This is a genomic window from Pseudoxanthomonas sp. JC1303 (assembly GCF_058448525.1).
Genome location: NZ_CP185958.1, coordinates 170,259 through 225,196, shown reverse-complemented (window position 1 = coordinate 225,196; position 54,938 = coordinate 170,259). Strand labels below are relative to the sequence as shown.

Annotated in this window: 54 protein-coding genes, 3 tRNA genes and 1 riboswitch (2 of these 58 cut by a window edge); of the genes, 32 read left to right on the top strand and 25 right to left on the bottom strand. The window is 67.9% G+C overall.

Features of this window, described 5'->3' with window-relative positions; translation table 11 throughout:
- The 8 genes from ACORQU_RS01060 to ACORQU_RS01025 all read left to right on the top strand — a co-directional run.
- Positions 1–339, top strand: the 3' end of a protein-coding gene (locus tag ACORQU_RS01060; protein WP_491642860.1) for an aminotransferase class IV. 462 nt of this gene lie to the left of the window's left edge; only the last 339 of its 801 coding nucleotides appear in the window; its start codon lies beyond the left edge, outside the window; its stop codon occupies positions 337–339.
- A 97-nt stretch (positions 340–436) separates the two neighbouring features.
- Positions 437–703 carry a 30S ribosomal protein S16 gene (rpsP, locus tag ACORQU_RS01055; protein ID WP_271645223.1) on the top strand — a complete coding sequence of 89 codons (267 nt, stop codon included), beginning with the start codon at positions 437–439 and terminating at the stop codon, positions 701–703.
- A 43-nt stretch (positions 704–746) separates the two neighbouring features.
- Positions 747–1,262 carry a ribosome maturation factor RimM gene (rimM, locus tag ACORQU_RS01050; RefSeq protein ID WP_491642859.1) on the top strand — a complete coding sequence of 172 codons (516 nt, stop codon included), beginning with the start codon at positions 747–749 and terminating at the stop codon, positions 1,260–1,262.
- Between the two features lie 61 nt (positions 1,263–1,323).
- Positions 1,324–2,082 (top strand): tRNA (guanosine(37)-N1)-methyltransferase TrmD, encoded by a 759-nt coding sequence (gene trmD / locus ACORQU_RS01045; RefSeq protein WP_491642858.1) that lies wholly within the window; start codon positions 1,324–1,326, stop codon positions 2,080–2,082.
- Between the two features lie 170 nt (positions 2,083–2,252).
- A complete protein-coding gene (rplS, locus tag ACORQU_RS01040) occupies positions 2,253–2,675 on the top strand; it encodes a 50S ribosomal protein L19 (RefSeq protein ID WP_271645226.1) in 423 nt (140 codons plus the stop codon).
- A 125-nt stretch (positions 2,676–2,800) separates the two neighbouring features.
- A complete protein-coding gene (locus ACORQU_RS01035) occupies positions 2,801–3,097 on the top strand; it encodes a hypothetical protein (RefSeq protein WP_491642857.1) in 297 nt (98 codons plus the stop codon).
- Positions 3,098–3,153: 56 nt separating this feature from the next.
- The gene (locus ACORQU_RS01030) at positions 3,154–3,414 is read left to right on the top strand and encodes a hypothetical protein (RefSeq protein ID WP_491642856.1); all 261 of its coding nucleotides are present in this window, start codon (positions 3,154–3,156) and stop codon (positions 3,412–3,414) included.
- Positions 3,407–3,811, top strand: coding sequence for an RNA-binding S4 domain-containing protein (locus ACORQU_RS01025; protein ID WP_491642855.1), 405 nt, complete (start codon positions 3,407–3,409; stop codon positions 3,809–3,811). The genes ACORQU_RS01030 and ACORQU_RS01025 overlap by 8 nt, the downstream gene beginning before the upstream one ends.
- 19 nt (positions 3,812–3,830) lie before the next feature.
- Here the strand turns inward: ACORQU_RS01025 and ACORQU_RS01020 are convergent, their stop codons facing one another.
- The 6 genes from ACORQU_RS01020 to ACORQU_RS00995 form a co-directional block, all read right to left on the bottom strand.
- The gene (locus ACORQU_RS01020) at positions 3,831–5,315 is read right to left on the bottom strand and encodes an MATE family efflux transporter (protein WP_491642854.1); all 1,485 of its coding nucleotides are present in this window, start codon (positions 5,313–5,315) and stop codon (positions 3,831–3,833) included.
- A 79-nt stretch (positions 5,316–5,394) separates the two neighbouring features.
- Positions 5,395–5,976 (bottom strand): nicotinamide riboside transporter PnuC, encoded by a 582-nt coding sequence (gene pnuC, locus ACORQU_RS01015; RefSeq protein WP_491642853.1) that lies wholly within the window; start codon positions 5,974–5,976, stop codon positions 5,395–5,397.
- On the bottom strand, positions 5,973–8,138 hold the full coding sequence (locus ACORQU_RS01010) for a TonB-dependent siderophore receptor (protein ID WP_491642852.1): 2,166 nt from the start codon (positions 8,136–8,138) through the stop codon (positions 5,973–5,975). The genes pnuC and ACORQU_RS01010 overlap by 4 nt, the downstream gene beginning before the upstream one ends.
- Positions 8,139–8,210: 72 nt before the next feature.
- Positions 8,211–8,307, bottom strand: a riboswitch (TPP riboswitch).
- A gap of 43 nt (positions 8,308–8,350) precedes the next feature.
- Positions 8,351–9,490, bottom strand: a complete 1,140-nt coding sequence (locus tag ACORQU_RS01005; protein WP_491642851.1) for a phosphotransferase enzyme family protein — start codon at positions 9,488–9,490, stop codon at positions 8,351–8,353.
- Positions 9,491–9,582: 92 nt separating this feature from the next.
- A complete protein-coding gene (gene katG, locus ACORQU_RS01000; protein ID WP_491642850.1) occupies positions 9,583–11,805 on the bottom strand; it encodes a catalase/peroxidase HPI in 2,223 nt (740 codons plus the stop codon).
- A 266-nt stretch (positions 11,806–12,071) separates the two neighbouring features.
- Positions 12,072–12,701 (bottom strand): DUF937 domain-containing protein, encoded by a 630-nt coding sequence (locus ACORQU_RS00995; RefSeq protein WP_491642848.1) that lies wholly within the window; start codon positions 12,699–12,701, stop codon positions 12,072–12,074.
- Positions 12,702–12,834: 133 nt separating this feature from the next.
- Between ACORQU_RS00995 and ACORQU_RS00990 the strand changes: the two genes are divergently transcribed.
- Both ACORQU_RS00990 and ACORQU_RS00985 read left to right on the top strand, forming a co-directional pair.
- A complete protein-coding gene (locus tag ACORQU_RS00990; RefSeq protein WP_491642847.1) occupies positions 12,835–13,530 on the top strand; it encodes a helix-turn-helix transcriptional regulator in 696 nt (231 codons plus the stop codon).
- A gap of 58 nt (positions 13,531–13,588) precedes the next feature.
- Positions 13,589–14,236 (top strand): glutathione S-transferase family protein, encoded by a 648-nt coding sequence (locus tag ACORQU_RS00985; protein WP_491642846.1) that lies wholly within the window; start codon positions 13,589–13,591, stop codon positions 14,234–14,236.
- A 146-nt stretch (positions 14,237–14,382) separates the two neighbouring features.
- On the opposite strand, the gene mutS is transcribed toward ACORQU_RS00985, so the two are convergent.
- Both mutS and ACORQU_RS00975 read right to left on the bottom strand, forming a co-directional pair.
- A complete protein-coding gene (gene mutS, locus ACORQU_RS00980) occupies positions 14,383–16,989 on the bottom strand; it encodes a DNA mismatch repair protein MutS (RefSeq protein WP_491642845.1) in 2,607 nt (868 codons plus the stop codon).
- A 124-nt stretch (positions 16,990–17,113) separates the two neighbouring features.
- Positions 17,114–19,399: a glycoside hydrolase family 3 N-terminal domain-containing protein gene (locus ACORQU_RS00975; protein ID WP_491642844.1), complete on the bottom strand. Its 2,286-nt coding sequence runs from the start codon at positions 19,397–19,399 to the stop codon at positions 17,114–17,116.
- A gap of 179 nt (positions 19,400–19,578) precedes the next feature.
- On the opposite strand from ACORQU_RS00975, the gene ACORQU_RS00970 reads away from it, so the two are divergent.
- The gene (locus tag ACORQU_RS00970; protein WP_491642843.1) at positions 19,579–20,067 is read left to right on the top strand and encodes a CinA family protein; all 489 of its coding nucleotides are present in this window, start codon (positions 19,579–19,581) and stop codon (positions 20,065–20,067) included.
- Between the two features lie 18 nt (positions 20,068–20,085).
- Here the strand turns inward: ACORQU_RS00970 and ACORQU_RS00965 are convergent, their stop codons facing one another.
- Entirely contained in the window at positions 20,086–20,292 is a 207-nt protein-coding gene (locus ACORQU_RS00965) for a helix-turn-helix domain-containing protein (protein ID WP_491642842.1), read from the bottom strand.
- Positions 20,292–20,840: a hypothetical protein gene (locus ACORQU_RS00960; protein WP_491642841.1), complete on the bottom strand. Its 549-nt coding sequence runs from the start codon at positions 20,838–20,840 to the stop codon at positions 20,292–20,294. Before ACORQU_RS00960 ends, ACORQU_RS00965 begins: the two co-directional genes overlap by 1 nt.
- Before the next feature lie 238 nt (positions 20,841–21,078).
- Between ACORQU_RS00960 and lexA the strand changes: the two genes are divergently transcribed.
- The 6 genes from lexA (at position 21,079) to ACORQU_RS00930 (ending at position 26,871) form a co-directional block, all read left to right on the top strand.
- Entirely contained in the window at positions 21,079–21,723 is a 645-nt protein-coding gene (gene lexA / locus ACORQU_RS00955) for a transcriptional repressor LexA (RefSeq protein WP_491642839.1), read from the top strand.
- 169 nt (positions 21,724–21,892) lie between these two features.
- Entirely contained in the window at positions 21,893–22,927 is a 1,035-nt protein-coding gene (gene recA / locus ACORQU_RS00950; protein ID WP_491642838.1) for a recombinase RecA, read from the top strand.
- Positions 22,928–23,093: 166 nt separating this feature from the next.
- Positions 23,094–23,582, top strand: a complete 489-nt coding sequence (locus ACORQU_RS00945) for a regulatory protein RecX (protein WP_491645190.1) — start codon at positions 23,094–23,096, stop codon at positions 23,580–23,582.
- 114 nt (positions 23,583–23,696) lie between these two features.
- A complete protein-coding gene (gene alaS / locus ACORQU_RS00940) occupies positions 23,697–26,348 on the top strand; it encodes an alanine--tRNA ligase (RefSeq protein ID WP_491642837.1) in 2,652 nt (883 codons plus the stop codon).
- Between the two features lie 143 nt (positions 26,349–26,491).
- Complete coding sequence (gene csrA, locus ACORQU_RS00935) at positions 26,492–26,701, top strand: carbon storage regulator CsrA (RefSeq protein ID WP_271645245.1); 210 nt, start codon at positions 26,492–26,494, stop codon at positions 26,699–26,701.
- A gap of 77 nt (positions 26,702–26,778) precedes the next feature.
- Positions 26,779–26,871 (top strand) — tRNA-Ser (locus ACORQU_RS00930).
- A gap of 271 nt (positions 26,872–27,142) precedes the next feature.
- On the opposite strand, the gene ACORQU_RS00925 is transcribed toward ACORQU_RS00930, so the two are convergent.
- From ACORQU_RS00925 to ACORQU_RS00895, 7 genes are all read right to left on the bottom strand, one after another.
- Positions 27,143–27,219: transfer RNA gene (locus ACORQU_RS00925), tRNA-Arg, on the bottom strand.
- 123 nt (positions 27,220–27,342) lie between these two features.
- Complete coding sequence (locus ACORQU_RS00920; RefSeq protein ID WP_491642835.1) at positions 27,343–28,350, bottom strand: NAD-dependent epimerase; 1,008 nt, start codon at positions 28,348–28,350, stop codon at positions 27,343–27,345.
- A 34-nt stretch (positions 28,351–28,384) separates the two neighbouring features.
- Positions 28,385–29,671, bottom strand: coding sequence for a nucleotide sugar dehydrogenase (locus ACORQU_RS00915; protein ID WP_491642834.1), 1,287 nt, complete (start codon positions 29,669–29,671; stop codon positions 28,385–28,387).
- Between the two features lie 75 nt (positions 29,672–29,746).
- Positions 29,747–30,595 (bottom strand): alpha/beta hydrolase family protein, encoded by an 849-nt coding sequence (locus ACORQU_RS00910; protein ID WP_491642833.1) that lies wholly within the window; start codon positions 30,593–30,595, stop codon positions 29,747–29,749.
- Between the two features lie 52 nt (positions 30,596–30,647).
- Positions 30,648–32,051: a PhoH family protein gene (locus ACORQU_RS00905; RefSeq protein ID WP_271645249.1), complete on the bottom strand. Its 1,404-nt coding sequence runs from the start codon at positions 32,049–32,051 to the stop codon at positions 30,648–30,650.
- A gap of 82 nt (positions 32,052–32,133) precedes the next feature.
- Complete coding sequence (locus ACORQU_RS00900; protein WP_491642832.1) at positions 32,134–32,616, bottom strand: peroxiredoxin; 483 nt, start codon at positions 32,614–32,616, stop codon at positions 32,134–32,136.
- 270 nt (positions 32,617–32,886) lie between these two features.
- Positions 32,887–33,447: a glycine cleavage system transcriptional repressor gene (locus ACORQU_RS00895; RefSeq protein ID WP_271645251.1), complete on the bottom strand. Its 561-nt coding sequence runs from the start codon at positions 33,445–33,447 to the stop codon at positions 32,887–32,889.
- Positions 33,448–33,597: 150 nt separating this feature from the next.
- Between ACORQU_RS00895 and dapA the strand changes: the two genes are divergently transcribed.
- Positions 33,598–34,506, top strand: coding sequence for a 4-hydroxy-tetrahydrodipicolinate synthase (gene dapA / locus ACORQU_RS00890; RefSeq protein WP_491642831.1), 909 nt, complete (start codon positions 33,598–33,600; stop codon positions 34,504–34,506).
- A 20-nt stretch (positions 34,507–34,526) separates the two neighbouring features.
- The gene (locus ACORQU_RS00885) at positions 34,527–35,036 is read left to right on the top strand and encodes a hypothetical protein (RefSeq protein ID WP_491642830.1); all 510 of its coding nucleotides are present in this window, start codon (positions 34,527–34,529) and stop codon (positions 35,034–35,036) included.
- Positions 35,037–35,169: 133 nt separating this feature from the next.
- Here ACORQU_RS00885 and fdxA read toward each other — a convergent pair whose 3' ends face one another.
- Positions 35,170–35,493, bottom strand: a complete 324-nt coding sequence (fdxA, locus tag ACORQU_RS00880; RefSeq protein ID WP_271645254.1) for a ferredoxin FdxA — start codon at positions 35,491–35,493, stop codon at positions 35,170–35,172.
- Positions 35,494–35,633: 140 nt separating this feature from the next.
- Positions 35,634–35,708, bottom strand: a tRNA-Glu gene (locus ACORQU_RS00875).
- A 41-nt stretch (positions 35,709–35,749) separates the two neighbouring features.
- Between ACORQU_RS00875 and pcnB the strand changes: the two genes are divergently transcribed.
- The 6 genes from pcnB (at position 35,750) to pgi (ending at position 41,310) form a co-directional block, all read left to right on the top strand.
- On the top strand, positions 35,750–37,141 hold the full coding sequence (gene pcnB, locus ACORQU_RS00870) for a polynucleotide adenylyltransferase PcnB (RefSeq protein WP_491642829.1): 1,392 nt from the start codon (positions 35,750–35,752) through the stop codon (positions 37,139–37,141).
- Entirely contained in the window at positions 37,138–37,629 is a 492-nt protein-coding gene (gene folK, locus ACORQU_RS00865) for a 2-amino-4-hydroxy-6-hydroxymethyldihydropteridine diphosphokinase (RefSeq protein WP_491642828.1), read from the top strand. Before pcnB ends, folK begins: the two co-directional genes overlap by 4 nt.
- A 17-nt stretch (positions 37,630–37,646) precedes the next feature.
- Entirely contained in the window at positions 37,647–38,459 is an 813-nt protein-coding gene (gene panB / locus ACORQU_RS00860) for a 3-methyl-2-oxobutanoate hydroxymethyltransferase (protein WP_271645256.1), read from the top strand.
- Positions 38,460–38,506: 47 nt separating this feature from the next.
- Positions 38,507–39,349 carry a pantoate--beta-alanine ligase gene (gene panC, locus ACORQU_RS00855; RefSeq protein ID WP_491642827.1) on the top strand — a complete coding sequence of 281 codons (843 nt, stop codon included), beginning with the start codon at positions 38,507–38,509 and terminating at the stop codon, positions 39,347–39,349.
- Positions 39,350–39,427: 78 nt separating this feature from the next.
- The gene (gene panD, locus ACORQU_RS00850; protein WP_271648659.1) at positions 39,428–39,808 is read left to right on the top strand and encodes an aspartate 1-decarboxylase; all 381 of its coding nucleotides are present in this window, start codon (positions 39,428–39,430) and stop codon (positions 39,806–39,808) included.
- Positions 39,808–41,310 (top strand): glucose-6-phosphate isomerase, encoded by a 1,503-nt coding sequence (pgi, locus tag ACORQU_RS00845; RefSeq protein ID WP_491642826.1) that lies wholly within the window; start codon positions 39,808–39,810, stop codon positions 41,308–41,310. Before panD ends, pgi begins: the two co-directional genes overlap by 1 nt.
- A 223-nt stretch (positions 41,311–41,533) precedes the next feature.
- Here the strand turns inward: pgi and queG are convergent, their stop codons facing one another.
- The gene (queG, locus tag ACORQU_RS00840; protein ID WP_491642825.1) at positions 41,534–42,613 is read right to left on the bottom strand and encodes a tRNA epoxyqueuosine(34) reductase QueG; all 1,080 of its coding nucleotides are present in this window, start codon (positions 42,611–42,613) and stop codon (positions 41,534–41,536) included.
- A gap of 25 nt (positions 42,614–42,638) precedes the next feature.
- Between queG and ACORQU_RS00835 the strand changes: the two genes are divergently transcribed.
- The 7 genes from ACORQU_RS00835 to ACORQU_RS00805 all read left to right on the top strand — a co-directional run bounded on the left by ACORQU_RS00835 (position 42,639) and on the right by ACORQU_RS00805 (position 50,154).
- Positions 42,639–44,123, top strand: coding sequence for an NAD(P)H-hydrate dehydratase (locus ACORQU_RS00835; RefSeq protein WP_491642824.1), 1,485 nt, complete (start codon positions 42,639–42,641; stop codon positions 44,121–44,123).
- Entirely contained in the window at positions 44,123–44,578 is a 456-nt protein-coding gene (gene tsaE, locus ACORQU_RS00830) for a tRNA (adenosine(37)-N6)-threonylcarbamoyltransferase complex ATPase subunit type 1 TsaE (RefSeq protein ID WP_491642822.1), read from the top strand. Before ACORQU_RS00835 ends, tsaE begins: the two co-directional genes overlap by 1 nt.
- Before the next feature lie 146 nt (positions 44,579–44,724).
- The gene (locus tag ACORQU_RS00825) at positions 44,725–46,212 is read left to right on the top strand and encodes an N-acetylmuramoyl-L-alanine amidase (protein ID WP_491642821.1); all 1,488 of its coding nucleotides are present in this window, start codon (positions 44,725–44,727) and stop codon (positions 46,210–46,212) included.
- Between the two features lie 27 nt (positions 46,213–46,239).
- Positions 46,240–48,135, top strand: a complete 1,896-nt coding sequence (mutL, locus tag ACORQU_RS00820) for a DNA mismatch repair endonuclease MutL (RefSeq protein ID WP_491642820.1) — start codon at positions 46,240–46,242, stop codon at positions 48,133–48,135.
- Positions 48,136–48,164: 29 nt separating this feature from the next.
- On the top strand, positions 48,165–49,082 hold the full coding sequence (locus ACORQU_RS00815) for a DUF1684 domain-containing protein (protein WP_491645189.1): 918 nt from the start codon (positions 48,165–48,167) through the stop codon (positions 49,080–49,082).
- Positions 49,079–50,014: a TraB/GumN family protein gene (locus ACORQU_RS00810; protein ID WP_491642819.1), complete on the top strand. Its 936-nt coding sequence runs from the start codon at positions 49,079–49,081 to the stop codon at positions 50,012–50,014. Before ACORQU_RS00815 ends, ACORQU_RS00810 begins: the two co-directional genes overlap by 4 nt.
- Positions 50,011–50,154, top strand: coding sequence for a hypothetical protein (locus ACORQU_RS00805; RefSeq protein WP_491642817.1), 144 nt, complete (start codon positions 50,011–50,013; stop codon positions 50,152–50,154). The genes ACORQU_RS00810 and ACORQU_RS00805 overlap by 4 nt, the downstream gene beginning before the upstream one ends.
- A 1-nt stretch (position 50,155) precedes the next feature.
- On the opposite strand, the gene rnfB is transcribed toward ACORQU_RS00805, so the two are convergent.
- The 5 genes from rnfB to metG all read right to left on the bottom strand — a co-directional run.
- Positions 50,156–50,587: an Rnf electron transport complex subunit RnfB gene (rnfB, locus tag ACORQU_RS00800; RefSeq protein ID WP_491642816.1), complete on the bottom strand. Its 432-nt coding sequence runs from the start codon at positions 50,585–50,587 to the stop codon at positions 50,156–50,158.
- Between the two features lie 42 nt (positions 50,588–50,629).
- Positions 50,630–51,220 carry an HAD-IB family hydrolase gene (locus ACORQU_RS00795; protein WP_491642815.1) on the bottom strand — a complete coding sequence of 197 codons (591 nt, stop codon included), beginning with the start codon at positions 51,218–51,220 and terminating at the stop codon, positions 50,630–50,632.
- A 19-nt stretch (positions 51,221–51,239) separates the two neighbouring features.
- Positions 51,240–52,487, bottom strand: a complete 1,248-nt coding sequence (locus tag ACORQU_RS00790) for an arsenic transporter (protein ID WP_491642814.1) — start codon at positions 52,485–52,487, stop codon at positions 51,240–51,242.
- Positions 52,484–53,722, bottom strand: a complete 1,239-nt coding sequence (locus tag ACORQU_RS00785) for an MFS transporter (protein ID WP_491642812.1) — start codon at positions 53,720–53,722, stop codon at positions 52,484–52,486. The genes ACORQU_RS00790 and ACORQU_RS00785 overlap by 4 nt, the downstream gene beginning before the upstream one ends.
- 83 nt (positions 53,723–53,805) lie before the next feature.
- Positions 53,806–54,938, bottom strand: the 3' portion of a protein-coding gene (metG, locus tag ACORQU_RS00780; RefSeq protein ID WP_491642811.1) for a methionine--tRNA ligase. It continues 940 nt past the right edge of the window; the window shows 1,133 of its 2,073 coding nt (coding positions 941–2,073); the start codon falls outside the window, past its right edge; the stop codon is at positions 53,806–53,808.

Below are 54,938 nucleotides of genomic sequence, written 5' to 3'. Positions count from 1 at the left end.
GACGATGCATTGTTCGTCGAGGGCGCCGGAGCGGCGGTGGTGGAAGGCTCGGTCTGGAATATCGGCTTCTGGGACGGGTCCGGCGTGCTGTGGCCGCAGGGTCCGGCCTTGCGAGGGACCTGTGAGGGCTTGCTGCAACGCGGGCTGGAGGGCTTGGGGGTCCCGCAGCGTCACGCCCGGGTGACCTTGGATCAAGCGCGGACCCTGGCGGCGTTCACGGCCAACGCCAATGGCTGTGCGCCGGTTGCCTCGATCGACGATCAGGCATTGCCCGCAGCGCCGACACTGCCCGACCTGCTGGCCCGGGCGTTGGAGACCCAACCCTGGGAGCGGCCCTGACCTGGCGTCCGATGCGGGTTTGCGCGACGCGCGCGGCCCGCTATACTTACCGGCTTACCGCGCCATCCTGGCGACTGGGCAACACCGAGAGCACACCATGGTCAAGATCCGCCTTACCCGCGGCGGCGCCAAGAAGCGCCCCTTCTACCACATCATCGTCACCGACGTGCGCAGCGCGCGCGACGGCCGCAACATCGAGCGCGTGGGTTACTACAACCCGGTCGCCCAGGGCGCCGAGCCCCGCATCGTGCTGGACATCGCGCGCGTCGACCATTGGGTCGGCCAGGGCGCCCAGCTGACCGACAAGGTCCGCAACCTGTACAAGGAAGCGGGCAAGCTCGCGACCGCCCAGGCTTCGGCCTGATCGCGCCTCGGCCGCGACTTGCTCGCGGCCGGCTGCTTCTCCCATGAGTGAGAACACGACGCGCCGCATCCTGCTGGGCAGGGTGGTCGGCGCGTTTGGCGTGCGTGGCCAGGTCAAGGTCGAGTCATGGACCGAGCCGCGTGAAACGATCTTCCGCTATCAGCCCTGGACCCTGCGCGATGCCGCGGGGCGCGAGCGCGAGGTCTCCGGCGTGCGCGGCAAGCCGTCCGGCAAGCATCTGATCGCCAGCTTTCCTGGTGTCGAGGACCGCGATGCGGTCGAGGCGCTGGTCGGGCTGGAAATCTCGGTGCCGCGCAGCGCGCTGCCGCCGCCCAAGCCCGATGAGTATTACTGGGTCGACCTGGAAGGCCTGAGCGTCCTCAATGCCGACGGCCGTGACTTCGGCACCGTCTCGCACCTGTTTTCGACCGGTGCCAACGACGTGCTGGTGGCCCGGGGGGACAAGGAGCGCCTGATTCCCTTCGTCGAGCCGGACTTCGTCCACGGGGTGGATTTCGACGCGGGCGTGGTAAGAGTGGACTGGGACCCGGACTTCTGAAGAGCGCGTGGTCGGCTGCGGTTGGCCATACTCGCCTGTGAAGCCGCCGCATTTTCCGCCCATGCGCATCGACGTCATCAGCCTGTTCCCCGAGTTCATCGACCAGAGCACCGGCTTCGGTGTCGTTGGGCGCGCGCGCGAGCGCGATCTGCTCCGGGTGCAGGGCTGGAATCCGCGCGACTACGCGACCGGCAACTATCGGCGCGTGGACGATCGCCCTTTCGGCGGCGGGCCGGGCATGGTGATGCTGATCGAGCCGCTGCGGGCCTGTCTGGATCATGCGCGCCTGGCCGATCCCGCGCCGGCCCCGGTGATCTATCTCAGCCCGCAGGGACGTCCGCTGACCCAGGCGCGCGTGCGCGAACTGGCAACGCTGCTGCCGCGCATGATCCTGTTGTGCGGGCGCTACGAGGGCGTGGACGAGCGCTTCCTGGCCCACGAGGTCGATGAGGAGATCTCCATCGGCGACTACGTGCTGTCCGGCGGCGAGTTGGGTGCGGCGGTACTGATCGACGCGGTCGCGCGCCTGCGCGAGGGCGTGCTCAACGATGCCGAGTCCGCGGCGCAGGACAGTTTCGAGGGCGAGGGGGGCCTGCTGGACTGTCCGCACTACACCCATCCGGCCAGCCACGCCTGGGGCGAGGTACCGGACGTGCTGCGTTCGGGCAACCACGCGGCCATCGCGCGCTGGCGCCGGCAGCAGTCGCTGGGCAGGACCTGGCTGCGACGCCCGGACCTGCTGGACGAGGCGGCGCTGTCGCGCGCCGACCGCAAGCTGCTGGAGGCGTTCCGGGCCGAGCGGCAGGCGTCCGGCGACTGAGCCTTTCCTCAGCTAGCTTTCGCGCGGGGAAGTGTTCTAGAATACGCGGTTCCTGCGACCAGTCTGGTCACGGGTGCCACATAAAAACGATCGTGCGGCGCAATCCTGCGACCGCATCAGTGCCGCTGTCGAATCCGACACACCCACCCGAACATAGAATCGGTGCCACCATGAGCAAGTTGAACAAGTCCATCATCGCGGAGTTCGAGTCCGCCCAGATTTCCCGCGAGCTGCCGCAGTTCAGCCAGGGTGACACCGTCGTCGTCAATGTGAAGGTGAAGGAAGGCAACCGCGAGCGCGTGCAGGCCTACGAAGGCGTGGTCATCGCCAAGAAGAACGCCGGCCTGAACTCCGCCTTCACCGTGCGCAAGATCTCGCACGGCTACGGCGTTGAGCGCGTCTTCCAGACCCACAGCGCGACCATCGACTCGGTCGAAGTCAAGCGCCGCGGCAAGGTCCGCGCCGGCAAGCTGTACTACCTGCGTGGTCTGCAGGGCAAGGCTGCCCGCATCAAGGAAGACCTGGCCGCCGCCGCCGCCGCCAAGGTCGCCCGCCAGGCCGCCGCTGCCGAGGCTGCCAAGTCCGCCGAATAAGGCGACGGCCATCGGCTGCGATGCAGCCGCGCTATGCTCGGAACCCGGCGCACGCCGGGTTTCGTGTTTTCCGGGCCCGGGTTTGCGTCTGTTCGCGGACATGACCAGCATGAAGGAGAAGCGCGATGCCACGGAAGCTCCATGCAATCGGCGGTCTTGGGTTATCTGCATGCCTGGCTTGGCTGGCGGGCTGCGCCAGCACCCCAGGACTGGATGGCTCCACGCTGTCCTACGAATGCCAGCAGCAGGCGCAGCTGGCAGCCAACCAGCCACCGTTTCCGGACAAGATCCGCGATGGCAAGCACGGACAGGACTTCGAGCAGGGCCTCCGCGATGCACGCATGACCCAGGCCTGCCAGCACGATGTCGACGCACAGGCGCCGCATGCCGAAATCCGCTTCGGCGGCAGTGCCGGAACATGAGTTTCACGCGACCAGGCGCTGACTGGGCGAGTCGATTTCCACGGAGGAAGAACCCGATGAAACTGCAGGGAACCCTGCTTGCGACGGCGCTGCTGCTGTCGGCCTGTGCCAGCGACCCCGGGCGCGAGGACATGACGGCGGTACGGCCTGCCGACCGGCCCGAATGCCAGCTTGCGTCGTCCTCGTCCGCCAATGCCCTGGCGCGTGGCAACACGGCCTCGATGGTGCGCGACCCCTGCCATCCCGACGAATCGATCGACCTCACGCCCCGCGCACGTGACACGATCAAACCCGACTTCTCAGGAACGCATGACTGAAACGCCCGCAAGCCCGTCGGTGCGCCTGGATGTCTGGCTCTGGGCGGCCCGCTTCTACAAGACCCGCGCCCTGGCCAAGGACGCGGTGACCCTGGGCAAGGTCGAGCTGGGCGGCCAGCGGGCCAAGCCCTCGCGCACGGTGCGCATCGGAGACGCGCTGCTGGTGCAACGCGGCGATGAACGCTTCGAGATCGCCGTGCGCGGTTTGTCCGACCAGCGCGGGCCTGCGCCCGTGGCCCAGGCGCTGTACGAGGAAAGCCCGGAGTCTCAACAGCGGCGATCCGAGGCGCGCGCGCTGCGTGCCGCGCAGCGCACCGGTTACCGGCCGCCGGAGACCAAGCCGGACAAGCGCGCGCGGCGGCTCATCCAGGCGCTTGGGGATATCGACGCGCTCTAAGGTCTGTCGCCGCGCGGGCTCAGGGCTTTTGCAACGCGTCGTCGGGCCGGTAGTCCGGCTCGGCCGGGTCGGCCACGGGCGAGGGCACGCGGGCCGGGACCTCGGAGGGGATGGCGACCTGGCTGGCATCGGCGTTCATCATCCGCGCCTTGCGCCAGCCGCCCCAGCGGTAATACGCGATCGACAGCAGCATCGAGCACAGCGAACTGGTCGGGAAGCTCCACCAGATCGCGTCGCTCCCCAACGTGGGTTGCAGCAGCTTGGCAAAGGGCACCCGGATGCCCCACAGCGAGATCACCAGGATGATCAAAGGGACGATCACCGCGCCGGTGGAGCGCACCACGCCGGACAGGACGAACATCACCCCGAAGAACAGGAACGACCAGATCGCGATGTGGTTGAGGTGGCGGGCGGCGTCGAAGGCGGGACTGCCCGATTCAAGGAACAGGCCGAAGGTCCAGTGGTCCAGCAGGATCAGCGGCGCGATCAGCGCACCGGTCATCAGGAAGTTGAACAGCACGCCGGTACGCGCGGTGGCCGAGACCCGATCCCAGCGTCCGGCGCCGACGTTCTGTGCGGCCATCGACGAGGCCGCCGCGGCGATGGCCATCGCCGGCATCTGCACATAGTTCCAGGTCTGCAGCGCAGCGCCATAGGCGGCGGCGATGTCGGTCCCGAAGCGGTTGACCAGGGTCATCATCGCGATCATCGCCATCGAAACCAGCACCATCTGCAGGCCCATCGGCACGCCTTTGGTGACCAGCGCCTTGAGGATTGCCGGGTCGATGCGTAGCAGGTGCAGGTCCTTGCGCCCCAGCCACAGCACGTGACCGCGCCGGCGCAGCGAGACCAGCATCGCGGCCAGAGCAATGGCCTGGGTGACCAGCGTCGACCACGCTGCGCCGGCGATGCCCAATTTCGGGAACGGACCCACGCCCAGCATCAGCATCGGATCCAGCACGCAATCCATCGCCACGGCCAGCAGCAGGTAGCGGAACGGGGTCTTGGCATCGCCGACGCCACGCAGCGCCGCCGACAGGAAGGCGAACGCGTAGATCAGCGGCATCGCCAGGAAGATCACCCGCAGGTAGGCCTCGGCCAGGGGCAGCGCATCGGCTGGGGTGCCCATGGCGCTGAGCAGGTGGCGCGCCAGCCACACGCCGCAGCAGGCGATCAGCACCGACAGTCCGATGAAGAAGCTGGCGCTGGTGCCCATCACCCGCCGCGCGCGGGCGGTGTCGCCGGCGCCGATGGCCTGACCGATGAGGATGGTCGCGGCCATGCCGATGCCGAACACCGAGCCGATCAGAAAGAACAGGATGCTGTTGGCGTTGGCCGCGGCGGTCAGCGCCGATTCGCCCAGGAACTTGCCGATCCACACCGCATTGACCGAGCCGTTGAGCGACTGGGCGACGTTGCCGCCCAGGATCGGCAGCGAGAACAGCAACAGGTTGCGGCCAATCGGCCCTTCGACCAGCGAGCGTGAAGCGGGACGTGCGGACATGCGAAGGGGCGCCGAGCGAAAGTCCGGCACCCTAGCACTGCCTGACGCTGGCGTCAGTCGACGTCGGCGCTGGCCGGGTTCAAGCGGCGGCCAGCGGTGCGGTCTGCGCCGCGCGCCGCCACTGGCGCAGGCCCATCACCGCCAGGCCAACGAAGCCCAGATACAGCGCGGCGGTGACATCGAGCGACTTGTAGACGTACAGGCCGGTGTAGATCACGTCCAGCACGATCCACAGCCACCACGCGGCGATGTGGCGGCGGCCCTGCCACCACTGCGCCACCAGACTGAAGGCGGTCAGCGCCGCGTCCAGCCAGGGCAGGGCGGCGTCGGTGTAGCGGTGCATCACCGTGCCCAGGGCCACCGCGCCCACCGCCCCGATGCCCAGATCACGCAGTGCCGCGCCCAGGTCCAGGGGTGCGACCTGCACCCGGCCGTCGTCATCCAGGTGCTGCTTCCAGCGCCACCAGCCATAGACGATGAAGCCAGCGAACGCGCCTTGCAGCAGGGCGTCGGAATAGAGCTTGGCCTCGACGAAGACGCTGGCGTACAGGATCACCGAGGCCAGTCCGACTGGCCAGCTGAGCAGGTGCCGGCGCGCGGTCAGCCATACGGCGGCCACGCTGACCGCCGCCCCGATCCACTCGAGCAGTTCGGTACTCACAGCGCCCAGGTCACGCTTAGACGGGCCAGCCGCGGGGCACCGGGGAACAGGTAGTAATCGCCGCCGCTGCTGCCGGTATCACGCCAGTAGAACTTGTCGAACACGTTGTTGACCGACAGCTGCCAGGTCATGGCGTGGCCAGCGATCTGATTGCGGAAGCGCAGTCCGGCATCGAACACGTGGTACGCCGGCACGCGCAGGCGGCCATCGGCGGTGGCGACATTGGCGGCGGCGTAGCGCCAGCCCGCGTTGAAGCTCCAGGCCGGCGCCGACGCCAGCGTGTAGTCGAGGAACACGCTGGCGCGCGCCTTGGGAACGTTGACCAGCTGGTGACCCTCGATGGCCGCGGTGCCGCTGTCCTGGGCCCGTGCGCGCAGCAGGCTGGCGCTGGCATTGAGGCGCAACTGCTCGGTGAGCTGTCCGTTCGCGGTCAGCTCCAGGCCGGTATGCACCTGCTGGCCGCGCTGGACGAAGGTATACCCGGCCTCGCTGTCATCGGGCATGGCGTACTGGAGCGGCTGGCGGATGCGGAACAGCGCCGCGCCCAGGTCCAGCGCGTCGGTGGCGGCGAACTTCACCCCGACCTCGGCCTGGCGCGAATGCAGCGGCGGCAGGAAGCTGTCGGCATTGGACGTCCACCACGGCGCTTCCTGGCCCAGCGACAGCCCCTCGCTGTAGCTGGCGTAGGCGTTGAGCCGGGGCGTGGCCTGCCAGATCAGCGCGGTCTGCGGCAGGAACTGGCTCAGGATGCTGCGCCGCTCACGCACGCCCTCGCTATCGTTGGCGATCTCGTCCAGCTTGGCGAAGCGCCCACCCACCAGCCACTGCCAGCCATTGCCCAAGCCGATGCGATCCAGCGCGAACACCGACCACTGCGTATCGTCCAGGCGGCGCGCGGACGGGCCGGGCGCGTTGGGCGAGGGCGCGAACACCGGCGTGGCCGCGTCGATGTTGGCGGTGCCCACGTAGTCGTACACGTCCTGGCGGCGATCCACCGTGCGCCGATAGCCATCGGCGCCAAAGGTCAGCTGGTGGCTGAGCGCGCCAGTGTCGAAGCGGCCCTGCAGCTGCGCGCGCAGTTGCTGGTTGTGGCGGGTGTCGTCCGGGCTGCGGTAGTCGTACACGTCGTAGTCGCCGTTGGGCGCGAAATAGTTGCCGGGCATGCTGCCATCGGCGCATTCAGTCGCGTAGAAGCAGCCGTAGGCGAAGGCGACGTTGTCATCGATCACGCTGCGGCTGTTGCCGAAGGCCACGCTGCCCTGCCAGTCGGGGTTGAACTGGTAGGTGTAGCGCGCGGTGACGTTGGCGCTCTGGATGGACACCGGCTGCGCCCACGGCTGGTAGCCCAGCAGCTTGGTCGCGCTGGCGTGGCTGGGCAGCGTATCGCCACCGAGCAACTGGTAGCCGGAGGCCGAACGCTGCGCGCTGGTCTGGTAGTCGCCGTCCAGTTCCAGCTTGCCCTTGTCGCCGATCAGCCAGTCGGCGGCCAGCGCATAGAAATTGCGCCGCCCGTCGGTGTGTTCGATGTAGGAGTGCGTGTCTTCCCACGCCGCGTTGAAGCGCAGGCCGAAGGTGGGAGTGAGCCAGCGGCCGACATCCAGCGCGGTGTAACGCGAGCCATGCGAGTCGGTGCCGACGGTCAGCTCCTGCACCCGCTCGGGACGCTTGGAGACGAAGTTGATGATGCCGCCGGGCGCCATGATGCCGGCGGTCAACCCGGCCTCGCCCTTGAGGATCTCGACTTGCTGGACGTTCTCCAGCGCAATGCGCTGCTCGCCGGCCAGGGTCAGGTCGTTGAAGCGCAGGCCGGTGGCCAGGTCCAGCGCATAGCCGCGGATCGACACGTCCTGGTAGTAGCCCACCGCCGCGTAGCTGTCGCCAACCGAAGCATCGCTGGCGGTCAGTTCGCTCAAGGAGCGCGGCTGGCGTGCGTCGATCAGCGCCCGGGTCAGCACGTTGAGCGAGGCCGGGGTGTCCTTCCAGGTGCCGGGGCCAAAGCTGTTGGCCTGGCTGGTCTGGACATCGTGCTGGCCCTTGACCCGGATGGCGGCCAGGTCGGTGGCGGTCTGGTCGTCGGAAGCGGATTCGACCTGCTGGGCGTGCAGCGGCAAGGCCGTGCACAGCAGGGAGGACAGCAACAGGGTGAAGCGGGAGCGATTCATCGGTTCGTCACCAGGCAAGGGCACAAGGACGAAGCGACGGCGCACCGGCGCACGCCTTCCACGGGCGGACCACTGGTGCTGCTCAAAGCTCCCTACGCCGGTGCTAACCGGGTCAGGTTCCAAGGGACTCTCTCAGCCCGGCAAACGCCGGGCACCCCCGCTTCAGAGCGCGCATTTGACACCATTTCGCTAGGATTTGCACATCCGGCGTATCAGGCCGTTGCGCGGATCGCTTGCAGCAAGGCCTGGCCGGGCGCGCTGGCGAACCATCGCGCATGACCCAGCAGGAACACGTCGTAGGCCACCGCCGCGTTGTCCGGCGAGCGGGTGATGGCATGGAAGTACTCGACCTCGGACAGGGCGAATTCCAGGTGTACCAGCGGCAGCAGGTCGGCCAGCAACTGCACCGAGGCCGCGTCCAGCGGCAGCACCTCGCGGTAGCCGGCGATCAGCGCGCAGGCGGTCTGCAGATGCACCGCATCGAAGCCTGCTTCCAGCGACAGCCAGGCGATGGCATTGCGTTCGATCGCGGTGGCCAGGTCGAACATGGCGCTGGTCGGCGAAGCCAGGCCGAAGTCGAGCACGCCGCTGATGCGCAGCGCAGTGCCCTCGCGCTGCCACAGCAGGTTGGACACGTGCCAGTCGTTGTGCGCCCACAGGCGCGGGGTGTCGCGCAGGCGCGTTGCAAGGCCGGCGTGCCATGGCAGCAGGTCGCGCGCGAAATCGCGTTGCCAGTCGCGCGATTGCAGCCACTCGCGCAAAGCCGGACGTTCTGCAAACTGCGCCTGCAGGGCCACGATGGGATCCTCGGCGCGGAGCAGGTCGTCGCGGGCCACCAGCACGTGCGTGCTGCGCTGGGGGGCGTGGTCATCGGCTGCGGCCTGGTGCAGCCGAGCCAGCATGGCGCCCGCCTCGCGCGCACGGGCCAGGTCGGTCAGCGGTGTCCACGACGTGGTCTGGCGATACACGTCCTCGCCAAGCCCGGTGCTGTGGACTTCATAGGTCCAGTCGCCGCGCGTGACCGCGGTGTGGCCGCGCGCATCGGCAAAGACCTCGACGACCGGCAGCCCCTTGCCGCGCAGGTGCGCGATGAAGCGATGCTCTTCTTCCAGGCACGCGGCCGTGCGCACGCTGACATGGTGGCGTTTGACGAACACGCGGCCACGTGCGGTGTCCACCAGGGCTGCGGCCGAGAGCGGGCGCGGGCTGTGCCAGGCGATGCGATGCGGCCCTGCTGCGAACGCCGGATAGTCGGCCAGCAGCGCCTCGAGTTCGCCCGCCTGCAGGGGCGGCCAGTCGGGCACGACATCCTCCGGCCCCACGCCGTGCACGCGGTGGTCGACATCACTCATGGCGGGGGCGGATGGCGATTGGCAAGCGCGGTATTGTGCGACAACGGCGCCAGAGGGCGCCGTTGTCGTGTGACCGGTGGTGCGGGCTTGGCTTACTTCAGGTCGAAGCGGTCCAGCTCCATCACCTTGGCCCAGGCCGCGACGAAGTCCTTGATGAACTTCTCCTTGGCATCGGCGCCGGCATAGACCTCGGCCAGGGCGCGCAGGATGGCGTTGGAGCCGAACACCAGATCGGCGCGCGTGGCCGTCCAGGTCTTGGCGCCGGTGTTGCGATTAGTGCCCTGGTAGGTATTGCGCGAGGTCGCCTGCCACGCGGTGCCCATGTCCAGCAGGTTGACGAAGAAGTCGTTGCTCAACGTGCCCGGCTTGTCGGTGAACACGCCGTGGGCCACGCCATCGACATTGGCACCCAGCACGCGCAGGCCGCCAACCAGCACGGTCATCTCCGGCGCGGTCAGGGTCAGCAGCTGGGCCTTGTCGATCAGCAGCGCTTCGCCGGCCACGCCGATGCCGCCGGCCAGGTAGTTGCGGAAGCCATCGGCCTTGGGCTCCAGCATGTCCACCGATTCGACATCGGTCTGTTCCTGGGTCGCGTCGCCACGGCCTGGATGGAACGGCACGGTGATGTCATGGCCCGCGGCCTTGGCCGCCTGCTCCACCCCCACGCCGCCGCCGAGCACGATCAGGTCGGCCAGCGAGACCGGCTTGCCGAAGTCCTGGCCGATCTCCTTCAGCTTGGCCAGCACCTTGGACAGTTGCGCGGGCTGGTTGACCTTCCAGTCCTTCATCGGTGCCAGGGCGATGCGCGCGCCGTTGGCGCCACCGCGCTTGTCCGAGCCGCGGAAGGTCGAGGCCGAGGCCCAGGCGGTGGAGACCAGCTCGGCCACACTCAGGCCAGAGGCTGCGACCCTGTCTTTGAGCGCGTCGATGTCCGCTGCGTCCAGCGCCGTGGTCGAGGTCGGAATCGGGTCCTGCCACAGCAGGTCCTCTGCCGGCACTTCCGGGCCCAGGTAGCGCGATTTGGGCCCCATGTCGCGGTGGGTCAGCTTGAACCAGGCGCGCGCGAAGGCGTCGGCGAACTCCTCCGGATGATCCAGGAAGCGGCGCGAGATCTTCTCGTAGGCCGGGTCCATGCGCAGGGCCAGGTCGGTGGTCAGCATGGTTGGCAGGCGCTTGCCGGTGCCGTGCGGATCGGGGATGGTGGCTTGCGCGTCCTTGGCCACCCACTGGTGCGCGCCGGCCGGGCTCTTGCTCAACTCCCACTCGTAGCCGAACAGGTGCTTGAAGAAGTCATGGCTCCACTGCGCCGGGGTGGTGGTCCAGGTGACTTCCAGGCCGGAGGTGATGGTGTCGGCGCCCTTGCCGCTGCCGAAGGTGTTGTGCCAGCCCAGGCCCTGCTGTTCCAAGTCGCCGGCTTCGGGTTCGTGGCCGACTTGGTCAGCCGGGCCGGCGCCATGGGTCTTGCCGAAGCTGTGGCCGCCGGCGATCAGGGCGACGGTCTCCTCATCGTTCATCGCCATCCGGCCAAAGGTGTCGCGGATGTCGTAAGCGGCCTTGAGCGGATCGGGATTGCCGTCCGGGCCTTCGGGATTGACGTAGATCAGGCCCATCTGCACCGCGGCCAGCGGGTTTTCCAGCTTGCGCGAGTGTTCGTCGCCATCGGCATCGTCGTCGGAGACCAGCACCGCTTCATCGCCTGGCTTGTCCACACCGGGCGAACCGTGGGCATAGCGCTCGTCGCCGCCCAGCCAGGTGGTCTCGGTGCCCCAGTACACGTCCTGGTCCGGCTCCCAGGTGTCCTCGCGGCCACCGGCAAAGCCGAAGGTCTTGAAGCCCATCGATTCCAGCGCGACGTTGCCGGTGAGGATCATCAGGTCGGCCCAGGAGATGGCCTGCCCGTACTTTTGTTTGATCGGCCACAGCAGGCGGCGGGCCTTGTCCAGGCTCACATTGTCCGGCCAGCTGTTGAGCGGAGCGAAGCGCTGCTGGCCGCGTCCACCGCCGCCGCGTCCGTCCTGCACGCGATAGGTGCCGGCGCTATGCCAGGCCATGCGGATGAACAAGGGCCCGTAGTGGCCGAAGTCGGCCGGCCACCAATCCTGCGAATCGGTCATCAGCGCCTTGAGATCCTGCTTGAGCGCCGTGTAGTCGAGCTGCTTGAACGCCTCGGCGTAGTTGAACGCACTGCCCAGGGGATCGGACTTGGTCGAATGCTGGGCCAGCAGCTCCACCCGCAGCCGCTTGGGCCACCAGTCCTGGTTGCTGGTGCCGCCGCCCGCGGCGTGGTTGAACGGACATTTGGCTTCGATGTTCATGGCTTGGCTACCTCGTTTGGAGCGCACAGGAGACGCGGCCGCACGCGCAGGCGCGGACGTTCAGGGGTGTGGGGGTGGAGAAGCGAGGCCCCGGTCAGCAGGGCATCGGCAACACATCGCAGGTGGCGGGGCGAGCGAAGGGCGTCATCGGGAGTTGGCGCATGGCAGGCCTCGCGTGTGCGGATGAGGCCACACCATAGGCAGCGACGATGGCAAAAGAAAATTGAAATTTGTGCGATTTTTGATAGGGCCCGACTATCGCTGGCTCAGCGCCCGCGAAACAGGCCACCGCCGAGCTTGAGCAGGTCGCCGACGTCCAGGTCGCCGTCGCCATCCTGGTCCAGCAGCTTGCCCAGCAGCCCTCCGGCCAGCCCCCCGGACTGCTGCACCTGGGCGCGTTCCTGGCCCAGCGCCTGCCCGAGTTGGTCGGCGTCGCCCTGGCCATTGCCACCCAGGAAGTGCTGCGCCAGGAACGACAGCACCACCGGCGCCAGCAGCTGCAGGAGCTGGCTGGCCTTGTCACCGCCCAGGCCCGTGGCCTGGCCCAGGCCGTTGGCGGCCATCGGCGTGTTGCCGCCGAAGATGTGCCCCAGGATTCCAGCCCCGTCGGTCTGACGACCACCGCCAGCGCCGAGCACCGCGCCCACCAGACTGCCCAGGTCGAAGCCCGATGCGGCCTGGGCGTGGTCGCGCTGCAGGGCGCCCAGCAGCGCCTCGGCGCCCTGGGGCTGCTGCGCGTTGCGGCCCAGCGCGGCGAACAACATCGGCAGCGCGGTGGCGATGGCGTTGCGGGTCTGGGCCGGGTCGGTGCCCAGTTGCGAGGACATCTGCTGCAGCGGCGCGCCCTGCAACTGCTGGAAAAGGGTGCCGGCCAAGCCGGAAAGCGCATCGTTCATGACAGGGAATCCTTCGGGTTCGGGGGAATGCCGAACTTACCGGACCTCCGTCCACCTCGGCCACCCAGCGCACCCGGCATTCGCGTGTCACGCCACGTTCCTGCAACGCGACGCCGGGCTCTATCCTGTCGCGATGTCCTCGCGCGCCACCCGCCTGCTGCACCTGCTCGATGCCCTGCGCGGGCGTCGTCGTCCCGTGGCCGGCGCGCGCCTGGCCGAGGCGCTCGGCGTCAGCCTGCGCACGCTGTACCGGGACATCGCCACGTTGCGCGGGCAGGGCGCGGACATCCTCGGCGATCCCGGGGTGGGCTACGTGCTGCGTCCCGGATTCCTGCTGCCGCCGCTGAACTTCAGCGAGGACGAACTGGAGGCCCTGGCGCTGGGCGCGCGCTGGGTCACTCGACAGCCGGACACGGCGCTGGCACAGGCGGCCGAACGGGCCATGACGCGCATCGGTGCGACGCTGCCGGCCGCCGCGCGGCTGTCGATCGAGACCACGGGCCTGCTGGTGCCCACCCCGCGCGAACCGCCACCGGATGCGCCGTGGCTGCCGACGCTGCGCCTGGGAATGCGCCTGGAGCACGTGCTGCGCATGGACTACGCCGACGGTGCGGGCCAGCCCACCCAGCGCCTGATCTGGCCGTTCGCGATGGCCTTCATGGAGGGGTTGGGCATGCTGGCGGCGTGGTGCGAACTGCGCCGGGATTTTCGCCACTTCCGCGCCGATCGCGTCATCGACCTGGTCGATACCGGCGAGCGCTACCCCTCGCGTCGGCATGTGCTGATCAAGCGCTGGCGCACGGCCACCGGCTACGGCAGCGACTCCTGACAGAAGCTGTCAGCAGGAGCACCGGACACTGGCGCCTCACCTGTGACGGAGCGTTGCCATGAGCGAGACCCTGACCCTCTATACCCATCCGCTGTCGCGCGGCCGCGTCGCGCGCTGGATGATCGAAGAAACCGGCCTGCCGTATGAGGCGCGGATCCTTGACTACGGCGCGGACATGAAGTCGCCCGAGTATCTGGCGATCAATCCGATGGGCAAGGTGCCGGCCCTGCGCCATGGCGAGGCAGTGGTCACCGAGAACGCCGCCATCTGCGCCTACCTGGCCGAGCTGGTGCCCGAGCGGCGTCTGGCGCCGCCGGAGGATTCGCCGACGCGTGCGGCGTATTTCCGCTGGCTGTTCTTCCTGGCGGGTCCTTTCGAGTCGCTGATGACGGCCAGGGAGGCCGGAGCGCTCTGCGAACCGGTCAGTGCCGGCTACGGACGTGAGGAGGATGTGCTGCGCGCGCTGGAGCAGGCGGTGGAAGGACGCACGCACCTGGCCGGCGATCACTTCACCGCGGTCGATCTGTATGCCGCCGCCTGCATTGGCTATTACCTGCGCATCGGCGCGCTCGCGCCGCGCCCGGCCTTCGTCGCCTTCGTGCAGACGCACATGTCGCGTCCAGCAGCGCTGCGGGCGATGGAGATCGACAACGCGCTGGCACCGCAGCATCCCAACCCGAACATGCCGCCGGCCGCTGCGGCCTGACCAGCCCCTTCAACGCGCGATGCGTCTGGCGCTCGCCCCCGACGCAGACGTGCAGGCCCATGCCATGGGAGCCGCCACGGCGGCGATGGGCCTTCAGCGGAAAGCGCCATCGCCAGCGTGCTGGCTCCCACGGGACCTGTGTCGCGTTACAGCAGCGCCTTGAGGCGATACAGCGCCTCGAGCGCCTGCTTGGGAGTCAGCTCGTCGGGATCCAGCGCCGCTAGTGCGTCCTGCGCCGCCGAGGGCGCAGGCGCGAACAGGCCGAACTGCTGTGGCGCATCCAATGCGGTGGGCGCCATGGTCGAGGCCTGGGTGTCGCTGCCACGCTGTTCAAGCTCGGCCAGGCGACGGCGTGCCTGGGCCAGGGTGGTGCGCGGCAGGCCGGCCAGGGCGGCCACCTGCAGGCCGAAACTGCGGTTGGCCGCGCCATCCTTCACCGCATGCATGAACACCAGCGACTCGCCGTGCTCGACGGCATCCAGGTGCACATTCGCAATCCCGCTGGGGCCGCCTTCGACGGTCTCGCCGGCCAGCGCCGTCAGCTCGAAGTAGTGCGTGGCGAAGAGCGTGTAACACCGGTTGGCGTGGGCCAGGTGGCGGGCGACGGCGTCGGCCAGGGCCAGACCGTCGTAGGTTGAGGTGCCGCGACCGATCTCGTCCATCAGTACCAGCGATTCGCGCGTGGCGTGATGCAGGATGTAGCTGGTCTCGGCCATTTCCACCATGAAGGTGGATTGGCCCTTGGCCAAATCGTCGCCAGCACCGATACGGGTGAGGATGCGGTCGATCGGGCCGATCTGTGCGCGTGAGGCGGGCACGAAACTGCCGATATGCGCCAGCAGCACGATCAGCGCATTCTGGCGCATGTAGGTCGACTTGCCGCCCATGTTGGGGCCGGTGATGACCAGCATGCGGCGTGCCTCGGCGGTATCACTGCCGTCTAAGCGCAGGTCGTTGGGTTCGAACGGTTCGCTGCGCACGGCCTCGACCACCGGATGGCGGCCGCGTTCGATCACCAGGCACGGCGCATCGGACAACGCCGGACGCGTCCAGTCCAGCGCCTGGGCGCGCTCGGCGAAGGCGCACAGCACGTCCAGCTCGCTCAAGGCCAGGGCGCAGCGCTTGAGCGGCTCGATCACTTCGTTGAGCGCGTCCAGCAGCTGCTCGTACAGCACGCGTTCGCGCGACAGGGCGCGCTCGCGTGCCGACAGCACCTTGTCCTCGAAGGCCTTGAGCTCCTCGGTGATGTAGCGCTCGGCATTGGTCAGGGTCTGCCGACGCGTGTAATGCACCGGCGCCTTGTCCGATTGGCCCTTGCTGATCTCGATGTAATAGCCGTGGACGCGGTTGTAGCCCACTTTCAGCGTGGCGATGCCGCTGGTCTCGCGCTCGCGGGTCTCCAGGTCGATCAGGAATTGGTCGGCGTTGGTGGACAGCTGGCGCAGCTCGTCCAGTTCGGCATCGAAGCCGGCGGCGATCACCCCGCCATCGGTGAGCTTGAGCGGCGGCTGTTCGGCCACGCCGGTGACCAGCAGATGCGCGGTGGCGTCGTGCTCGCCCATGGCCGCGGCCAGCGCGCCCAGGCGCGGCGAATCCAGCGGCCCCAGCAGCTCGCGCAGGCGCGGCAGCAGGGCCAGGCTGTTGCGCAGCGTGGACAGGTCGCGCGGGCGCGCCGAGCGCAGCGCCACGCGGGTGAGGATGCGTTCGACATCGCCGAAGGCGCGGAAGGCGTCGCGCAGGTCCGCCTCGGTACCGCGGTCGATCAGCGTCTCCACCGCGTGGTGACGTTGGTGCAGCACGCGGCGGTCGCGCAGCGGGCGATGCAGCCAGCGGCGCAGCAGGCGTCCGCCCATCGGGGTGACCGTGCTGTCCAGGATGCCGAGCAGGGTGTGGCGGGTGTCGCCGTCCACGCGTGTGTCCAGCTCCAGGTGGCGGCGCGTGGCCGCGTTCATCGCGATGGCCTCGCCCGAGGACTCGAACGCGATCGCGGTCAGGTGCGGCAGCTGCGATTTCTGGGTTTCCTCTACATAGCCCAGCAGCGCGCCGGCGGCGGCGATGGCCTGTGGCTTGTCCTCGATGCCAAAGCCGGTCAGGTCATGCAGCCTGAAGAACTGTAGGAGCTGGCGACGGCCACTGTCGGCATCGAACAACCACGGCGCGCGGCGACGCGCACCGGTGCGCGTGGCCAGGAAGGTCGGCCAGCCTTCTTCGTCGGGGACTAGCAGTTCGGCCGGCTCCAGGCGGGCCAGTTCGGCTTCCAGTGCGTCGTCGCTGTCGACTTCGTTGACCAGGAAGCGCCCGCCGGCTAGGTCGGCCCACGCCAGTCCATACCCGGATTTGCCGCGCGAAAGCGCCATCAGCAGCGTGTCGCGGCGCTCGTTGAGCAGGGCCTCGTCGGTCACCGTGCCGGGGGTGACGATGCGCACCACCTTGCGTTCGACCAAGCCCTTGGCCAGCGCCGGGTCGCCGATCTGCTCGCAGATCGCCACCGATTCGCCCAGCGCCACCAGCCGCGCCAGATAGCCTTCGTAGGCATGCACCGGCACGCCGGCCATCGGGATCGGCGCGCCGCCGGAGCTGCCGCGCTGGGTCAGAGTGATGTCCAGCAGCCGCGCGGCCTTGCGCGCGTCGTCGTAGAACAGCTCGTAGAAGTCCCCCATGCGGAAGAACAGCAGCAGGTCCGGGTACTCGGACTTGGCTGCGAAGAACTGCTTCATCAGCGGGGTGTGTTCGGGCGACGCGGTCTTGGACATCGGAGCGCAGGGGGGAAGTGACCGCAGATTGTAAAACGTGCGCCGCCGCATCCGGGGTGTCATGCCCCGGATGCGGCGGTCGGCGACATGCGCGGCCCGCCGCGCCGCGGGCCTGCGCGCTGGATCAGGCCAGCAGTTCGAAGGTGGCGTGCAGGCCGTCTATTTCGGCCGAGGGCGCGACCCACAGGTCGAAGACACCCGGTTCCACCGTCGGCTTGAGGTCCTGGCCGATGAACAGCAGATCCTCGCGGCGCAGGGTGAACCGCACTTCGGCGCTGCCACCGGCGGCGATGGCGACCTTGCGGAAATCCTTCAGCTCCTGGATCGGGCGGGTGATGCTGGCCGCGCGGTCATGTACGTAGAGCTGCACGACCTCCTCGGCCGGGCGGTCGCCGCGGTTATGCACGGTGGCGCGCACTTCCAGCGTGCCGGCGGCCTGAAGCTTGCCATCGCCGATGTCCAGCGCGCCGTATTCGATACGCCCGTAGGTCAGGCCGTGGCCGAAGGGGAACAGCGCCGAATTAGGGATGGTCGTGTAGTGGGTCTTGAACGCCGTCAGCGCTTCGGGCTTGGGATCGGGGCGGCCGGTGATCTTGTGATCGTAGTAGTACGGCACCTGGCCCGGCTCGCGCGGGAAACTGACCGGCAAGCGCCCGGAAGGTCCGGTCCTGCCGAACAGGACGTCAGCCAGCCCCGCACCCGAGGATGAGCCGAGGAACCAGGCGACCAGGATGGCCTTGGTCTTGGGCACCACCGTGTCCAGGGCCAGTGCGCGCCCGTTGCTGAGCACGACCACCACCGGCTTGCCCGTGGCCGCCACCGCGTCCAGCAGGTCCAGTTGCACCTTGGGAATGGTGATGGAGGTGTGCGAGTGCGCCTCGCCCGAATCGTCGCGGGACTCGCCGATGGCCATCACGACGACATCGGACGCACGGGCCGCCTCGACGGCGGCCTGGATGCCGCCAGCCAGCGCGGTGGCATAGCCGCTGCCGGCCACCAAGCGCAGCAGCGAGGCATCGGCCATCGCGCTCTTCATGCCCTGGGCCAGATCGCTGCCCGAGTCGTCACCGTTGAACAGGGTCCACGGGCCCTTGGTGCTGTCCCAGTCCTGCGCCACCGGGCCGATCAGGGCGATGCGCTGGCCGCTGGAGCGCAGCGGCAGGATGTCGTCGTCGTTCTTCAGCAGCACTACGGACTTGCGCGCGGCTTCGCGCGCGAGCTCGAGCGTTTCGGGCAGGCGCTGACGCGAAGGCGCCTGTGGCTTGATCCGGCGGAACGGATCATCGAACAGGCCCAGCTGCGCCTTGAGCTGCAGCACGCGCCGCACCGAGCGGTCGATCACCGCCATCGGGACCTCACCGCGCTTGACCAGGTCCGGCAGGTGCTTCAGGTACAGGCCGCTCTGCATGCTCATGTCCACCCCGGCCAGGATCGCCAGCCGGGTGGCGTCGCGCCCGTCGCGGGCGAAGCCATGGGCGATCAGTTCCTCATCGCCGGTGTAGTCGGACACCACCACGCCGCTGAAGTCCCACTCGCCGCGCAGCACATCGTCCAGCAGCCATTTGTTGGCCGTGGCCGGGATGCCGGAGATCTCGTTGAACGAGGCCATGGTGGTCATCGCACCGGCATCGAAACCGGCCTGGAACGGCGGGAAGTAGGTCTGCCGCAGGACGCGCTCGGATACGTCGGTGGCGTTGTAGTCCAGGCCGCCCTCGGCCGCGCCATAGGCGCAGAAATGTTTCGGACAGGCGACCACGGCCTCCGGATCGTCCAGGCCCTTGTCGCCCTGGAAGCCGCGCACGCGTGCCTGGGCCATGCGTCGTCCCAGCAGGACGTCCTCGCCAGCGCCCTCCACGCCGCGGCCCCAGCGCGCATCACGGGCGATATCCACCATCGGCGCGAACGTCCAGTCGATGCCCACGGCCGAGGCCTCCATCGCCGCCGCGCGCGCGGTGCGCTGGGCTAGGTCCGGCTCGAAGCTGGCCGATTCGCCCAGCGGCACCGGGAACACCGTGGTGAAGCCGTGGATCACGTCCGCGGCGAACAGCATCGGAATCTTCAGCCGGCTCCGCGTGGCGGCCTTCTGCAGGCGCTCGTGGTAGAGCACGTTGGAGCTGTTGAACACGCCGGTCAGCTGGCCGGCTTTGGCCGCCGCGATCTGCGCGGTCACCGCGCCGGTGGCGGTCACCGGATTGGCCGCCGCCGCCGCGCCGTTCTGCATGGCCGCCGCGAACAGGGTCAACTGGCCGGCCTTCTCCTCCAGGGTCATCTTGCCGATGAGGTCTTCGATGAAGGCTGGCGCCTTGGTCGGGGTGCGCCCGAGCGCGAAGCCCATCGGAACCTGCGACAGCAGGGTGGCCGCGCCCGTGGCCACCAGCAACTGGCGGCGCGTGATGCCTGATCGTGTCATGCCGTTTCCCTTCCCAAAATGGCGAATCGATAGTGCCGTCTTGTCGCGGCAGGGGCGTCAATGTAACCGATTACATCGATCACCCATGCTGCACTGCGGGAAGGCCTCCGAGGATGCGTCAGCCGAGGCGAATGGACGCGATCTGGGATACTTCACGGACCTCCACGCCTTGGCGCGCCATGTCTCCCACCGATTCCCAACTCGAACAGCTGGCCGTTTCCGTTGGTCAGCACCTGCGCGCGGGCCACGACATGCTGGTCACCGCCGAAAGCTGCACCGGCGGCTGGATTGCCAAGGCCATGACCGACATCGCCGGCTCCTCGGCGTTCTTCGACTGCGGCATGGCCGCCTACAGCTACGAGGCCAAGCAGGCGCTGCTGGGCGTGCGCCCGCAGACGCTGGAGACCTTCGGCGCGGTCAGCCGCGAGACGGTGATCGAGATGGTGTCCGGCGCCCTGGTCAATTCCGGCGCCAGTGTGGCCGTGGCCGTCACCGGCATCGCCGGCCCGGGCGGGGGCAGCCCGGATAAACCAGTCGGCATGGTGTGGATCGGCTGGAAGCGCCGCGGCGGCTACGCCCGCGCCGAGGTCTACCAGTTCGACGGCGACCGCGACGCGGTGCGCCGGCAGACGGTGGCGGCTGCACTGGATGGTGTGCGGGAGCTCTGAGACACAAAGGCAAGCTCGTCAATCCGGCCGGAACTCAAGGAGATCACCCGGCTGGCACGCCAAGACCCGGCAGATGGCTTCAAGTGTGCCAAAGCGAACACCCTTTACATGGCCCTGTTTGAGGAGCGACAGGTTGGTCTCGCTCAATCCGATCGCTTTGGCAAGGTCTCTCGACCTCATCTCGCGTCGCGCCAACATGACATCGAGCTTGACGATGATCGGCATCAGATGAACTGATCATTTTCAGCGCGGAGCGCTACGGCTTCTTCCGCCACGCCTCGCAAAATCTTGATGGCGACCAACAAAAGCGCTCCCGCATAAAAGGCGAGCCAATTGAATGTTGGGTTCAGTGCAAAGCCGATGTCGCCTGATGCGGGGCCTGGCTCGAACTTGAGGCACCAGATGAGTGTTATTAAGACACAGCTCCAGTTGAGCGACATCAGTGAGCGAGCTGTTGGCTCGCCTAGCGGAGCCGGGCCTGAGAGACGCTTACCGAGTCGGCGGAGCGCCTCAAGGAATCCGATCGCGGCCAGAAGCTGAACAAATCCGTGCATGTTGTATGGCGCGTACTGCCCAAACACGTAGGCGTCTCCAAAAAAAGCCAAAAAAGATCTGCCAACCACAGGCTTTTCGACTAAATACAAGGTCAGCGGGATGCTGACCAAAGCGATCCCTGCACCAATCTGTCCACAGATGGCAAGCCAGGAAAGGCGGCGCCCGTTGAGACGTAAATTACTTGCATCAATGCGGTAGCCCGATGCTTCCATGATCATGAACCGCTCCTTAGCTAAGCCGGAGGCATCGAATGCATCGCACGGTAGGCGATCTTGGGTGCTTCGCACGGCTGAACGCCGCCAGCCGAGGCGCACGATGCGATGTGTAGTACGCGCCTCGACGTTTTGGAAAAACCTTAGGACGGCCGCGCGCTGAAATTATCGTAAAACGTAAAATTCCGCACGGGGAGCTTGTAGCCAATTGCCGGCGGGCAAATTTAGTAGTATTACTACACGTATGAATCTGACGCCGACCCAGCAGAGCATCCTTAGCTTCATCGCCGAACGGCTCGAGGCCGAAGGCATGCCGCCGTCGCAGACGGAGATCGCCCGTGCGCTGGGCTTCAAGGGCGTGCGGGCCGCGCAGTACCACCTGGAAGCGCTGGAGGCCGCAGGCGCCATCGAGCGGATTCCGGGCCGGGCACGTGGCATCCGCCTGCTGCGGGCGCCGCAACCGGCGCAGGCAGCGATGGCCTTCGCGCCGGCCAATGAGGAATCCGCCCTGCGCCTGCCGGTGCTGGGCCGGGTGGCGGCCGGTGCGCCGATCGGCGCCGATGCCGACCACCACGACTACGTGGTGCTGGACCGGGTGTTCTTTTCGCCTTCGCCGGACTACCTACTTAAGGTCAAGGGCGACTCGATGCGCGACGAAGGCATCTTCGAGGGCGACCTGATCGGCGTGCACCGCACCCGCGATGCACGTAGTGGCCAGATCGTGGTGGCCCGCATCGATGAGGAAATCACCGTCAAGCTGTTGAAGATCGGGCGCGATGCCATCCGCCTGCTGCCGCGCAATCCGGACTATTCGCCCATCGAGGTGAGGCCGGACCAGGAGTTCGCCATCGAAGGCCTGTATTGCGGGCTGGTCAGGCCCAACCGGTGAGTGCGCGCCGCAGACAGGAGTTTTCCCACAACGCGTGTCGGCGTTGTCCGCTGCCGCCGATGGGCCTGGCGCAATAAGTTTCGATGCGAGACGGCCGGTCTCAACCCGTGCGATGGCCGCCCCGTAGATTGCTTCCCAACAGATTTCCACCCCTTTGAGGACACTGACAATGGACGAGAACAAGAAGCGCGCCCTGGCCGCGGCCCTGACCCAGATCGAGCGCCAGTTCGGCAAGGGCTCGGTGATGCGCATGGGCGACCGCGTGATCGAGGCGACCGAGGTGATCCCGACCGGTTCGCTGATGCTGGACATCGCCCTGGGGATCGGTGGCCTGCCCAAGGGCCGTGTGGTGGAAATCTATGGGCCGGAATCGTCGGGCAAGACGACCTTGACCCTGCAGGCCATCGCCCAGTGCCAGAAGCAGGGCGGCACGGCGGCCTTCATTGACGCCGAGCACGCGCTGGATCCGATCTACGCCGGCAAGCTGGGCGTGAACGTCGACGACCTGCTGCTGTCCCAGCCCGATACCGGCGAGCAGGCGCTGGAAATCGCCGACATGCTGGTGCGCTCGGGTTCGGTGGACATCGTGGTCATCGACTCGGTCGCCGCGCTGACCCCGAAGGCCGAGATCGAGGGCGAGATGGGCGACCAGTTGCCCGGTCTGCAGGCCCGCCTGATGAGCCAGGCGCTGCGTAAGCTGACCGGCAACATCAAGCGCTCCAACACCTTGGTGGTCTTCATCAACCAGCTGCGCATGAAGATCGGCGTGATGATGCCGGGCCAGAGCCCGGAAACCACCACCGGCGGCAATGCCCTGAAGTTCTACGCCTCGGTGCGCCTGGACATTCGCCGCATCGGTGCGATCAAGAAGGGGGACGAGATCATCGGCAACCAGACCCGCATCAAGGTGGTCAAGAACAAGATGGCCCCTCCGTTCAAGCAGGTCGTCACCGAGATCCTCTACGGCGAGGGCATCAGCCGCGAAGGCGAGCTGATCGACATGGGCGTGGAGGCCAAGATCGTCGACAAGGCTGGCGCCTGGTACAGCTACGGCTCCGAGCGCATCGGCCAAGGCAAGGACAACTCGCGCACCTATCTGCGCGAAAACCCCGAAGTGGCGGCCAAGCTGGAAGCCGAGCTGCGCCAGAAGTTCGAGCCCGCCGAAGTCGCCGGCCGCGAAAACGACGAAGGTGATGACGACTGAGTTCATCGGTTCCATGCGGGCCGGCGCCGCTGTCAGTGGCGGTGCCGGCCTGCATGGGGCGATGTTGGATCAGGGCAGGGGCGTCGTTCCGGGCGCCCTTGTCCGTTTCAGCGCGCATCCGGCATGAGCATCATCACAAGCAGAGGTCTGCATGGATGAGGAGCATCTGTCAGTATCACAGGCGCGCGGCAAAGGCCGTCGGCGCCGCCCCGAGCCGACTCCGGTACAGCGCGCCCTGGCGCTGCTGGTGCGGCGCGAGCATTCGCGCAAGGAGTTGATCCGCAAGCTGGTTGCCCGCGGGGTCAGCAGCGAGGACGCTGCCGCCGCGCTGGACCGCCTAGCCGGCGAGGGCTGGCAGGACGACGACCGTTTCGCTGAATCCCTGGTCCGCACCCGCGTGGCGTCCGGCTATGGGCCGCGTTATATCGAGGTCGAGCTGGAAACCCATGGGCTCGGCAGCGCCCAGGTCGCACGGGCCCTGGCGACCTTCGAGGGCGATTGGCGGGCGCTGGCCGCCGATCTGGTCGCGCGGCGCTTCGGGGCCGAGCGGCTGGAAGACCTGGCGGCCCAGCGCAAGGCTGCTGATCTGCTGCTGCGGCGCGGCTTCGATGGCGATGCGGTCCGGGCGGTCTTGCGCGGCTTGCCGGAGGACTGAGCCCCTGGGCTTTGCTACCCTTGGTGGTTCAAGGTTGTCCGGGACAGGCTGCATCCGCATGTAAAGGGGATCGCGGCCTGTTTTGCCAGCCGCTCGCCCAACGCAAGCTCCCACATGACCGCGCCTACCTTCAGCAGCAACCAGGTCCGCCAGGACTTCCTCGATTTCTTCCGTGACAAGGGCCATACCATCGTGCCCTCGGCGCCGCTGGTGCCGGGCAACGATCCGACCCTGTTGTTCACCAATTCCGGCATGGTCCAGTTCAAGGACACCTTCCTGGGGGCGGAGAAGCGCAGCTACGTGCGCGCGGCCGATGTCCAGCGCTGCCTGCGGGCCGGCGGCAAGCACAACGACCTGGACCAGGTGGGCTACACCGCCCGGCACCACACCTTCTTCGAGATGCTGGGCAACTGGTCGTTCGGCGACTATTTCAAGAAGGAAGCGATCAGCTGGGCCTGGGAACTGTTGACCCAGGTCTGGAAGCTGCCGGCCGAGCGCCTGCTGGTCACCGTCTACCACGACGACGACGAAGCCTATGGCTACTGGCGCGACATGATCGGCGTGCCGGCCGAGCGCATCGTGCGCATCGGTGACAACAAGGGCGCGCCCTACGCATCGGACAATTTCTGGCAGATGGCCGACACCGGCCCCTGCGGCCCCTGCACCGAGATCTTCTATGACCACGGGCCGGAGATCCCGGGTGGCCCGCCGGGATCGCCCGAAGAAGATGGCGACCGGTTCATCGAGATCTGGAACTTGGTGTTCATGCAGTTCGACCGTCAGCCTGACGGCACCCTGGTCCCGCTGCCGGCGCCGTGTGTGGATACCGGGATGGGCCTGGAGCGCCTGGTGGCCGTGCTGCAGCACGTGCATAGCAACTATGAAATCGACCTGTTCCAGACGTTGATCAAGGAAGTGGCACGCCTGACCGGCACGGCCGATCTGGAAAACAAGTCGCTACGGGTGATCGCCGACCACATCCGGGCCTGCTCGTTCCTAATCGTCGACGGCGTGCTGCCTTCCAACGAGGGACGCGGCTACGTGCTGCGCCGGATCATCCGCCGCGCCTTGCGTCATGGCTGGATGCTGGGGGTGCGCGAGCCGTTCTTCAGCAAGCTGGTGCCGACCCTGGTGTCCCTGATGGGTGGGGCCTATCCCGAACTGGCCGAACAACAGGTGCTCGTCGAGCGGGCCCTTGGGGCCGAGGAGGAGCGTTTCGCCGAGACCCTGGACGCCGGGATGCGCATCTTCGAGGACATCGTCGCCAACACCCAGGGCGTCACGATCGCGGGTGAAGAGGCATTCCGCCTGTACGACACCTATGGCTTCCCCGTGGATCTCACCGCCGACATCGCCCGCGAGCGCGGCCTGCAGGTGGACATGGGTGGGTTCGATGCGGCGATGGAGCAGCAGCGGCAGACCGCGCGGGCCGCGGGCAAGTTCTCCGGTGGCACCGCACTGCCGGCCGATCTGGTGGCACAGCTGGCACCGACCGAGTTTCTGGGATATGACGCCTTGGAGGCCGAGGACCTGAAGGCGGTCGCGCTGCTCCTTGACGGCCGCCCGGTCCAGCGACTCGAGGCGGGCCAGGAGGGCATCGTGCTGTTGGACAAGACGCCGTTCTACGCCGAGTCCGGCGGACAGGTCGGCGATACCGGCGTACTGACCCCCTCCGGCGGGCGCTTCCAGGTGTCCGACACCCTGAAACTCGCCGGCCAGTTCCACGGTCATCTCGGTGTGCTGGAGCAGGGCACGCTCTCGGTCGGCGACATCGTGTCTGGTCATGCCGACGTCGCACGCCGGAGTGCCACCATCCTCAACCACTCGGCCACGCATCTGCTGCACGCGGCGCTGCGGGCCCTGTTGGGCACACATGTGCAACAGAAGGGCTCGCTGGTCGCGCCGGATCGTCTGCGCTTTGATTTCTCGCATTTCCAGCCGGTCTCGGCGGAAGAGTTGGCCGAGGTCGAGCGCCGGGTGAACGCGGAGATCCGTGCCAACCATGCGGCCGAGATCCGGCACATGGCCATGCAGGAGGCGCTGGATTTCGGGGCCATGGCGCTGTTTGGCGAAAAATACGGCGAGCACGTCCGCGTGCTGCGCATGGGCGATACGTCCACCGAGCTGTGCGGCGGGACGCACGTGCAGCGCACCGGGGACATCGGCCTGTTCAAGATCGTCAGTGAAAGCGGCGTTTCGGCTGGCGTGCGGCGCATCGAGGCGGTGACCGGGCAGGGCGCGCTGGATCATGTCGCGGCTGAAGAGCGGCGCCTGGCCGAGGCGGCGCATGTCGTCGGTGGCAGTCCCGCCGAGCTGGTCGAAAAGCTCAAGCAGCTGACCGAGCGACAGAAAAAGCTAGAACGTGAGCTGGAAAGCCTGAAAGCCAAGGCGGCCAGTGGTGCCACCGCGGACCTGGCCGGGCAGGCCAAGGTCATCGAGGGCATCAAGGTGCTTGCCGCGCGCCTGGAGGGCTTCGATGCCAAGGCGCTGCGCGAGGCGATCGACCGGCTCAAGCAACAACTCGGCGACGCGGTCATCCTCCTGGCTGGGACTAGCGGCGGCAAGGTGGCGCTGGTGGCGGGCGTGAATGGTAGTGCAATGGGCCGGGTCAAGGCCGGGGAACTGCTGGGTCACGTGGCTGGTCAGATCGGGGGCAAGGGCGGCGGTCGCCCGGACCTGGCCCAGGGTGGTGGCGAGGACGGGCCCGCCCTTGCATCTGCCCTGGAGGGGGTCGAAGGTTGGGTCACCCAACGGCTTGTCGTCTGAATCACAGTGTTTGTCTCTTGCGGCTGGACGTGTCCGGCCGCTACCATGTTTCACGTCTATGAACTTATTTGGGAGTGTTCCGGCTGCGACGGGGGCCGAACACCTCTACCGGCCTTACGCTAGCCGGACTACGGAGAATTGAAATGTTGATTTTGACCCGCCGTGTCGGCGAAACCCTGATGATCGGCGATTCGGTCTCGGTGACCGTTCTTGGCGTCAAGGGGAATCAGGTGCGCATCGGCATCACGGCGCCCAAGGATGTCGCGGTTCATCGCGAAGAGATCTATCAGCGTATCCAGCGCGGCGAAGATGCTGGTGCGGCCACCGAGGCAGAAAGCAGTTCCTCGAACTGACGATTTAGTTTGCCGTTCGCGCGTTCAGCCGGTATCCTTGCTGGCCGTCGCGCAGCGGTCAGGCGCAACGTTTGTCCGGAGTGATGCCCGAGTGGCCGAAGGGGCTCCCCTGCTAAGGGAGTATAGGGTCAAAAGCTCTATCGAGGGTTCGAATCCCTCTCACTCCGCCAATTGAAAGAACCCGCCTTGAAGGCGGGTTTTTTTGTGCCTGTTGCTCATGTTCATCCGCCGCGCGCTTCTTCAGGACGCGGATCTGCATGGATCGATCTGTATGGATCGGGCGTGGAAGTGCGCGTCTGAAAACCCCCTGTTGCCTGCCGCGTTCTCGCGACGACGGCGCCGGCGGTACGCGTACGCTGCGCACGCGAGGGCAGGCAGTGTGAGGGGAGAGGAGACAACAAAAAAGCCGGCACGTTGGCTGGCTTTTTCGCGTTCTTCGCTTGGTGCGCCCGGAGAGATTCGAACTCCCGACCGCCTGGTTCGTAGCCAGGTACTCTATCCAGCTGAGCTACGGGCGCGCTGCGAAGGAGCGAGATTATTCGTGTTTCGCGCTTTCGCGTCAACACCTTTTCCCGATTTTTTTGCGTTCGCCCCGGCACGATCCTGGGATCGGAACCGATGCGCCGTGCGCGTCGTGGCGGTCACACGTCGTAGTAGTCGCGGTACCACGCGACGAAGCGCGCAATCCCGGTTTCCACGGGTGTCGAGGGGGCGTAGCCCACATCCCGCTGCAGTGCCGACACGTCGGCGAAGGTGTCAGGGACATCGCCTGGCTGCAGGGGCAACAGGCGTCGCTCGGCCTTGCGCCCGAGCGCGCGTTCGAGCACCCCGATGTACTCCAGCAGCTGCACCGGCGCGTTGTTGCCGATGTTGTAGACGCGGTAGGGCGCATCGGAAGTTGCAGGATTGGGTTGCATGGCGTCGTACAGCGGATCCGGTCCGGGCACGTGGTCCAGCGTGCGGATCACGCCCTCGACGATATCGTCGATGTAGGTGAAGTCGCGTGTGTGCTGCCCGTTGTTGAACAGGTCGATGGGCTCGCCGGCGAGGATCTTGCGGGTGAACTGGAACAGCGCCATGTCCGGCCGTCCCCAGGGGCCATAGACGGTGAAAAAGCGCAGGCCCGTGGTCGGCAACCGGTAGAGATGACTGTAGGTATGGGCCATCAGCTCGTTGGCCTTCTTGCTGGCCGCATACAGGCTCAACGGATGGTCCACGCTGTCCTCCACGGCGAAAGGCAACTTGCGGTTGCCACCGTAGACCGAACTGGAGGAGGCGTAGACCAGGTGCTCCACGCTGCGATGCCGGCACGCCTCCAGGATGTTCATGAAGCCCACCAGATTGCTCTGCACGTAGGCGTGGGGGTTCTGCAGCGAGTAACGCACGCCCGCCTGTGCGGCCAGGTTGACCACGCGCTGCGGCTCGAAGCCGGCGAAGGCCGCGTCGAGCGCATCGCGGTCTTCCAGCGCGCCACGGACAAAGGAAAAGCCGTCATGCGCGTGCAGGCGCTGCAGGCGTGCGTCCTTCAGCGTGGGATCGTAGTAGTCGTTGAGGTTGTCATAGCCCAGCACGGTGTCGCCACGCTCGAGCAGGTGCTCGCTGAGGCGTGCGCCAATGAAACCGGCGGCGCCGGTCACCAGGATCTTCATGGGAGTTCTCGGATCGGATTGGGGATGAGGGGCTTCACAGACGGCCATCCACGTCGTTTTGGGGCAACAGGCGCTGCACGTCGAACACCACGCCGCCCGGGCGCGTGAAGGCACGCACGCCGGTGCCGCCGAGCGCGGCGAACTGTTGGTGGGCCACCGCGAGGATGACGGCATCGTAGTGGCCGTGCGCCGGCGCCTGGACCAAGGACAGTGCGTATTCGCGCGCCGCTTCGGCGGGGTCCGCCCATGGGTCGTGCACGTCGACCTGGACGTTGTACTGCCGCAGTTCGTGCACGATATCGACCACGCGGGTGTTGCGCAGATCCGGGCAGTTCTGCTTGAAGGTCAAGCCCAGCACGAGCACGCGTGCGCCTGCGATGGGGTTGTTGCGTTGGGCCAGCAGTTTGATCGTGCGCTGGGCCACGTGCGCGCCCATGCCATCGTTGATCCTGCGTCCGGCCAGGATCACCTCCGGGTGGTGGCCGACCTGCTGGGCCTTGTGGGTCAGGTAGTAGGGGTCCACGCCGATGCAGTGCCCGCCGACCAGCCCAGGCTTGAAGCCAAGGAAATTCCACTTGGTCGCGGCCGCTGCGAGGACCTCGCCGGTATCGATTCCCAGACGATGGAAGAGCAGGGCCAGCTCGTTGACCAGGGCGATGTTGACGTCGCGCTGGGTGTTCTCGATCACCTTGGCAGCCTCGGCGACCCGGATGCTGGGCGCGCAGTGGGTGCCGGCGTGGATGATGCGTCGATACAGCGCGTCGACCCGGGCGGCGGCTTGCGGGGTCGAGCCGGAGGTGACCTTCACGATGGTTTCCAGGCGATGGGCCTTGTCGCCAGGATTGATGCGTTCCGGGCTGTAGCCGGCGTGGAAGTCACGGTTGAACACCAGGCCGGATTCGGCCTCGATGAGCGGGACGCAGACTTCCTCGGTCGCCCCTGGATAGACAGTGGATTCGAAGATCACCAGGCCGCCGGGGGGCAGCGCGCGTCCTACCGTGCGGCTGGCCGACTCGAGTGCGGTCAGGTCTGGCCGCTTGTAGGCGTCGACGGGGGTCGGCACGGTGACGATGAAGACCTCGCAACCGGCGAGGTCCGCAGGGTCATCGGTAAAGCGTAGCTGGGCCTCGCGCAGCTGCTCGGGTGCGATCTCGCGGGTCTGGTCGTGGTGGGCCTGCAGTTCGGCCACGCGCTTGTGCTGGATGTCGAAGCCCACCGTTGGGCCGAGTCGACCAAACGCCACGGCCAGAGGAAGGCCCACGTAACCCAGCCCGATGACGGCGATGGGCGGCGATGGGCGGGCGGCTTCGGGCATGGGCATGAGGTCCGATCGGTTGGAGCGGGAATCTGTCCGCCTAGGATCGCATCGCGGCCAAGCCGGTGCGATGCCTGCTGCTCAATCCAGGGGATGGGCCAGATGCTGCACGACGGCTTGGGGATGGCGCATCCAGGCAAAGTGATCGGCGCGAGTGCCGAGCGAGGCGGCGTCCAGGACGGTGGTGGAGACCGAAGGTGAAGCGAATCGATCCACCAGTCCCGCCAGCGAGGCCGGCGGTGCGAACCAGTCCTGCGCCAGCAAGACACCTGTCACCGGAAGGGCCAGGCGGGCCATCGCCGCCTCCAGGTCCTGCGACAGACCGCGCGCGGCGTAGCGCCCCGACAGGCCCACGCGCGTCCAGTCATCGATCAGGCCGCGCGCCTCGTTGCCACCGAATCCGATGCGCCGACCGGGTAAGGCGCCGTTGCGCCGCGAGAGCCAGGCCATGAAGCGATAGGCGGCGGGCAGCAGCCAGCCGCGTGGCGCCGAAAAACGTGGCCAGTGCGGCGTCCCGCTGGCGACCAGCCACAGGCCTGCGTAGCGGGCCGGGTGCAGGGCTGCGTAACAGCACGCCAGCTGGCCGCCCAGGCTGTGCCCGCCGATCAGCTGGCGCGGGCCCTGGAGAGCGTTGCGCATCGCCGCCTCGCTGGCTGGCAGGTCCAGCGCCAGCCATTCGCGGTAGCCCCAATTGGTGGTGCGCGAAGCGCGCAGCGAACTGGTGCCATGGCCGCGTGCCTCATGCAGGAAGACCGCGATGCCCTGTGCGCTGAGCGCCTCGGCGAGCGGCAGGTAGTGCCGCGCGGCCACGCCCATGGCCGGCAGCCACAGCAGGCTGGCGCGCGGACGCTCCGGAACCCTGTGGAGCAGCGTCCAGGTGTGTCCGTCTTCCGCGCGGACTGCGATGCCGTCGGTGGCTGCCTCGCTCATGGTGTCGGTCAGGGTGGGCGCGCCGCGGTGCCCGGCGTGCCCACCGTACGGCTCACAGCACTTCGGAGGCGTAGTCGGCCAGGCGCGAGCGCTCGCCGCGGCGCAGGGTGATGTGCGCGCTGTGCGCCCAGCCCTTGAAGCGATCCACCGCGTAGGTCAGGCCCGAGGTGGTCTCGGTCAGGTACGGGGTGTCGATCTGCTCCACATTGCCCAGGCACACGATCTTGGTACCGGGGCCGGCGCGGGTGATCAGCGTCTTCATCTGCTTGGGGGTGAGGTTCTGCGCCTCGTCCAGGATCAGGTAGCGCGAGAGGAAGGTGCGGCCGCGCATGAAGTTCATCGAACGGATCTTGATGCGCGAGGCCAGCAGGTCGTTGGTCGCCTGGCGGCCCCAGGCCCCGCCTTCCTGGTTGTGGGTGAGCACTTCCAGGTTGTCGGTCAGTGCGCCCATCCACGGGGTCATCTTCTCTTCTTCGGTGCCGGGCAGGAAGCCGATGTCCTCGCCCACGCTGACCGTGGCGCGGGTCATGATGATCTCGCGGTAGCGCTGCTGGTCCATGGTCTGGGCCAGGCCGGCAGCCAGGGCGAGCAGGGTCTTGCCGGTGCCGGCGGTGCCCAGCAGGCTGACGAAGTCGATTTCCGGATCCATCAGCGCGTTGAGCGCGAAGTTCTGCTCGCGATTGCGTGCGCTGATGCCCCACACGGCATGCTGACCGCTGCGGAAATCGTCCACCAGGGTCAGCGTCGCCTTGCCATCGGCATTGACCTTGGCCACGCGCAGTTCGACCTCGTCATCGCCGGGCAGGTAGAGGTACTGGTTGGGATGCCAGTCCTCCTCATCGGCCATGCTGACCTCGTAGCTGGTGCGGCCGCTCTTGTCGCTCCAGGATTTCAGGTCGCCCTGGTGGCGGTGCCAGAAGTCTTCCGGCAGCGCGGTGGCGCCGGTGTAGAGCAGGGCGAAGTCGTCCAGCGCGCGATCGTTCTCGTAGTCCTCGGCGACGATCCCGCTGATCGAGGCCTTGATCCGCAGGTTGATGTCCTTGGACACCAGGATGACCGGCGTGCCCGGGTGCTCCTCGTGCAGCTGCAGCACGGCGGCCAGGATCTTGTTGTCCGGCGCGATGGCGCCAAAGGTGCGGCCGGGGTCGACCGGCTTGAGCTGGAAGTGCAGCTGGCCGATCTGGCCGGGCTGGCGCAGGTTCAGGCCCTTGGGATGCAGCAGGGTGATGCCCAGCTGGATGCGCTCGGCATCTGCGCCGACGATCAGTTCATTGAGGAAGCGGCTGACTTGGCGCGCATTGCGGCTGACCTCGGACATGCCCTTCTTGGCATTGTCCAGTTCCTCGATCACCTGCATGGGCAGGAACACATCGTGTTCCTCGAACTTGAACAGCGCGGTCGGGTCGTGCATCAGCACGTTGGTGTCCAGCACGTAGATGCGCTTGCTTCGTGTCATCGGCATTTCCTGGTGGGCGGACAGCAGCAGACCACCACGACCCGCATGGCGGGGTGGTGGGCGTAAAGACAAGCAGGGAAAGTCACTGGGACTGGGCGGCCTTGAGTGCGTCGAGCACGGCCTGGGCGTGGCCGGCGACCTTGACCTTGCGCCATTGGGCGGCAATGCGCGCATCGGGCGAGATCAGGAACGTGCTGCGCTCGATGCCCAGCACCTGACGCCCGTACATGTTCTTTTCCTTGATCACATCGAAGGCCTTGCACAGGGCCTCGTCGGCATCGCTGATCAGCGGGAAGTTGAAGCCCTGCTTGGCGCAGAAGTTGTCGTGCGACTTCACCGAATCGCGCGAGACGCCGAACACCTTCGCGTCCAGCGCCTCGAACTGCGGCAGCAGCGCGTTGAAGTCGAGGCCCTCGGTGGTGCAGCCCGGCGTGCTGTCCTTCGGATAGAAGTACAGCACCAGCCAGTGGCCGGCGTGCTCGGCGAGGGTCGTGGAGGCGCCGCCGGACAGGGCGAGCGGCAGTTTCAGGGTGGACTTCGGAAGTGCTTTGGCGGTCGCCGTCATCTTAGAGCGTGCCTTGTACTTTGAGGTGAGTGCGAAGCGGCCTGGGGCGTGTCGAGACAAGGCGTGCGCTGCCGCCCAGGCTGGCCGCCTGGGCAAAGCGCGCAACGCAGGATCGGCGCGCCCCAGGCCGCTTCCCTTCGGGTTGGCCGTCAGCGGCACGGAACCGGCGCCGCGTGGCTTGCCTTGGCCACCAGCCAAGGCTGCGCCGCGCGACACCGGCTCCGCGTCGCTGACAACCAACGCATCTCATCTCAAAGTGCATGGCACGCTCTAAAACTTCATCGGGTCCATGATCGCGTCCAGGTTCAGATGGTCGCAGAATTCCAGGAAGTCGTCGCGCAGCGCGGCGATGTGCATGTTGGCCGGCACGCCGATGGTGACCTGGGCCGAGAACATCTCCGCACCGGTCTGCATCGCGCGATAGCGCGTGGACTGCAGGTTTTCGATGGTGATGCCCTGGCGGTCGAAGAAATCGGCCAGTTGGAACAGGATGCCGGGCTTGTCGGCGGCCACCACTTCGACGATGTAGGGCAGCAGGTTGGACTGCACGACCTTGGCGCCGGTGCGGTACCAGACCAGCTTCAGGCCTTCCTCGCGCTCCAGTCGGGTCAGCATCGCCTCCAGCTTGGCCACCGAATCCCAGGAGCCGGTGGCCAGCGCGGTCACCGAGACATCCCGTCCGACCGTGGACAGGCGGGCATCGACCAGGTTGCAGCCGGAATCGGCAATCCGACGCGTCACACCCAGCAGGGGCGACTCCGGATGCGTCGTGTAGGCGTTGATCAGGAGGTGATTTTCGTTCGGCGAGGGCCGGGGCGTGGAGTCGGTCAAAAGTGGCTTCCGGCGTTACAGCGAGTCTGAATGGCCCCGGGACGGGGCCTGCACAGCGCGGCCAGCATACTTGCCCGTCCTTTCGCGCCGCAAGTAACATCGCTGCCGAGCGCGGCGTTCCGTGCGTATCACTCCTTACAGGCGAAGCGCTTGTCCCTTTCCGGCTGCATCACCGCCCTGGCCACGCCGTTCGATGGCCGTGGCGATCTCGATCTGGACGCTTGGCGTGCACTGCTCGACCGGCAGGTGCGCGGCGGCATCCAAGGCGTGGTCGTGGCGGGTTCGACCGGCGAAGCCGCGGCGCTGTCCGATGAGGAATATGTCGCCTTGATCAGCGCGGCGGTCGCGCATCTTGCCGGCGCCATGCCGGTCCTGGCCGGCACCGGTCAGATGAACACGGCCAAGACCATTGCGCAGACCCGCCTGGCCGCCAGCGCGGGAGCCGACTACGCCCTGGTGGTGACACCGCCCTACGTGCGCGCGCCGCAAGCCGGGCTCGAGGCGCACTATCGCGCCGTGGCCGAGCAGGGCGGGCTTCCGGTGGTGCTCTACAACGTGCCAGGCCGCACCGGCTGCGACCTGTTGCCGACGACCGTCGCGGCACTGGCCGCGCACCCGCGGATCGTGGGCATCAAGGAATCGCGGACCGAGCCGGACCGGCTGCAGGCGCTGCTGGCGCTGCGGCGGCGTGACTTCTGTGTGTTGTCCGGCGACGATGGCACCGCCGGGCAGGCGCTGCTGGCCGGTGCCGATGGCCTGATCTCGGTCGGTGCCAATGCCCTGCCATCGGCCTATCGGCACCTGTGCGAGCTGGCGCGCCGCGGCGAGGCAAGCGCGACGCAATCCTGGGACGCGCAGCTTGCCGAGTTCCATGCGTTCTTCGGAATCGAATCCAATCCCATCCCGGTCAAGGCGCTGCTGCAGCGTCAGGGCGTGGGGCAGGGGCTGCGGCTGCCGCTGCTGCCGCTGTCGGAGACCCATGCCGGGCTGGCCGACCGCCTGGCCGAGCGCGCGATCGCGCTCGAAGCACAATCCAGCCGCGAACCACTCGCGGCCTGACTTCAAACGGAGAGTCATCCATGCGTTTTTCCCGCGTTTCGCGTTCCCTCATGCCTGCCCTGCTGGCGATCTCCATCGTCGGTCTGTCCGGCTGTCACTGGTTCCACAAGGGGCCCAAGGGCGACTACGCGCTGAGCGAGCAGGAGCGTCCGCTGGAAGTGCCGCCGGACCTCAATGTCCCCAACACCGCCGGTGCCATGCAGGTGCCGACCGTGGCGACCGGCGCCAGCCAGCAGGCCGGCGCGTCTGCGGCCAACACCTCCGGATTCAATGTCTCCGGCAGCCGCGACGAGGTCTTCGCCAAGGTGGGCGATGCCCTGGGTACCGTCGATGGCCTGACCATCGCCAGCCGTGCGCAGCTGCTGGGCAGCTATGACGTGTCCTACCAGGGCGCCAGCTTCCTGGTGCGCGTGGCCGCCATCACCTCGGGCACCTACGTGTCGGCAGTGGATCCGCGTGGCCTGCCGGCGACCGGTCCGGAAGCGACCCGCCTGATGGCCGAGCTGAAGAACCGCCTAGCCGGCAACTGATCCCGCCCGGCCGGCTCGATCGAGGCGGCGGCGGGCAGGAAAAAACAAAGGCGCCCTGCGGGGCGCCTTTGTCGTGTCAGAGGGTTGGAGTGGCGACCTCGGTGCCTGCCGCCCGCGGCAACAAGGCGTCGGCTCAGCGCTCCAGCAGGGGCAGCTTGTCCGGCTTGCCTTCCCACTCGGCCGCGTCGGGCAGCCCGTCCTTGCGCACCGTGATCACCGGCCAGGCGCGCGACAGCTCGGCGTTGAGGGCCACAAACCCCTCCTGCCCGGCGGGCACGTCATCCTCGGGGTAGATGGCATTGATCGGGCACTCCGGCTCGCACAGCGTGCAGTCGATGCACTCGTCCGGGTCGATCACCAGGAAGTTGGGGCCTTCGTGGAAACAGTCGACCGGGCACACCTCCACGCAGTCGGTGTACTTGCACTTGATGCAGTTCTCGGTGACGACGAAGGGCATGGCGATGATCCGGTCGAACGTGGAGATGGCTGGCGATTCTATAGGAACCGCCCCGGCGGGACGTAGCGCAGTCGAAGCAAGCGCCAAACGAAAAAACCCGGCATTGGCCGGGTCTGATCGGGTCCAGGCAACATCACGGTTGGCGCTCCCTAGGGGACTCGAACCCCTGTTTTAGCCTTGAGAGGGCCACGTCCTAACCACTAGACGAAGGGAGCGTTTGGGCCGTGACGGCTTAGCTGGTTAGTATATTCATAGCTTGTGCTCCCGGCAATCGGGTCAGCCGCCAAAAAACTTAACGGAAGCCGCAATCATCACCTCCGAACTCCAGCCCACCGTCATCCCGCGCGAGGCCCATACGATCTCGCGCCGGGATATCAGTCCCAACGCTCTGCGTGTGCTCTATCGGCTGCGCGATGCCGGCTTCTCGGCCTACCTGGTCGGCGGTGCCGTGCGCGACCTGCTGGTCGGCCAGCACCCGAAGGACTTCGACGTGGCCACCGACGCCACGCCCGAGCAGGTCAAGCAACAGTTCCGCAACTGTCGCCTGATCGGCCGTCGCTTCCGCCTGGCGCACGTCGTGTTCGGGCGCGAGATCATCGAAGTAGCGACTTTCCGCGCCAACAGCGACGACGGCAGTGGCGACCGCGAACTGCACGAAGACGGCCGCCTGCTGCGCGACAACGTCTACGGCAGCATCGAGGACGACGCGCTGCGCCGCGACTTCACCGCCAACGCCCTGTATTACGCCATCGAGGATTTCTCGGTGCGCGATTACTGCGGGGGCTTCGAAGACGTGCAGGCGCGGCGCATGAAGCTCATCGGCGACCCCGAGCAGCGTTATCGCGAGGACCCGGTGCGCATGCTCCGTGCGGTGCGCCTGGCCGCCAAGCTCGGCTTCACGATCGATGGCCCGAGTGCGGATCCGATCCCCGAGTTGGCGCCGTTGCTGGCCGAGGCCGCGCCGGCGCGGTTGTTCGAGGAGGTCCTCAAGCTGTTCCTCTCCGGGCACGCGGTGGCCAGCTTCGAAGGTCTCGAGCGCACCGGCCTGTTGACGGTGCTGCTGCCCGAGAGCGCCGCCGCACTCAAGTCCAACCGCAGTGGCGCGTTGCGCCGCATGGTGTTGCAGGGCCTGGCCGGCACCGACGCGCGGGTAGCCAATGAGGAGCCAGTGTCGCCTGCGTTCCTGTTCGCCTTGCTGCTGTGGCCGGCGTACTGCAGGGCGCTGATCGGTCTGCAGGCGCAGGGCACCCATCCGGAAGAGGCCGCGCGCCGCGCCGCCGACCGGGTCACCTTGCACCAGTTGAACACCATTGCCTTGCCCAGGCGCTTCTCGTTGCCGATGCAGGAGATCTGGTTGCTGCAGTCGCGCTTCGGCCAGCGCCAGCGCAAGCGGGTCACGCGCCTGCTGACCCATCCGCGCTTCCGCGCCGCGTTCGACTTCCTGGTGCTGCGCCAGTCGGCTTCGCCCGAACACGCCGCCGACGTTGAATTCTGGACCCAGGCGCAGAGCCAGACTCACGAAGAGTTGTCTGCAGCGCTGGGCCTGGAGCCGGCAGGGGACGGTTACGAGGATGAGGACGCGCCGCCGTCCAAGCGTCGCCGCCGTCGCAGGCGCCGCAGTGGGGCGGCGGGCGCCAGCGGGGAATGAGCGCAGCGGTCACCGCCTGCATCGGGCTGGGGGCAAATCTGGGCGATGCGGCGGCCACGCTGCGCGCCGCGTTCGATGCCATCGCCGAACTGGCGGGCACCAGGCTGGTCGCCGCCTCGCCGCTGTACGTGACCCCGGCGTGGGGCCTGGAGGACCAGCCGGATTTCGTGAACGCCGCCGCCCGCGTGGAGACTGCGCTGGCGCCTGGCGCATTGCTGGAAGCACTGCTGGAGATCGAACGTCGCTTCGGCCGTGACCGCAGCCGCGAGCAGCGCTGGGGGCCGCGCACGCTGGATCTGGATCTGCTGCTCTACGGTGATGCGGTCATTGACCTGCCCGGCCTGCAGGTGCCGCATCCGCGCCTGCACGAGCGAGCGTTCGCCCTGGTGCCGCTGGCCGATGTCGCGCCCGAGCTGCATATCGCCGGCCATGGCCCGGTGCAGGAAGCTGCATTTCGCGTCGAGCGGGGCGCCATCGCCGCCTTATGAGTGGATAATGCGTACCGATGAGTACGCACGCCGACAGCAAGCCCTGGACCGTTCCCGCCCTGCGCCAGGCCAAACAGGCCGGGCAGAAGCTGGTGATGTTGACCTGCTATGACTATGGCTTCGCCAGGACGCTCGATGCCGCCGGCGTGGACCTGGTCCTGATCGGCGATTCCCTTGGCATGGTGGTGCAGGGGCACGATTCCACCTTGCCGGTCACCATCGAGGACATGGTCTATCACACGCGCATCGTGTCCCGCGGGCTGGAGCGCGCGCTGCTGGTGTCCGACCTGTCCTTCCAGTCCGATGCCACCCCCGCGCTTGCGCTGGACGCGGCCACGCGCCTGCTGCAGGCCGGTGCGGAGATGGTCAAGCTGGAGGGCGCCGGCCACAAGCTGGAGGTCATCCGGTTCCTGAGCGAACGCGATATCCCGGTGTGCTCGCACCTGGGGCTGACCCCGCAGTCGGTGCTGTCCTTCGGCGGCTACCGCGTCCAGGGACGCGAAGAGGCGGCCGCTGAAAAGCTGCTGGCCGACGCGATCGCCGTGGCCGAGGCGGGCGCCAGCCTGCTGGTGCTCGAGTGCGTCCCGTCCACCCTGGCCGCGCGGATCACCGCCGCCGTCGAGATCCCGACCATCGGCATCGGCGCCGGGGTCCAGTGCGATGGACAGGTCTTGGTGCTGCACGACCTGCTCGGCCTGGAGATGGGCCACCGCCGGCCGAAGTTCGTCAAGGATTTCCTGGCAGAAGGCGGCTCGGTCGCCGGCGCCGTGCGTGCCTATGCCGACGCGGTGCGCGGCGGCGCATTCCCCGATGCCGCGCACGCGTATTGAGCCGACGCGCGACCTTTCACGATTCAACACGCGCGGGTAGGGCGCACATGATCGAAACCATTACCGAACTGGAAGCCTTGCGCGTGCGCGTGGCCGGCTGGAAGCGGCAGGGTCTCAAGGTTGGCTTCGTGCCGACCATGGGCAACCTGCATGCCGGGCACTACTCGCTGATCATGCTGGCGCGTCAGTACGCAGACCGCGTGGTGTCCAGCGTCTTCGTCAATCCGACCCAGTTCGGCCCCAACGAGGACTACCTGCGCTATCCACGCACGCTGGAAAGCGACACCACCGGCCTGGAGGGCGCTGGGTGCGACGTGCTTTGGTTGCCCACGGTCGAGTCCATGTATCCGTTCGGCATCGACTTGGCGGCCAAGGTCCATGTGCCTGGTGTGAGCAGCGTGCTGGAGGGCGAGTGCCGCCCCGGGCATTTCGACGGCGTCTGCACGGTGGTGAGCCGGCTGTTCAACCAGGTGACGCCCGATCTTGCCGCCTTCGGCAAGAAGGACTACCAGCAGTTGGCGGTGATCCGGCAGATGGTCACCGACCTGGCGTTTCCCATCGAGATCCTCGGCGGCGGCATCGTGCGCGAGGCCGATGGCCTGGCGATGAGCTCGCGCAACCAGTACCTGTCGGCTGACGAGCGCCCGCGGGCCGCGGAGATCCGCCGGGTGCTGCAGGACATGCGGGACGGCGTGGTCGCCGGCGCGCCGCGCCTGCAGGTCGAACAGGCCGCCGCCGCGCGCCTGGCCGGTGCCGGCTACGGGGTCGACTACACCGTGGTGCGTCGCCCCGATCTGACCGAACCGGTCGATGGCCAGGACGGCCCGCGGGTCGCCCTGATCGCCGCGCGGCTGGGCACCACGCGCTTGATCGACAACCTGGAATTCTGAAGCGCCATGCCCTGCACGACGGGGTAGGGCCCGCGCTGCTAGACTCGCCGCCCTGTTTTCCTGCCGTTGTCCAAGACGATGCACCTGAGCCTGCTCAAGACCAAGATCCACCGCGCCACCGTCACCCACTCGGAGCTCAACTACGAGGGCTCCATCGCCATCGACGGCAATCTGCTCGAGGCCACCGGCATCCGCGAGTTCGAGCAGGTGCACATCTGGGACGTCACCAACGGCGCGCGCTTCAGCACCTATGCACTTCGTGCCGACGAAGGCAGCGGCATCATTTCGCTCAATGGCGGCGCCGCGCGCCATGTGCAGGTCGGCGACATCATCATCATCGCCGCTTTTGCGAGCATGAGCGAGGCCGAGGCCGACGCGTTCAAGCCCAAGCTGGTGTACGTGGACGGCCAGAACCGAATCACCCATACCAACCAATCGATCCCCAAGCAGGCCGCCTGATGACGAAGTTCGACGCGTTGCAGTCCCACGCCACCCGTCTGCGCGGCGTCCGCGCCCCGGCCTTGTTGGAACAGGATCCTGCACGCGCGTCGGATTTCGCGCTGCGCGTGGGCCCGCTCTACGCCAGCTTCGCGCGCCAGGGTTATGACCGCGACGCGCTGGCCGCGCTACATGCGCTGGCCGGCGATCTGGACCTGAAGGCCGCTTACCAGCGCTTGTTCACCGGCGAAGTCGTCAATCCGACCGAGGGTCGCGCGGCGCTGCATACCGCCCTGCGCGGCAACCTGACCGATGCCAAGCCCGCGCAGGATGCTTACGCGGAAGCCGCTGCGGTGCGCGCCCACATGGGCACGCTGGCCGCCGCGCTGGAGGCCAGCGAGGTCACCGACGTGGTCAGCGTGGGCATCGGCGGCTCGGACCTGGGCCCGCGCCATGTCTCAGATGCGCTGCGTCCGCTCAACCCGAAGCTGCGCGTGCACTTCGTTTCCAACGTGGACGGCGCCGCCGCCCAGCGCACGCTGGCCGGGCTGGACCCCAAGACCACCGCCGCGATCCTGATTTCCAAGACCTTCGGCACCCAGGAGACGCTGCTCAACGGCAAGATCCTGGCCGACTGGCTGGGCGGCAGCGAGCGCCTCTATGCGGTCAGCGCCAACCCAGCGCGCGCGGCCAAGGCCTTCGACATCCCGGCCGAGCGCGTGCTGCCGATGTGGGACTGGGTCGGCGGCCGTTACTCGCTATGGTCCTCGGTCGGGTTCCCGATCGCGCTGGCGATCGGCTTCGACAATTTCTGCGCGTTGCTGGATGGCGCCGCGCTGATGGACCGGCACGTGCTGGAAGCCCCGGCCGAGTCCAACCTGGCCATCCGCCACGCGCTCACCGCGATCTGGAACCGCAACGTGCTCGGTCATGCCGCGCACGGAGTGATGACCTACGACCAGCGCTTGGCGTTGCTGCCCAACTACCTGCAGCAGCTGGTGATGGAAAGCCTGGGCAAGTCGGTGCGCATCGATGGCAGCCCGGTGGACTGCGAGACCGTGCCGGTATGGTGGGGCGGAGCGGGCACCGATGTGCAGCACAGCTTCTTCCAGGCGCTGCACCAGGGCACCCAGATCGTGCCGCTGGATTTCGTGGGCACTATCCACAACGACGACCCGTACACCGAGAACCACATCGCGCTGATGTCCAACCTGCTGGCGCAGTCCGAGGCGCTGGCCAACGGTCAGTCCAGCGACGACCCGCACCGGAGCTACGCCGGCGGCCGGCCCAGCACGATGATCCTGCTCGATGCGCTGACCCCGCGGTCGCTGGGCGCGCTGATCGCCATGTACGAGCACAGCGTATACGCGCAGTCGCTGGCCTGGGGCATCAATGCCTTCGACCAGTTCGGCGTGGAGCTGGGCAAGCAGCTGGCCAATGGCCTGCTGCCGGCGCTCAAGGGCGAGGCCGAAGCCGACGACCCGGTCACCAAAGTGTTGCTGGAGCAGATCCGCACGCGTTGATGACGCGGCGCAGCCGGCTCGCCCGGCTGGCGTAGAGCGGAGCTTGCTCCGCTGGGCTTTGGCGGAATTGCGTCGTAGAGCGGAGCTTGCTCCGCTGCGTTTCGGCGGAATCGCAGGGAACGCCCTCGCGGTGAAAGCGTCGGTTGGATGGCTGGGAAAGCCCTAGCGGAGCAAGCTCCGCTCTACGGGCGGCTGGGGAAGCCTCAGCGGAGCAAAGTCCGCTCTACGGGGATGGCGGTGTGTGCTGGGCCAGGGCCCAGGCGACGTGTTCGCGCACCAGGGGCGACGCATCGTCTCGGCGCGAGGCCAGGGCGTGCAGGATCTCCGGGGTGGTCGGGGCGTTGCCCAGCGCCACGGCGATGTTGCGCAGCCAGCGCTCGTGTCCGCTGCGGCGGATCGCCGAGCCCTCGGTGCGGCGCAGGAATTCGGCCTCGTCCCAGGCGAACAGCTGCGGCAGCGTTGCGGTATCCAGGTCGTTGCGTGCGCGGAAGTCCGGCTCATCGGTGCGCTTGGCGAACTTGTTCCAGGGGCACACCAGCTGGCAGTCGTCGCAGCCGAAGATGCGGTTGCCGATCGGCTTGCGCAGATCCTCGGGAATCGCGCCTTCGTGCTCGATGGTCAGATAGGCGATGCAGCGCCGCGCGTCGAGCCGGTGCGGGGCGACGATGGCCTGGGTGGGGCAGACCTCAATGCAGCGCACGCAGGTGCCGCAGTGCGCGCTGGCCGGCGCGTCGATGGGCAGCGGGATGTCGACGTAGATCTCGCCGAGGAAGAACCACGACCCGCCATCCTTGTCGATCAGGCAGGTGTGCTTGCCGATCCAGCCCAGTCCCGCGTTGCGGGCCAGCGCGCGTTCGAGCACCGGCGCCGAATCGACGAACACGCGATGGCCGAAGGCGCCCACCTCTTCCTGCAGCTGCATCGCGAGCTTCTGCAGGCGGTTGCGCATGAGCTTGTGGTAATCGCGGCCCAGCGCGTAGCGCGCCACGTAGGCGCGCGTGCCGTCGGCCAGCGTGGTCCAGGCCTCGTCGCTGTCGTTGCGTCCGTAATCCAAACCGACCGAGATCACGCGCAGGGTGCCGGGGATCAGGTCGGCGGGCCGCGCCCGCAGCTGGCCGTGGCGCGCCATCCAGTCCATCGAACCGTACAGGCCTTCGGCCAGCCAGCTGCGCAGGTGGTCTTCGTCCTGGCCCAGTTCGATGCCGGCGATGCCGCAGCGCTGGAAGCCGAACGCCCGCGCCAGCGTGCGGATCCACAGCGCCAGGGCGTGCGGATCGGGCGATGTCGCAGACGAAGCAGTCATGCGGCCAAGTATAGAATCGTGCGCCATGACGGCTTTGATTCCCCTGCATGGCGTGGCCGCGGCGCGCACCCTGGACCAACAGGCCAGCGCGCGTCTGGCCGGTGGAGCGTTCGAGCTGATGACCCGGGCCGGCCAGGCCGCATGGGCCTGCCTGCAGTCGCAGTGGCCACAGGCACGGCGCATCACCGTGGTCTGCGGGCCGGGCAACAACGGCGGCGATGGTTACGTGCTGGCGCGGTGCGCCTTGCAGGCCGGTTGCGAGGTCGTGGTCGTGCACCTGGAGGCACACGTGCCGCAGACCGGGCTGGCCCAGCGGGCCTGCACCGAGTACGTCGCCATTGGGGGGCGCGTGGAATTGTTCCCCGAGGCGTTTTCGCCGGCCGATGTGATGGTCGACGCCTTGTTCGGACTGGGGCTGTCGCGTGCCCCGGATGGCGAGGCCGAGCAGCTCATCGCCGCGATCAATGCGCAGCCCGCGCCTGTCTTCGCGCTGGATGTCCCCAGCGGCATCGATCCCCGCCGCGGCAGCGCGCCAGGGATCGCCGTGCGTGCCGCGCACACGTTGGAATTCATCGTGCGCCACCGCGGGCTGCACACCGGCGCTGGCCTGGAGCATGCCGGCGTGCTGTCCCTGGCCGGGCTGGAGGTCGATGCGGAACTGGTCTCGATGAGCGTGCCCAGCGCGCAGCTGCTGTCCCCCGGCCTGCTGGGGCGCTGGCTGCGCCCGCGTCGGCGTGACGCGCACAAGGGCGAGAGTGGCCGCGTGCTGTGCATCGGCGGCGACCTGGGGCATGGCGGCGCCATCCTCATGACCGCCGAGGCGGCCCTGCGCACCGGCAGTGGGCTGGTCAGCGTTGCAACGCGCCAGGCCCACGTCACGGCGCTGCTGACCCGTCGCCCCGAAGCCATGGTGCATGCCGTGGAATCCAGCCAGGACCTGGCGCCCCTGCTGGAAACGGCCGATGTGATCGCGATCGGCCCGGGCCTTGGACAACAGGACTGGGGGCGTGCGTTGCTGGGCATGGCGCTGGACGCCGGCAAGCCGCTGGTCCTTGATGCCGATGCGCTCAACCTGATCGCGGCCAAGCCGCGCGCGCTGGGCGATGCCATCGTGACCCCGCATCCCGGCGAAGCCGCACGGTTGCTGGGCCGCCCCACGTCGGCCGTGCAGGCGGACCGCTTCGAGGCTGCCACCACGCTGGCCGCGCAACTGCAGGCGACCGTGGTGCTCAAGGGCGCCGGCACCCTGGTGGCGCGGGACGGGGCGCTGCCACGGGTGGTGGCCGCCGGCAATCCGGGCATGGCGACCGGGGGCATGGGCGATGTGCTCACCGGCGTCATCGCCTCGCTGCGCGGGCAGGGCCTGTCGGCCTTCGATGCCGCCAGCGCCGGCGCGCTCCTGCACGGCATGGCCGGCGATGTCGCGGCCAAGCGCGGGCAGCGAGGCCTGCTGGCGACCGACCTGTTCGACGCGCTGCCTGCCTTGGCCAACCCGGAACCGGTGACCTGATGCAATTCCATTTGAACGATTCCGATGCGACGGCGCACCTCGGCCAGGCGCTGGCGCGGACGCGGCCGCCCCTGGCGGCGGTTCATCTGCACGGTGACCTGGGCGCCGGCAAGTCCACGCTGGCCCGTGCGTTGTTGCGTGGGCTGGGGGTCACCGGGTCGGTGCGCAGTCCCACCTACACGCTGATCGAGCGGTATCCCATCGAAGGCGGCGAGGCCTGGCACCTGGATCTGTATCGGTTGGGAGACGCCTCGGAACTCGACTTTCTGGGCCTGGACGAGGCGGTGGCCACCCTGTGGCTCGTCGAGTGGCCGGAAAAGGGGCGCGGAGGCCTGCCGCCGCCCGACCTGGATATCCATCTCGGCATCGCCGGCGAGGGGCGGGATGCACGCCTGGTGGCCGGGACAGAGGCAGGCGCGACCTGGCTGGAATCTCTACACGGCCTTCACAGTTAGGGGGTGTTCGTGCTGTCGGATGAGAGGAAGTTTCGGCAGGTTACGGATTATTAAGGGAAAACGGCTTGCATCCCCTCCGTGTTAATGCTTGAATTCGGCCCATGCCGAAGGGGATGACCGCATTTGCGATCGTGTTGGGGAGCGCCATGCTCTTCCAAGGCGTGCCCGCGGCCGACGCTGGTGAGGTGCGCGGCATCGAAGTTGTCAACGGTGCCACCGGCACCCGGGCCGAAATCGAGCTGCAGGGCGCGGGCCAGTACAAGACCATTTCGCTGGCCGGGCCTGACCGGCTGGTGGTCGACCTCCCCGAATCGTCCGCACCCAAGGGCCTGAAGCTTCCGGCCGGCGCTGGCGTCGTGACGTCGGTCCGCACCGGGCAGCCAGTCCCGGGCACGCTGCGCGTGGTGTTCGACCTGGCCGGGCCGGTCAAGGCCATGTCCCCCCGAATGGAAGGCAGTGGCGCCAGCTCACGGCTGGTCATCGAATGGCCGGGCGATGGTCCGTCCAGCGGTGGAACCGTGGTGGCGTCTTCGACATCCGCCTCGCAGGCCACCTCGGCCTTGGCCGATGCAGCGCGCCAAGCCGCCGTGTCTGCCGCTGCCCCCGCGCCCATGCCTGTCGCCGAAGTCCCTGCCGCCGCGCCTTCCACCCCCGTCACCAGTGTCCCGGCGGGTGCGTTGTCGCCTGCAGCGATCCTGGCCGGCCAGCGCGTGCCGGGCGTGGAGCCCCCTGCCGATGCCCCGATGACGGTCGCCCCTGGCGTGACCGTCGCCACCGGCAGGCCGGCCCCGGTCAAGGCGCCTGCGGTTCCGGCCGATGCGCCGGCGACGGTGCTGCCGCAACCCAAGCTGGCCATGCGCGCGGGCATGCGGCCCTTGATCATCGCCATCGACGCCGGCCACGGTGGGCAGGATTCCGGTGCGATCGGGCCGACCGGTAAATACGAAAAGAACGTCACCCTGGCCATCGCCCGCCAGTTGGCCAAGCAGATCGACGCCACCCCGGGCCTGAAGTCCTATCTGACCCGCGATGGCGACTACTTCATCCCGCTCAACCAGCGTGCGGTCAAGGCGCGCGCGGCGCATGCGGACATGTTCATCTCCATCCACGCCGACGCCGCGGAAAACCGCAGCGCAAGCGGGTCGTCCGTCTATGTCCTGTCGCTGAAGGGCGCAACCTCGCAACGCGCCCGCTGGCTGGCCGACAAGGAGAACGCCTCGGATCTGGTCGGCGGACGCAACTTGCAGAAAGTGGACAGCACCCTGGGCTCGGTGTTGATCGACCTGGCGCAGAGCGGCCATATGAAGGCGTCGGAGAACGCGGCCGACTTCGTGCTCGATGGCCTCAAGCAGGTCAACAACACCCACAAGTCGCACTTGGAAAAGGCCAATTTCGCGGTGCTGCGCACCTCGGACATGCCGGCGATGCTGGTGGAGACGGCCTTCATCTCCAACTATGCCGAAGAAAAGCAGCTGACCGACCCCAGCTATCAGCGCAGGCTGGCCACGGCCATCCTGGGCGGCGTGGAAACCTATTTCTCGCGTGAGCCGCCGCCAGGCACGCTGTTCGCCGCCCGTGCGCAGGCCGCGCTGGCCGACAACGGCGGTGTGACGGCGGGTGGCGGATCGCCCTGAGGCGCGTCGGATTCTGAAGTCGGGCAGGTGCCTCGGCTATCATCGGGGCTGGTTTCACTCGCGCTTCCAGCGCCATCCTCGCCCGTGCCGATCCGCCAGCTCCCCGATACCCTCATCAACCAGATCGCCGCCGGCGAAGTGGTCGAACGACCTGCCTCGGTGGTCAAGGAACTGGTTGAGAACGCGCTGGATGCCGGCGCACGCCGGGTCGAAATCGACCTGGAAGAGGGCGGCGCGCGGCTGATCCGGATCCGCGATGACGGCGGCGGCATTGCCCCGGAGGAACTGCCGCTGGCGGTGTCCCGCCACGCGACCAGCAAGATCGCCTCGCTCGATGATCTGGAGACCGTGGCCACGCTCGGTTTCCGTGGGGAGGCGCTGCCGTCGATCGCTTCGGTCAGCCGATTCTCGTTGAGTTCGCGGCGGCCACAGGACGCGCATGGCCACGGCCTGCAGGTCGAAGGCGGCCGCGTCGGTGAAGTCGCGCCCAAACAGCAGGCGCCTGGCACGACCGTCGAGGTCCGCGAGTTGTTCTACAACGTGCCGGCGCGGCGCAAGTTCCTGCGCGCCGAGCGCACCGAACTGGGACATATCGAGGAGTGGTTGCGCTCTCTGGCCCTGGCGCGTCCGGATGTGGAATTACGCGTGTCGCACAACGGCCGGCCGTCGCGTCGCTACAAGGGCGACGGGGCGAGCGAGCCGGTGCTGCGCCTGCATGAAACCCTCGGCGAGGAGTTCGCCCAGCACGCCTTGCGCGTGGAACACAGCGGGGCCGGGTTGCGCCTGCACGGCTGGATCGCGCAGCCGGCGTATTCACGCGCCAGCGCCGACCAGCAGTACGTCTACGTCAACGGGCGCGCCGTGCGCGACCGCAACATCGCCCATGCGGTGAAGATGGCCTATCAGGACGTGCTCTACCACGGGCGCCAGCCGGCGTACGTGCTGTTCCTGGAGCTGGACCCGGCGCGAGTGGACGTCAACGTGCATCCGGCCAAGCACGAGGTCCGCTTCCGTGAGTCGCGGATGATCCACGACTTCGTCTATCGCACTTTGCAGGAGGCGTTGGCCGGCACGCGTGCGGGCATCGGTGCCGGTGCGGTGCCGGCCGAGGGCCTGCCTGCAGCGGCACCGATGCCCTTCGCCCAGGCCGCCTATGGCACGCCAGCACCGGCGACGGTGCCGCAGCATCTGCAGTGGACCGGGCACCAGCAGTCGCCGCTGGGCCTGCGCGTGGCTGACGCGCCCAGCGCCTACGCGGCCCTGTATGCGGCACCGCCGACCAGCCAGTCCGCGCAGCCGGCGCCGATGCAGATGCCGGCCAACGATTCGGCCGGCGGGATCCCACCATTGGGCTATGCGGTGGCCCAGTTGCACGGCATCTACATCCTGGCCGAGAACGCCGAAGGCCTGATCGTGGTGGACATGCATGCCGCCCACGAACGCATCGGCTACGAGCGCCTGAAGACCGCGCACGATGGCATTGGCCTGACTTCGCAGCCGCTGCTGGTGCCGATGACTCTGGCGGTGGCCGAGCGCGAAGCCGATGTCGCCGAGCGCGAAACCGCGACGTTGACCCAGCTTGGCTTCGATGTCACCCGCAGCGGTCCGCAGAGCCTGAGCGTGCGCAGCGTTCCGGCCCTGCTGGCCCATGCCGAGCCTGGCGCGCTGTTGCGCGACGTGCTGGCCGACCTGCGCGAGCACGGCCAGACCCGGCGCGTGGCGGCCGCACGCGACGAACTGCTCTCGACGATGGCCTGCCATGGCGCCGTGCGTGCCAACCGCAAGCTCACCGTTCCCGAAATGAACGCCTTGCTGCGCGACATGGAAATCACCGAGCGCTCGGGGCAGTGCAATCACGGACGCCCGACCTGGGCGCACTTCAATCTGGCCGAGATCGACAAATGGTTCCTGCGCGGGCGTTGATGATTCCAACCGTGGCCGTTCGTGGGCTGCTGCTGGTCACCGTACTGCTGGCCGGCTGCAGCGAGCCCCCGGCCCCGGCCGTGCAGCGGCAGGCGCCTTCTGATGTCGACTTCCTGGCCGACAACGCGGTGTGGAGGACCCAACGGCGCGAGGCCCTGCTGGCGCCCGATGGCTGGACCAGCCTGGTCGGGCTGCACTGGCTCGAGCTCAAGTCGCATTACATCGGCAGCGGGACCGGTAGTGGGATCGTGCTGGAGGTCGGGCCGCCCAAGCTGGGCCTGGTCCAGCAGCAGGGAGACAAGGTGTACTTCACGCCCGAGCGCGGCGTGATGGTCACCGCGGACGGCCAGCCGCTGAAGCGGCGCATCCGCCTGGTGGACGACCAGTCCGGTCAACCGACGGTGATCGGCTTCAGCGGCGGCGCGGACCAGATGACCTTGATCCATCGCGGCGAGCGCTACGGACTGCGGATCAAGAGCGCCGACGCCGCCGCGCGCCTGCAGTTCACCCAGATCGACTACTACACCCCAAGCCCGGCCTGGCGTATCGAAGGCCACTTCACGCCCAGCCCGGCCGGTACCACGCTCACCTTCGTCGACATGGTCGGCAACACCGTGGCCGCGCCCAGCCCGGGCATTGTCAGCTTCGAGCACGATGGCAAGGCCTACCAGCTCACGGCGATGGAAGGGGACGAGGGCGGATTGTTCTTCGTCCTGGCCGATCGCACCAGCGGGCACGGCTCGTACCCGGCCGGGCGCTTCCTGGACACCGCCGCGCCGGCCGCCGATGGCACGGTCACGCTGGATTTCAATCGGGCCTACAACCCGCCGTGCGTGTTCACCCGCTTCGCTACCTGCCCATTGCCGCCGGCGCAGAATCGTCTGGACCTGACGATCGACGCAGGCGAAAAGATGTACACCGGGCCGGTGGGCGGTGAGTCCTCTTGAACAGCGTCGTGACCCGCTGGCGGGGTGGCGGCCTGCGCCTGTGGCTGGGCCTGTGTCTGGCCTGCGTGCCGCTCTTGGCCAGTGCCGCGCCACCGGTGCCGCTGTTGTGGAAGGTGACCCACGGTCAGCACACCCTGTACCTGCTGGGCTCCTTTCATCTGCTCAAGCCCGATGACTACCCCCTGTCTGCGGACGTGGACGCCGCCTTTGCCGATGCCGAGCAGCTCGTGCTGGAACTGTCCGGTGACGAACTGTCTTCGCCTGCGCTAGGCCAGGCCATGTACGCCGCCGCGCGGCTGCCAGATGGCCAGACGCTGGAGCAGCGCCTCAACCCGTCGACCTGGCAGGCGCTGGTGGATTACGCGCACGCGCACAACCTGCCGGTGGAGGGCTTCCAGCACCTGGAGCCCTGGTTGGTGGCGATCAGCGTCAGCCTGCAGGAGATGGTGGCGCAGGGGTTGGACCCGAAGCTCGGCCTGGACGTGCATTTCATCGAGATGGCGCGTCAGGCTGGCAAGCCCGTCACCGGTCTGGAGCGCGGCCAGCAGCAGATCGACATGCTCGATGGCATGACCCTACTCGAGCAGGAGCAGTACCTGGCCGAGACCCTGGACGACGCCGGCGCCACCGGCGCGGCCGAAAGCGCGCGCCTGCATGACGCCTGGCGTGACGGCGATATTGCCACCCTGCGTGACGGCATGGCCGCCGACATGAAGCGCGAGTACCCGCAGCTCTATCAGCGCATCAACGTGGCGCGCAACGACGCCTGGGTCCCGAAGCTGGCCCAGCGCCTCGAAGGTCCGGGTGACGATGACACCCTGGTCGTCGTGGGCGCACTGCATCTGCTCGGCCCCGACGGCGTCGTCGAGAAGCTGCGCGCGAAAGGGTACGCGGTGGAGCGGATCTGCAGCACCTGCAAGGCAAGCCCATGACCCGCAGCGCAAGCTCCTTGGAGGTGCAGTTGCGCTCGAAGATCTACCGCAGTTCGCTGCAGCGCTGGAAGCGCTACGGGGCGATGGTCGACGAACTGCGCGACCTGCTGGCGCAGGGCGGCGCGCCGGTCGGCGAGTGAATCAGGCGGCGGGTGCGTCCGCCGCGATCATCTCGATGCAGTCCACCGGGCACGGCGGGACGCACAGGCCACAGCCGGTGCACAGGTCCTCCAGCACGGTGTGCATGAACTTGGCGCCGCCGATGATGGCGTCCACCGGACAGGCCTGGATGCACTTGGTGCAGCCGATGCAGTCGGCTTCGACGATCAGCGCCACCTGCGGCGGCAGGTGCTGACCACGATTGCGGTCGAATGGCACCGCGGGCACGTCGAGCAATCGGGCCAGGGCACGTGCACCGGCATCACCACCCGGCGGGCAGCGCTCCACGCCGGCCTGGCCACGCGCCATCGCCTCGGCATAGGGCCGGCAGCCATCGAAGCCGCATTGCCCGCATTGGGTCTGCGGCAGCAGACGGTCGAGGCGGTCGGCGAGAGAGAGCGGGGCGTTGGTCATGCGTGGCGAAGGCTGCGCGGTGTGGGGTCAGGGTAACTTGGGTCAGGAGACGCGGCGGCCGCGATACCAGCGCGCGTGCGCCAGCGCCAGCATGGGCTTGTCTTCGGCGCTGTCGCCGTAGGCGTGGATGCGGTCGAACGCGGTGAGATCGTACTGCGCCTGGATCCGTTCCACCTTGCGCGGGCCACAGTCGGCGATGTCGTAACGCCCCGTGCAGAGGCCGGCACGGCTCTCCAGCCGGTTACAGATGAGTTCCAGTCCTTCGGCGCGACACCAGGGCTGCAGATACGCGTCCAAGGAGGCCGAGACCACCACGACGGTGTCGCCACGCTGCAGGTGCGTCTTGAGGGCGTGGCGCATATCGGGACGAATCAGCCCTGGCAGCACCTGCGCGGCATACCGCGCGCCGGCGTCATGGACATCGTCCAGACTGCGGCCGACGAAGCCAATCCGCGTGACCCGCGCGCGGATCGACGCGGCCGAAATCAGTCTGGCCCGGTAAGCCAGCAGCCAAGGGGCCACGTTCCACTTCGCCCGCGCCAGTTGCTCCGGCGTGGCGATGCGGCGCAGGAAGCCCGCGTAGGTATCGCGCGTGGTCAGCGTGTGGTCGAAGTCGAAAAGCGCCAGCTGCATCGTGATCCTTGAAATACCTTCAGCCCAGCGCCAGCCGCACGGTGATCGCCGCGGCCAACGCGGGTAGGGTGACCAGCAGACCCAGGCGCAGGAACTGGAAGAAGCCCACGTGCTCGCCCTCACGGCGCAGGATCGACAGCCACAACAGGGTCGCCAGCGAACCGCTGACGGCGATATTGGGGCCCAGGTCCACCGCGATCAGCGCGGCGTCGCGCACCACTTCTGGTGGTGAGGCCTGGGCCAGTGTGGCGCTGGTCAGCAGCCCGACCGGCAGGTTGTTGGCAAGGTTGCCTGCGATGGTCGTGGCGACTGCGATCATCCAAGTGGCCTGGGGCGTGCCGGCCTGGAGCTGGTCGCGCAGCAGGCTGGCCAGCGTCGCCACCAGGCCGGTCTGGCGCAGTGCCTCGACCAGCACGAACAACCCGGCCACCAGCGGCAGCACGCCCCAGTTGACGCCGGTCAGCACCGGCCACGGCGCGCTGCGACCGCGTAGCGAGACGGCCAGCACCGCCAGCGCGGCCATCACCGCGGTCGGCCAGCCCAATGGCCAGTTCCGCCACGACGCCAGCATCAGCACCAGCGCGGTCGCGCCCAGGGCATACAGCGTCAGCCGGGCGTGGGCGTTGATCGGCGTCAGCGGAACGTCCGTGGAGACCGCGCCGGCCAGCGCGCGCCGCTGGCTCCAGGCCAACACCGCAAAGGTCAGCACGATGGCGACCAGCGAAGGCAGCCCGAACCGCACCAGCCACTGCGGCAAGGGCGGCATGTGCGTGCCGAACATCACCAGGTTGGCCGGGTTGGAGATCGGCAGCACGAAGCTGGCCGCGTTGGCGACGAAGGCGCAGGCGAACAACAGCGGCAGCATCGGCGCGCGCGCCTTGCGTGCCACTGCGATGACCGCGGGGGTCAGCACCACGGCGGTGGCATCGTTGGACAGGAACGTCGTCACCACCACCCCGGTGGCGAACACCAGCGCGAACAAGCGCCGCCCCGATCCGCGTGCATGTCGCACCGCCAACTGCGCGACCCAGTCGAACAGGCCTTCGCGGCGCGCCAGTTCGGACAGCAGGAGCATGCCGGCCAGGAACAGGTACACATCCAGGCCTTCGCCCACCGCATGGCCCACATCCATCCACGGCAGGGCGCCGGCCAGCGCCACGACCAGCGCGCCAGCCACGGCGTAGACCCATTCGGGCAGGCGGCCGGGGCGCGTCACCACACAGCCCACCGTCGCCGCCGTCGTCGCCCAGACCAGCCAGGGCGTCATGCGATCGCGTCTCGCGCAGCGGTTCGCATGCCGGGCAGCAACCAGGGCACCAGGGAGAGCACCGCCACGCTGCCCAGCGCCAGGAAGGCGACGCGATAGCTCCAGCTCTGTGCGATCCAGCCGCCCAGCGCGGGACTGAGCGAGGCGCCCACGCCCTGCAGGGTCATCACCATGCCCTGCGCGGCGTTGGTGCGCCCGGTCCCGCGCATCAGGCTGGCGACGGTCGTCGGCACCGCCACGCTCTGCAGACCGGCCCCGATGCCATCCAGCGCCTGCACCGGCAGGGCACCCCACATCGAGCCCAGCGTGCTGGCCGCGACCAGCCCGCGCAGCGGCAGGGCGACGAAGGTCATCAGCAGCACCCACCAATGCCCATAGCGCGGCAGCAGCCGCATCGCCGCCAGCGAGGCCAGCACCATCACCAGTTGAGCGATGATCACCGTCGCGGCGGTGAATACCGCCGGGTTGGCCGCATGCGTGGCCACCGCCGCCTGGCCATACAGCGGCAGCATGGCCGCATTGCCCAGGTGGAAGAACAGCAAGGCGATGCCCAGCAACAGCAGCGTGCGCTGTCGCAGCAGCGCACGCCAGCGTAACGCCTGCGCGGGCTGCGCCGTTTCGCCGGCCATCTCGCTGCCGCGCGCGGCCTGGTGGTCGATCTGGCGTGGGTCGATCAGCCACAGGCTGACGGTGGCCAGCAGCGCAAAGCTGCCCAGGAGCGCGAAAACGGCCACCAGCCCGAACTTCCAGCCCAGATAGCCGGCGACCAGAGCCGCCATGACGTTGCCAGCATGGTTGGCCACCTGGTTGCGCGCCATCTGCCGTTCGAACCCGGCCTGCCGCACCAGGCCCAGCGTCAATCCCGTCAGCGCCGGACCGATGATCGCCCCGCACAGGCCGCTGGCCACCTGCGAGGCGACCACCACCGGAAAGGCATGCGACACCAGCACCAGGCAACTGCTCGCCACGGTCAGCAGACAGGCGAGCGCCACGACCGCACGCTTGCGCCGGGTGGCGTCCACCAGCGCGCCGGCCGGGACCGTGCCAAGCAGTCCGGCGATACCACCGGCGGTCATCGCCAGGCCGATGGCCCCGGCCTGCCAGCCCAGCGCCTGCAGTTGAACGCCCAGGAACGGGCCAAGCCCGTCCTGCACATCGGCGATCAAGAAGTTCAGTCCGATCAGCGCACGCTGGGATCGCGGACTGGCATCGGGACTCGAAGGCGCTGAGGGCATGGAAGCGGGGCGCAAGGTGCTCGGCCGACTCTACGCGGTGCGCATCAGCTGGAGGTGTGAAGGCGCTTGCGGGCGTTGCGCGGTCAGCGCACCGGCATGCCGGGCTGCGCGCCTGCGTCGGCGTCCAGCAGCGCCAGCGCGCCGCCGTCGAAACCCGCCGACAGGATCATCCCTTCGCTGATGCCAAAGCGCATCTTGCGCGGCGCCAGGTTGGCGATGAACACCACGCTGCGGCCGACCAGCTTGTCTGGCTCGCCGTAGCTGGCGCGGATGCCGGAGAAGATCTGGCGCTTGCCCAGCTCGCCGGCATCCAGTTCGAAGCGCAGCAGCTTGTCCGAGCCCTCCACGAACTCGCACACCAGCACCTTGCCGATGCGCAGGTCGAGCTTGGCGAACTCGTCGATGCCGATGGTGGCCGGGCCATCGCCAGTTGCCGCTGCGGGTGCCGGCGCGGCGGCCTGCTTCTTTTCCTGCGGTTTGGCGGGGGCTGCGGCGGGCGCGGCGGCGAGGGTGTCCTTGGAGGCGTCGGTCATGGCGTCGATCAGTTTCGGGTCAATGCGGGTGAACAGGGCGGTATACGGCTGGATGACGTGCGCGGTCAGTGGCTGGGCCAGCTCCTCCCAGCCCAGCACCGGCGCGGACAGGAAGGCCTCGGCCTCGGCGGTGACACGGGGCAGCACCGGCTTGAGGCCGGCGACCAGCACGCGGAACAGGTTCAGGCCCTGGGTACAGACCGCCTGCAACTGGGCGTCCGCCCCTTCCTGCTTGGCGATCACCCACGGCTTGTGGTCGTCGATGTACTTGTTGGCCTCGTCGGCCAGCGCCATTACCTGGCGGATGGCGGCGGCCGGATCGTTGCGCTCGTAGGCCTCGCGCACCGGCGCCAATGCTTCAACGAAGCGCTGGTACTGCGCCGCATCGGGCAGGGCGTCTGCGAGCTTGCCGTCGAAGCGCTTGCCGATGAACCCGGCGCAGCGGCTGGCCAGGTTGACGAACTTGCCGACCAGGTCCGCGTTGACGCGGGCGATGAAATCGCCCAGGTTCAGGTCCAGGTCGTCGGTGCCGCCGGAGGACTTGGCCGCGAAGTAGTAACGCAGCGCCTCGGGCTCCAGCCCGACATCCAGATAGGTGCGGGCCATGATGAAGGTGCCCCGCGACTTGGACATCTTGGCCCCGTCCACGGTCAGGTAGCCATTGACGTGCAGGCGCGTCGGCG

What these genes read in the sequence shown, in the direction of transcription:
- ACORQU_RS00785 (WP_491642812.1), bottom strand. Translation starts at nt 53,722, where the DNA reads ATGCCCTCAGCGCCTTCGAGTCCCGATGCCAGTCCGCGATCCCAGCGT.
- rplS (WP_271645226.1), top strand. Translation starts at nt 2,253, where the DNA reads ATGAGCAAGTTGAACAAGTCCATCATCGCGGAGTTCGAGTCCGCCCAG.
- rpsP (WP_271645223.1), top strand. Translation starts at nt 437, where the DNA reads ATGGTCAAGATCCGCCTTACCCGCGGCGGCGCCAAGAAGCGCCCCTTC.
- ACORQU_RS00915 (WP_491642834.1), bottom strand. Translation starts at nt 29,671, where the DNA reads ATGCCCATGCCCGAAGCCGCCCGCCCATCGCCGCCCATCGCCGTCATC.
- panB (WP_271645256.1), top strand. Translation starts at nt 37,647, where the DNA reads ATGAGTACGCACGCCGACAGCAAGCCCTGGACCGTTCCCGCCCTGCGC.
- ACORQU_RS01010 (WP_491642852.1), bottom strand. Translation starts at nt 8,138, where the DNA reads ATGAATCGCTCCCGCTTCACCCTGTTGCTGTCCTCCCTGCTGTGCACG.
- recA (WP_491642838.1), top strand. Translation starts at nt 21,893, where the DNA reads ATGGACGAGAACAAGAAGCGCGCCCTGGCCGCGGCCCTGACCCAGATC.
- panC (WP_491642827.1), top strand. Translation starts at nt 38,507, where the DNA reads ATGATCGAAACCATTACCGAACTGGAAGCCTTGCGCGTGCGCGTGGCC.
- ACORQU_RS00995 (WP_491642848.1), bottom strand. Translation starts at nt 12,701, where the DNA reads ATGAACGATGCGCTTTCCGGCTTGGCCGGCACCCTTTTCCAGCAGTTG.
- csrA (WP_271645245.1), top strand. Translation starts at nt 26,492, where the DNA reads ATGTTGATTTTGACCCGCCGTGTCGGCGAAACCCTGATGATCGGCGAT.
- ACORQU_RS01020 (WP_491642854.1), bottom strand. Translation starts at nt 5,315, where the DNA reads ATGTCCGCACGTCCCGCTTCACGCTCGCTGGTCGAAGGGCCGATTGGC.
- ACORQU_RS00920 (WP_491642835.1), bottom strand. Translation starts at nt 28,350, where the DNA reads ATGAAGATCCTGGTGACCGGCGCCGCCGGTTTCATTGGCGCACGCCTC.
- katG (WP_491642850.1), bottom strand. Translation starts at nt 11,805, where the DNA reads ATGAACATCGAAGCCAAATGTCCGTTCAACCACGCCGCGGGCGGCGGC.
- ACORQU_RS00985 (WP_491642846.1), top strand. Translation starts at nt 13,589, where the DNA reads ATGAGCGAGACCCTGACCCTCTATACCCATCCGCTGTCGCGCGGCCGC.
- tsaE (WP_491642822.1), top strand. Translation starts at nt 44,123, where the DNA reads ATGCAATTCCATTTGAACGATTCCGATGCGACGGCGCACCTCGGCCAG.
- lexA (WP_491642839.1), top strand. Translation starts at nt 21,079, where the DNA reads ATGAATCTGACGCCGACCCAGCAGAGCATCCTTAGCTTCATCGCCGAA.
- ACORQU_RS00885 (WP_491642830.1), top strand. Translation starts at nt 34,527, where the DNA reads ATGCGTTTTTCCCGCGTTTCGCGTTCCCTCATGCCTGCCCTGCTGGCG.
- fdxA (WP_271645254.1), bottom strand. Translation starts at nt 35,493, where the DNA reads ATGCCCTTCGTCGTCACCGAGAACTGCATCAAGTGCAAGTACACCGAC.
- ACORQU_RS00970 (WP_491642843.1), top strand. Translation starts at nt 19,579, where the DNA reads ATGTCTCCCACCGATTCCCAACTCGAACAGCTGGCCGTTTCCGTTGGT.
- folK (WP_491642828.1), top strand. Translation starts at nt 37,138, where the DNA reads ATGAGCGCAGCGGTCACCGCCTGCATCGGGCTGGGGGCAAATCTGGGC.
- ACORQU_RS00825 (WP_491642821.1), top strand. Translation starts at nt 44,725, where the DNA reads ATGCTCTTCCAAGGCGTGCCCGCGGCCGACGCTGGTGAGGTGCGCGGC.
- rimM (WP_491642859.1), top strand. Translation starts at nt 747, where the DNA reads ATGAGTGAGAACACGACGCGCCGCATCCTGCTGGGCAGGGTGGTCGGC.
- ACORQU_RS00975 (WP_491642844.1), bottom strand. Translation starts at nt 19,399, where the DNA reads ATGACACGATCAGGCATCACGCGCCGCCAGTTGCTGGTGGCCACGGGC.
- queG (WP_491642825.1), bottom strand. Translation starts at nt 42,613, where the DNA reads ATGACTGCTTCGTCTGCGACATCGCCCGATCCGCACGCCCTGGCGCTG.
- ACORQU_RS00910 (WP_491642833.1), bottom strand. Translation starts at nt 30,595, where the DNA reads ATGAGCGAGGCAGCCACCGACGGCATCGCAGTCCGCGCGGAAGACGGA.
- ACORQU_RS00990 (WP_491642847.1), top strand. Translation starts at nt 12,835, where the DNA reads ATGTCCTCGCGCGCCACCCGCCTGCTGCACCTGCTCGATGCCCTGCGC.
- rnfB (WP_491642816.1), bottom strand. Translation starts at nt 50,587, where the DNA reads ATGACCAACGCCCCGCTCTCTCTCGCCGACCGCCTCGACCGTCTGCTG.
- ACORQU_RS00965 (WP_491642842.1), bottom strand. Translation starts at nt 20,292, where the DNA reads ATGCCGATCATCGTCAAGCTCGATGTCATGTTGGCGCGACGCGAGATG.
- trmD (WP_491642858.1), top strand. Translation starts at nt 1,324, where the DNA reads ATGCGCATCGACGTCATCAGCCTGTTCCCCGAGTTCATCGACCAGAGC.
- mutS (WP_491642845.1), bottom strand. Translation starts at nt 16,989, where the DNA reads ATGTCCAAGACCGCGTCGCCCGAACACACCCCGCTGATGAAGCAGTTC.
- alaS (WP_491642837.1), top strand. Translation starts at nt 23,697, where the DNA reads ATGACCGCGCCTACCTTCAGCAGCAACCAGGTCCGCCAGGACTTCCTC.
- ACORQU_RS00905 (WP_271645249.1), bottom strand. Translation starts at nt 32,051, where the DNA reads ATGACACGAAGCAAGCGCATCTACGTGCTGGACACCAACGTGCTGATG.
- ACORQU_RS01005 (WP_491642851.1), bottom strand. Translation starts at nt 9,490, where the DNA reads ATGAGTGATGTCGACCACCGCGTGCACGGCGTGGGGCCGGAGGATGTC.
- ACORQU_RS00900 (WP_491642832.1), bottom strand. Translation starts at nt 32,616, where the DNA reads ATGACGGCGACCGCCAAAGCACTTCCGAAGTCCACCCTGAAACTGCCG.
- ACORQU_RS00805 (WP_491642817.1), top strand. Translation starts at nt 50,011, where the DNA reads ATGACCCGCAGCGCAAGCTCCTTGGAGGTGCAGTTGCGCTCGAAGATC.
- panD (WP_271648659.1), top strand. Translation starts at nt 39,428, where the DNA reads ATGCACCTGAGCCTGCTCAAGACCAAGATCCACCGCGCCACCGTCACC.
- ACORQU_RS00790 (WP_491642814.1), bottom strand. Translation starts at nt 52,487, where the DNA reads ATGACGCCCTGGCTGGTCTGGGCGACGACGGCGGCGACGGTGGGCTGT.
- pgi (WP_491642826.1), top strand. Translation starts at nt 39,808, where the DNA reads ATGACGAAGTTCGACGCGTTGCAGTCCCACGCCACCCGTCTGCGCGGC.
- ACORQU_RS00835 (WP_491642824.1), top strand. Translation starts at nt 42,639, where the DNA reads ATGACGGCTTTGATTCCCCTGCATGGCGTGGCCGCGGCGCGCACCCTG.
- ACORQU_RS01025 (WP_491642855.1), top strand. Translation starts at nt 3,407, where the DNA reads ATGACTGAAACGCCCGCAAGCCCGTCGGTGCGCCTGGATGTCTGGCTC.
- ACORQU_RS01035 (WP_491642857.1), top strand. Translation starts at nt 2,801, where the DNA reads ATGCCACGGAAGCTCCATGCAATCGGCGGTCTTGGGTTATCTGCATGC.
- ACORQU_RS00795 (WP_491642815.1), bottom strand. Translation starts at nt 51,220, where the DNA reads ATGCAGCTGGCGCTTTTCGACTTCGACCACACGCTGACCACGCGCGAT.
- ACORQU_RS00960 (WP_491642841.1), bottom strand. Translation starts at nt 20,840, where the DNA reads ATGATCATGGAAGCATCGGGCTACCGCATTGATGCAAGTAATTTACGT.
- ACORQU_RS01030 (WP_491642856.1), top strand. Translation starts at nt 3,154, where the DNA reads ATGAAACTGCAGGGAACCCTGCTTGCGACGGCGCTGCTGCTGTCGGCC.